Raw genomic sequence first — 57,671 nt, forward strand, 5'->3', positions numbered from 1 at the left:
AAAGGCGCCGAATCACCTTGTATTTTCAAGGGTATTCGGCGCCTATTTCTGTGCCCGAGGGGGGACTTGAACCCCCACGTCCATTAGTAGGACACTAGCACCTCAAGCTAGCGCGTCTGCCATTCCGCCACCCGGGCAGGGTGTTTGTTTTCAGCCTTGCGGCTGGGCACTCGTAAACAATAGCCTGATTTTGAATTGCAACACAAATCGGCAGGTCAGGTTAAGTTCCACGGACGTAATTAGGGTATCCTCAGTTCTCATGTTCACCCATCCTGCGAAAGTACCGCCGCGCCTGCGGACGTGGGCGTGGTTTGTGCCGGAGCAGCCGGGACAAACCCCAGCGCCCCTCCTTGCCAACAATCCGAGCTCCAGCAAGCTTGTCCGGCAGACGCTGACCAGCCACCGGACCGCCTTTTGGGTGTTGGTCGTTGCCTGGAGTGTTTCTTCAGTGAATTCGGCGCTGATCTCGCGAATTATTGGCTTTGGCCTCGATCGGGTGATTCCACAACCGGATGTCGCCCAGGTGTGTACCGCGTTAGCAACAGTAGCCGCGGCCCTGCTGTTTATGTTCTTGGTCGACGCGACGGCTGACTCACTCACCACGCTCTCCAGCTTCCGGGTTGCTCATGATCGGCGTTTGGAACTAATCAGCGGCTTCATCCGAACCCGGAGCTCTAAGACCCCGGGTGAGTTGTTGAACACGGCCGATGAGGATGTCCAACAGCTCAGCGACGTCAAGTATGTGTTGAACTTCCCCTTGGCAATGGTCACCTACATGGCTTCAGCGATCGTCGTCGTGAGCCTGTTTTCACCGGTCCTAGCGCTGATCATTTTGGCGGGCGGGGTCGGCACTGCGGTAGCTTCCTATTTCACCGGCAAAGCAATTTCCCAGGTCTCCTCGCAACGCCGTGCTGCAGAATCGGCCTCAGTGTCATTGGCCACCGATTTCGCCCAGGGGTCCCGAGTCTTGAAGGGTCTGGGCGCCATCGGCGAGAGCGAGCGCAAGTTCCAGACGGCGGCGCGGTCTGCACTGGATACCATGGTGCAAGATGCGAAGGTCACCGCGATCACTACTTTCTTGCGACAGCTCGTACCCCTTACTGCCAACATCGCGGTGTTAGCCTTCGCCGGTTGGTACGCCGTAAGTGGCCGGATCACGCCGGGTGAATTCTTCACGGTCACGCTGTTGGCGCCACCTGCGTTGACGGTGACTGGCCATGCCCTCGGATTCTTCACCGAATACTGGGCCCGCGCGAATGCTTCCGCTAGCCGCATCATCGATCTCGCCACCGCAGCTAGCCCCTTAGAGGAGCAAGCGGGATTGGCGCACTCAGACACAATAGGCCTCGAAGTCTGGCTTGCGGAGACTCCTGTCGCCCGACAGCGTGCGGAGGCAGAATTGGCGCGGCTCGGAGGCCTGCGGCCACCACATGCAGCCCACGTGTTTGAGGGCAGTTTGGCGGACAATATCGATCCAACAGGCACCGCGCCTCTGGTTTTCGAGGCGCTAAGGGCTGCCTCCTGCAGCGACATCGTGCGCCGGCTCGGTGGCTTCGGCGATAATGGTGAGCTTCCCGCCATGCCGATTGGGGAGGCCGGACTCAATCTTTCCGGCGGTCAGCGGCAGCGTGTCGCGCTCGCCAGAGCATTGGCCTTGGACCCGCAAATTTTGGTGCTTGATGACCCAACTACCGGTTTGGATTCCGTGACCCTAGATCGGGTAGCTCAACACACCCGGGAGTTGCGCCGCGATTGTCTCACGGTGGTGTTGACTACTTCTCGCGGTTGGATCGCGGTCGCTGATCGTGTCCGCGACTTCGATGCCGAGGAGGCCCGACCATGAATCCAGCCAGCATCACCGAGATCGGGCGCTACCTAAAAACGCTGCCGGCCCGTCCTCGCGCCACCTGGTGGGTGATTAGCTCCGCCGTATTTCTCGCCACTTTGCTGTGCATGATGTCCGCCACCGCGCTGATTGGGCAGCTTGTCGACGTCATCAACCACGCATCCGTACCATTCTTCGGCTCTGGCAGTCCCGCCTATCTGAAGCTGGTGGTGTTGATAGCCACCGCGATGACCGTCGAAGCCGCTGGCCGGGCGACCGGGCAATTCCTCTTGCAGTCACGCGCGCGACGCATGTCTGTAGATGTCCGCGAGGCTGCTTTATCAGCTGCATTGCGTGCGCCCGTTCCCGACATGCTAGAGCTGGGTACCGGCAACGTTATCTCGCGACTGACCAAAGACATTGACGCGGCCGTCCGCATGGTCACCACCATGGGTGTGCGTGTGGTGGTGACCGCGCTGATGTTCCCCTTCACCTTGGTATCGATCACCCTGGTGCATTGGAGCTTCTTCCTCGTGTTCTTGCTCGCCGTAGTGTTGGTGTTCCCGCTCGCCCGAGCAAACACACTCCTGCTGCCCGCCGCTTCGAACACCGTGGCTGATGCCGACGCCAAGCGTAATAACCAGCTGCTCGACACCATTCGCGGTTTACCCACGTTGCGGGCGCTGGGCTTGCAAAGCTGGGCTTCACGACGCCTAGAGCGCACTTCCTGGGCGAGCGTCCAGGCCGTCGCTAGTAGGGAACCGCTGTTCAACCGACTGACCGGACACGGGGTCTTTGCCTACGGCATCCTGATCGTCGGCAGCTTTGCACTCTCAGCGTGGCTTGTGCACCAAGGCGAAGTCTCTCTGGGCGGTGCTTCCACCGCGATGCTGTTGGTCTCACGCATAGAGATCCATGTCTTCAACGTGATGTACTTCGCGGGCGAGATCCAGAACGCGATGACCTGCCTTGGCCGCGCCGTCGCCCTTGCCAAGCTGGCGCCCGCATCAGCCACGGAACCTGCAGATTTGCAGCGCAGCCCAGAGATTCGTATCGAGGGCCTGACCTTTGCCTACCCCGGAGCCGCACCGATCCTTTCTGATCTCGACCTCACGCTGGATGCTGGCACGACCACGGCCCTGGTAGGAGCCTCAGGTGCCGGCAAATCCACCCTCGCTGGGCTCATCGCAGGGCTACAACGCCCCACCCAAGGTCGCATCCTCATCGACGGCATCGACACCGCCACGGTTCCCGATTCCTGGGTCTCCCGCCAGGTAGTCCTAATCAGCCAAGAGGTACACATCTTTGCGGGCACGCTTGCCGACGACCTCCGCCTCGCATCCCCAAACGCCTCCGATTCCGAACTACTGGCCGCCCTGGCACAGGTCGGCCTCCACCCCGACACCACTTCTTGGCGCCGCTGGCTACCGGAGGGGCTGGAGACCAAAGTGGGTGCCGGAGCCGAGGAATTGGCCCCAGAGGTACAACAGCAGATTTCCCTCGCACGGATCATTCTGGTCGATCCACCAGCACTTCTCATGGATGAGGCGACCGCGGAGGCGGGTAGTGACAGCGCTCGGGCATTGGAGACGGCAGCTACGGCCGTCGCAAAGCAGCGCACTGCCTTAGTGGTGGCGCACCGACTCGACCAGGCGCGCAGCGCAGACCGCATCATCGTGATGGAGGAGGGGCGGATCATCGAAGACGGCACGCATGCGGAGTTGCTCGCGCGGACAGGTACCTATGCGCGCCTGTACGAAAAGTGGAAATCCTAGCCGAGGCCGAGCTAACCCAGGTATAAGGGAAGTATGACTTCTTACATTGATGATCGTTTCCCTGGTCCTGATCCATACGCGCCGCTTGGCGATAAGCCCTCCTTTCCCCTGAGCTCCTCAGACTTCGCGGACGGTGGCACCTTTAAGCCGGAGCAACTCGGTGGCTCTGATGTTTCCCCGCAATTGCAGTGGTCCGATCTTCCCGAGGGCACCAAGTCCGTGGCTATCACGTGTTTTGACCCGGATGCACCTACCGCATCTGGGTTTTGGCACTGGGCGGTGTTTAATATCCCGGCTTCTGTGAATGAGCTTCCAGCGGGCGCTGGTGACGAAACTTTGGGTGGCATCGAGGGCGTCGTCACGCTGAAGGGCGACTCCGGTAAGCGCGGTTACTATGGCCCGAATCCTCCGGCTGGTCATGCTCCGCACCGCTACCTTTTCGCAGTGCATGCCCTTGACGTGGAGAAACTCGATATCCCTGCGGATGCTACCCCCACAGTGCTGGGTTTCAACCTGTACTTCCACACCCTTGGGCGCGCAATCACGTGGGGCTGGCACGAAAACCACTAAGCTAACCGCCTATGAGTGATGCTGCTAACACGACCATTCCGGCCGCGATTCGCGCAGGCGGTGCCTTTGTCGCCATCGCCATTGTGCTGGCCATCTTCACTTTCGTGCAGGTAGTTACGGAAGGCTTCTTGGTGCCGTTCCAGGTAACGCCACGCTTCCTTTTGATCCTGGCGGCCGCAGCGATCCTGGGAGCCTTTGGAATGTCAGCTCCCGGCCAAGCTCGCGGCGCCTGGAGCGTATTCGCGCTGGCGGTGGCGTTACTACTCGTGGTGGGCGGCCGGTTCATTCCGAACGATCCGATTCACGTGATGGAGCAGTGGTGGTTGCCCGCTTATGCCATCGTTGCACTGTTGTGCGGGCTGGTGCTTCGTCGCGCGGCTCTTCCAGCCCGCTAGCTTTGCGACGCCAGCCGCCCCGTACACGGTCAAAGTCGGATCATGAAAGTCGGATTTCGGAAGATAACCCTGCTGCACACTTGCTATGTGTGCGAGATTTCGCCGAAATCCGACTTCTATGATCCGACTTTCGCACCCTCAAAGAGCACTAAACCTAGTCGAGCCCACAACCCACGGCTTCAGAGATATTGCTGAAACCGTGTTCGCGTACCTTCTCCGCTAAGCCGAGGTGGATATCGCGAATCCAGTCCGGCCCGCCATAGATGAATGGGGTGTAACCCTGCAGCAAGGTGGCACCGGCGGCGATACGCTGCCAGGCGTCGGCAGGCGAAGTGATGCCGCCGACCGAGATCAGTACCAGCGAATCGCCGACCCGAGCATAGAGCCGCCGCAGTACCTCGAGCGAACGAGCTGCAAGCGGGGCGCCAGAGATACCGCCAGCACCCATGGCGGCGACCTGATCTGGCGGCGTTGTCAGCCCAGCACGCGAGATCGTCGTATTGGTTGCCACAATGCCGGCCAGTCCCAGCTCAACTGCGAGATCAGCAACAGCATCGACGTCCTCGTCAGACAGGTCGGGGGCGATCTTCACCAGCACCGGTGAGCTGGTGGATTCTTGCACTGCGCTGAGGATCGGGCGCAAGGACTCCACAGCCTGGAGATCGCGTAATCCCGGCGTATTGGGGGAGGACACATTGACCACGAGGAAGTCCGCTAGGTCCCCAAGCAGCGAGGCGGAGGCGCGATAGTCGTCGACAGCCTCTGCGGCTGGCACCACCTTCGTCTTACCGATATTGATGCCCACCACGTCGCCCGAACGCCGCCGCCGCAATTGTTCCGCAGCAAACGCCGCACCCCGGTTGTTAAAACCCATGCGGTTCAAAATGGCTTTATCGGCGGGCAGTCGGAACAGTCGGGGAGTCGGATTGCCGGGCTGGGCTTGTGCCGTCACCGTACCTAGTTCCGCATATCCGAAACCAAGGGGAGCCCACGCATCCGCGCAGGTAGCGTTCTTATCAAATCCGGCCGCCAAACCAAGCGGCCGTGGAAACTCCACCCCGAAAACCGTCTGCGCCAGAATCGGATCGCGCACTGGGAGAACCTTGTTGAGCGCTCGGTTCACCGGTGTCAGGCGGTGCAGTACCCCGAGGCCCTGCGCCATCAGAATATGAATACGTTCCGGCTTCATCCGGAACATCTGTTGCAACGTGAGTTCGTATGCCGCGGTACGGAGGGGATGGCTTTTCACGATGGCGAATCCTTTAAGGTTGGGCGGGCTTATCGACGGCGGCAGCAACATCCTTCGCAGGAATAACCTGAAGTCCGGCTCCGGAGCTGGAGAGCGCGTAGATGTTTCCATCCGCATCGATGCTCATGCTGTGGACGTCCGCGATGGAGGAGAAGGAGCCGCGCTTTTCCGGCACGCCGGATTTCAGGGAATAAGCAGTGATGGTGTTGTCGGCGGTCGAGGAGACCCAAGCGAGGTTGTGCTTCTTGTCCCAGGCGATCGCCCACGGGGACTTATCCGTGCGCATCGTCTGGTGCAACATCAGGATGTCGTCGTCGGTGTACACGCCGAACTGGTCGCCGAGGGCGTCTGATGCCAGGAACAGTCCTTCTTCACCTGCTGCGATGCTTCCGACGCCGACCCCCATTCTTAGTGCGGCCCCGGGGCGGTTGTTTTGGTAGTCAACGCCCTGGATAGCGGTTTCCGCGCGGTCGATGAATACCACGCCATCACGGGTACCGCTGACGGCGCTGGCGACCATTTGGTCCGCCTTGCGTCCGGTAGAGATCTTCTTGGAATCGCCGGAATCCTTGCCGCGGAACACATAGACGTCAGGTTCCTCGCTACTTCCACCGATGACCTCACCGGTGGACGTCATCGCTGCGGAGGTGAACTTCATTGAGGCGCGGCGCGAATCTTCCAGGTTCGGGTTCTTGGCGTCTATCAAGTAGATCGCGCCGCCGCCAGCCCCGCCCTCGATAGGTACCGGGCAGGGCAGCACGAAAGTATCGCCGGTGACAGTGATGTCCCCACAGCTACTCATTATGTCGAGCGTGGTGAAGGAGTTGGTTCGTAGCTTGTCGATGCTACCGATAGCGAGCTTGTTGCCCGAGCGCACTGCAAAGACATCGCCTGCATTATCGACGTCCTTCGCCGCCGCAAACGCAGCTGGAAGCTGCAGCACTGTTCCGGCAGGATCCTTAGCCTCGGGAGAGGGCGCGGGAGTTGCGTTGCCCAGTACGCCGGTGACAACCTTGTCGGCGGCAACCTGTTCCTGGGCCTGCTTTTGCGGGTCTGGAACATTGGGCGGGGTACAGGATGTCAGCCCACAAGCGCCGCTAACGAGCAGCGCAACGAGGGGGATACGCAGGGTTTTCTTCACGCTTTCCAAGGCTACCAGAGCCTTAGGAAGGCAATTTAGACTGCGGAGATCTCATCCAGCGCTGACACGATCGCTGTTGCTAAGGTCACAGTTGCGGCGGGCAGGACATCGTCAAGCTGCTCCGGCGAGCTGACACTGACCAGGGTCGAGCTGACTCCTGGTCGCCCTAGTGCCCACGCTAAGGCCGCGGTTGCGGGAGCGATGCCGAGCCCGGTTGCCGCAGTGCCCAGTGCGTCGACAATGCGGGAGCTACGTTGATCCAGCTTGACCAGCACTTCCGCGTCGGTTGGTCGCACGCCATCACGGTATTTTCCGGTCAGGATGCCTTGGCCGAGTGGCGAGCTCGCGATGAATCCCAGCCCGAGGAACTGCGCCGCCGGCAGAATGCCCCTTTCGGCGCTGCGGTCAATCAGGCTGTACTCGGCCCCGGCTGCGGCAATAACTGGAGACGGAGTCACTGCGAGTTGCCAGCCCTCGTAGCCCCGCAGCCCGGCATAGCGAGCGCGACCCGAACGCACGATCGCTTCTAAGGTGTCTGCAACCTCCGCCGGGGGCGTCGCACCATCCCAATACTCCGCACTCACCAGGTCCACATGGGTCAGGCCCAACTCGGCGAGGCTCCGGTCCAACTGGCGAAATAGGTTTCGCCGGGAACAATCCACGCGCCTGCCCACTGGCGCTTCTGGGTCGACTCCCAAAGATAGGGAGAGCACTAGGTCGTCGCGGCTGAAGTCGGGGAGGACTGTCCCGAGGAGTCGCTGCGCGGCACCGAAGTGGGTAGCGGGGGTGACGTCGATAAGCGTGCCGCCTGCGGAAACGAAGCGCCGCAGCACCTGCGCCGCAGTTTCCGGGCTGAGGTTCGCATCCCAGGCACGGGTGCCTAAACCGATGCTGGATACGCGCAGGCCGTGTGTGCCGAGTTGACGTTGCTTCACAGCAACTTAGGATACAGCTCCCAAGGTGTCGATCGGCTCAGTGCCACGAAGTCCGGCTAGGGTATCAGGGGTGAATAGTGCTGCAGCTACGGAACCCATGTCCTGGGTTCAAACGATCGTCCTGTCCGTCGTGCAAGGTCTCACCGAGTTTCTCCCGGTGAGTTCCTCCGGCCATCTCCGCATCATTTCCTCCTTGTTCTGGGGCCAGGATGCCGGAGCCTCCTTTACCGCCGTGATCCAGCTGGGCACTGAAGCCGCTGTGCTGGTGTACTTCGCCCGCGATATCTTCAACATCGCCCGGGGTTGGCTTAAGGGCCTGTTCAATAAGGCGGAGCGCGGCTTTGATTACCGGATGGGTTGGATGGTCATCGTGGGCACGCTGCCAGTGGCCATCGTAGGCTTCTTAGCCAAAGACGCCATCCGGGATAACCTGCGCAACATGTGGATCACCGCTACCGTGCTCGTGCTCTTCTCCTTCGTATTTATCGTGGCGGAGAAGTTCGGCAGCAAGAAGCGTTCCTTTGAGGAATTGACCATGAAGGACGCCATCATTATGGGCTTGGCACAGTGCCTGGCACTCATTCCAGGTGTGTCCCGTTCCGGTGGTACCGTCTCCGCTGGTCTGTTCACCGGACTCAATCGTGAGGTCGCCGCCCGATTCTCCTTCCTGCTGGCTATCCCTGCTGTGTTGGCTTCCGGGTTGTTCTCGCTACCCGATGCTTTTGCACCTCAGGCAGGACAGGCGGCTACCGGCGCGCAGCTGCTGGTGGGTACGGGTATCGCCTTTGTAGTTGGCTACGCCTCTATCGCGTGGCTGCTGAAGTTCGTGTCCAACAATTCCTTCTCCTGGTTCGCGGCGTACCGTATTCCAGCAGGTCTATTGGTCATGGGGCTGCTCGCCATGGGGGTATTGCAGCCTTAGGGGCCTTTAGTCGCCTGAATGTGGGTCGCTCACGCTACAGTAAAAAGCATGAAATCGTGGCCACGTCCAGTAGTTCCCAGTATCGATCCTTCGCTCGGCAAACCAGTACCCCTGGTGTTGTTTGATACCGCCGATCAGGACCTAAGCCTGGTGCAGGTCAAGGACGGGGTGGCTGGCATGTACGTGTGCGGGATTACGCCCTATGACTCCACGCACCTCGGACACGCAGCAACCTATCTAGCCTTCGATTTGGTGTACCGCCAGCTCCGCGACAACGGCGTCACCGTCAAGTACGTCCAAAACATCACTGATGTGGATGATCCGCTGTTTGAGCGCGCGGAGCGCGATGGCGTCGATTGGCGCGAACTAGGCACCAGCCAAATTGATCTCTACCGCTCGGACATGACTGATCTCGAGGTCTTTCCTCCGGACGAATACGTCGGCGTGATCGATGCCGTGTCGGAGGTCATCACGATGGTGCAGGGGCTATTGGATAATGGTGCCGCTTATGTCGTCGCTGACGAGGAACATCCCGACATCTACGCCAGCATCACCGCCACCGAGCAATTTGGCTACGAGTCGGGCTATGACCGCGATACCATGGCGGCATTTTTCGCAGAGCGCGGTGGCGACCCGGAGCGTCCAGGCAAGCGCGATCCGCTCGATGCCCTGATTTGGCGCGCCGCACGGAACGGCGAACCCAGCTGGGATGCCCCCTTTGGTGCGGGACGTCCCGGTTGGCACATCGAGTGTTCCGCCATCGCCACAAATCGGCTAGGGGAGAGCTTTGCCATTCAGGGCGGCGGCAGCGACCTGATCTTCCCGCACCACGAATTCTCCGCCGCACACGCCGAGGCCCTGCACGGCAATCCGCGGATGGCGGCCCACTACGTGCACACCGGAATGATCGCGCTGGATGGTGTGAAGATGTCCAAGTCACTCGGCAATTTGGTCTTTGTATCCAAGCTGACTGCAGCCGGCCACGAGCCAAGCGCGATCCGCCTCGGTGTGTACGCTAGCCACTACCGCGCTGATCGGGATTGGTCAGATGCGGTACTCACCACGGCCGAGATGCGGCTGGAGCACTGGCGCAGTGCGGTGCGCCGCGCCTCCGATGCTGAGGTGGCCAAGAAGTTGCTTGCCGAGGTACGCTCGGCGCTTGCCGACGACCTGGACACCCCGCGTGCGTTGGCCGCCTTGGACTCTTGGGCGTTGAGCGTCCCAGACACCGCCCCAGAGCGAGATAGCGAAGCAGGAAAGATCATCCGTACCATGGTGCACGCGCTGTTAGGCGTCAAGCTTTAATGCTGCGCCCGTCACACTTTTAAGGGAGAATACAAAGCTATGAGCATTCGAGCACAGTTGCAGTCGGACGTCGATGAATTCATTTCCAACCTAGAAGAGTTCGCTACCGGTTCTTACCTTCGTGAAGAGGAACGCGAGTTCTGGGATCAGCCTTTCGACCCAGCACAGTTGCCGCAGTTGCGCACCATATTGGAGTCCTTCCTCGACGAGCTTGATCAGCTGCCTGCCGATGCAGACCCAGAGAGCATTCCCACCCTGGTGGGGGCAACGGTGACTGCGATCGAAGAATTCAATGCCAAGAACGCCGATGCCGTGGTCGAACCAGAAGAACGCGAGGAATTGAATGCTTTCTTCCGCAAGGCAGTGGCGGCATCGCCGGCAAATACTGAGGGAATTTCCGCACTTCCAGAACTGGAATAGTCTAAGCTGTCTAGTTTATGAAGACTAGTACAGCTTTTCTCGACGCCCTGTCCGATAGAATTCTCATCGGCGACGGTGCCATGGGCACCCAGCTGCAGGGCTTCGACATGTCCGTGGCAGGTGACTTCCAGGGACTAGAAGGCTGTAACGAGATCCTCAATTACACCCGGCCCGACGTTGTCGCCAGCATCCACCGCGCCTATTTCGCGGCCGGCGCAGACTTCGTAGAAACCAACACCTTCGGCTGCAACCTGCCAAACCTTGCCGACTATGGCATCGCGCAGCGATGCGAAGAGCTGGCGTACCTCGGCGCGAGCATCGCCCGCGAAGTGGCCGCAGAGTTTCCTGGTCGCTTCGTCGTCGGCGCCCTCGGCCCCGGCACCAAGTTGCCTTCCCTCGGCCACGCGCGTTTCGACGAGCTGAGCCATCACTACGAACTAGCCGCGCGCGGCCTGCTCCGCGGCGGCGCCGACGCCATCCTCGTTGAGACCGCTCAAGATCTGCTCCAGGTCAAAGCAGCCGTATTGGCCTGCAAACGCGCTTTTGCCACCGAGGGACTAGCGCTACCGATCCTGTGTCACGTGACCGTGGAAACCACTGGCACGATGCTGCTGGGATCCGAAATCGGCGCGGCGCTAACGGCGCTGGAACGCTTAGGAATCTCCGCCATCGGGTTGAACTGTGCCACAGGTCCCGCCGAGATGAGCGAACATCTACGCTATCTGTCCCGGCACTCCTCAATTCCGGTTAGCGTTATGCCCAACGCAGGACTGCCGGTGTTGGGCAAAAACGGGGCCGAGTATCCACTCTCACCCGCGGAAATGGCAACTGCTCTAACTGGCTTCATCGATGAGTTCGGCTTGAGCATGGTGGGTGGTTGCTGTGGCTCGACGCCTGAGCATATTCGGCAGTTGGCTGCCGCCGTCGCCAAGCGGGCGCCACAGCCGCCACGGCTGCAGCAACCTGAGGACACTGTGTCCTCGCTGTACCAGTCTGTGCCGCTCACGCAGGACACCGGCATCACGATGATCGGGGAGCGCACCAACGCCAACGGCTCTAAGGCGTTCCGGGAGGCGATGCTCGCGGGCGATTGGGAGAAATGCGTGGACATCGCCAAGCAGCAGACTCGCGATGGCGCGCACCTTCTCGATGTCTGTGTGGATTACGTGGGTCGCGATGGCCGCGAAGACATGATCGAATTGGCATCGCGGCTGGCCACGGCCACCACCTTGCCCATCATGCTGGACTCCACTGAGCCTGCCGTACTGGAAGCTGGATTGCAGACGTTGGGCGGACGCTGCGCGCTGAACTCTGTCAACTTTGAAGACGGTGACGGCCCGGATTCTCGCTACCAAAAGATCATGCGACTGGCCCGAGATCACGGCGCTGCCGTCGTAGCTTTGACCATTGATGAGCAAGGCCAGGCGCGGACGGCCGAGCACAAAGTGGCGGTGGCCAAGCGGCTCATCCAGGACATCACGCAGACTTGGGGACTAGCGGAACAGGACATCATCGTCGATTGCCTCACCTTTCCAATCTCCACCGGGCAGGAGGAAACGCGTCGCGACGGCATCGAAACGATCGCGGCCATTAAACAGCTCAAAGCGCTGCATCCGAATGTGCACACCACGCTGGGGCTATCGAACATCTCCTTCGGCCTGAACCCAGCCGCACGCCAGGTGCTCAACTCCGTCTTCCTCAATGAGTGCATCGAGGCGGGCTTAGACACCGCTATCGCCCATTCCTCCAAGATTCTTCCGATGAACCGCATCCAGGAGCGGCAGCGGGAGGTGGCCTTGGACATGATCTATGACCGTCGACGCGAGGGCTATGACCCGCTGCAGGTCTTTATGGAGCTCTTTGAAGGTGTCGATACCACCAGCGCCAAGGATGCCCGGGCGGAGGCTCTTGCTGCGCTGCCGCTGTTCGAACGCCTCGCACAGCGCATCATCGACGGCGAGAAGCAAGGGCTCGAGGCGGACCTGGATGCCGCCATGTCCGAAAAGGATCCCATCGAGATCATCAACCAAGACCTGCTCGCCGGCATGAAGACCGTGGGTGAACTCTTCGGATCAGGACAAATGCAGTTGCCATTTGTGCTGCAGTCCGCGGAAACAATGAAGACGGCAGTGGCCTATTTGGAAGACTTCATGGCGGCCTCCGATAGCACCGGCGCAAAGGGCAAACTAGTCATTGCGACGGTGAAGGGCGATGTGCATGACATCGGCAAGAACCTGGTGGACATCATCTTGTCCAATAACGGCTACGAGGTAGTCAACCTGGGGATCAAACAACCAATCCGTGACATCGCTGCTGCCGCGGAGGAACACCATGCCGATGTCATTGGTATGTCCGGGCTGTTGGTGAAGTCCACCGTGGTGATGAAGGAGAACCTGCAGGAGCTCAATTCCGCCGGACTAGCCAAGTATCCCATCCTTCTGGGCGGGGCCGCGCTCACCCGCAGCTATGTGGAACATGACCTCGACGAGGTCTATGAAGGCGATGTCTACTACGCGCGCGATGCCTTTGAAGGACTCACTCTCATGGATTCTGTGATGGCGCTCAAGCGCGGCTCTGTTTCACCCGAGCAAAGGGCCGCAGCGGAGCGAGCCGAGCAAAAGAAGGCGGAACGCAAAGCACGGAGGGAGCGTTCCTTGCGTATCGCCGAGCAGCGGAAAGCGCAGGCCGAACCCGTTGCCGTCCCAGAGCGTTCCGACGTCGCTACCGCCGTGCCCCGCGCTACGCCACCTTTCTGGGGAACCCGCATCCTCAAGGGGATCTCGCTCGCCGAGTTCCTCCCGATGCTGGATGAGCGCGCCCTGTTCATGGGGCAGTGGGGCCTGAAGCCGGCTAAGGATTCCGATGAATCCTACGAGGAGCTCGTCGAGCGCGAGGGACGCCCCCGGCTGCGCATGTGGTTGGACCGGCTGAAAGCGGCCGGAATCTTGGACCACGCCGCAGCCGTCTATGGCTATTTCCCTGCAATATCCCAGGGCCAGGACGTGGCGATCCTGTCTGAGCCCCGACCGGACGCGACCGAACGCACCCGCTTTAGCTTCCCGCGCCAGCAGCGTGGACGCTTCCTGTGCATCGCTGACTTCGTCGCTTCCGACGCGGTCGACGTGCTGCCGTTCCAGCTCGTCACGATGGGCCAGCCCATCGCCGACTTTGCCAACGAGCTCTTCGCAGAAAACAACTATCGGGATTATCTGGAAGTCCATGGGCTTGGGGTACAGCTGACGGAGGCTATGGCGGAATGGCTGCACTCCCGGATCCGCGCAGAGCTCGCACTACCAGGTGACCTGCACGTCGGGGATCAGGATGCCACCGACCCACGACGCTTCTTCGACCTAGACTATTCCGGCGCTCGTTATTCCTTCGGCTATGGTTCCTGCCCCGACCTGGAATCGCGCACCGCTTTAGTGGAGTTGCTTGAACCACAGCGGATCGGGGTGTCCCTTTCGGAGGAACTCCAGCTGCATCCGGAGCAGTCCACCGATGCCTTCGTGCTCTATCACCCGGAGGCAAAGTACTTCAACGTATAGGCTGCTTGATATGTATCAAGCAATTTTGTGGGACATGGACGGCACCCTCGTAGACTCAGAGCCGCTGTGGGAGATCGCCACCTATGAGATGAGTGAAGCCATGGGGCGCAGGCTCACACCCGAGCTGCGCGCCCAGACCATAGGCGGCACTTTCTCCAACACAGTCCGGATATGCGCCCAGCACGCTGGTATCACGGTCTCCGAGGCGGACTACCAGGGTTATCGATCCCGGCTGTTTACCAGGATGGATGAGTTGCTGCGCTCTCGCTTGGAACTAAACCTCGGCATCGCTGAGCTGTTACAGCAGTTGCATGCGGCCGGTACACCCATGATGGTGGTCACCAATACCAATCGTGTGCTCGCTGACCCGGCTATCGACGCCGTTGGTCGTCATTTCTTTAGCGACACCATCTGCGGGAACGAAGTTTCCGCCGGTAAGCCAGATCCGGAGATCTACACCACGGCAGCTGCGCGGCTCGGCGTGAAGCCGCAGCAGTGCCTAGTGTTTGAGGATTCTGGGGCTGGTATGACTGCAGCAAGCACCGCGGGCTGCCGCGTCATCGGCTTGCCTGCGGCCGGGGGAGTCCCGGCTGGGGTCGTCGATATGCGAGATCTGCACGGAAGCACCTCCTTTATAGGGGTGACCCCGGAAAAGCTGGCACGTTGGTTCGACCTCTTAGCCACCTCAGAGCCCGTTGCTGTGGAAGAATAGTTGCGTGAAGAACTTTGACTCGCTATACGCTGAACTGCTCGAACGATCCACCTCTCGTCCAGAGGGATCCGGCACCGTTGCCGCTCTGGATAAGGGTGTGCATCATCTGGGCAAGAAGGTCATCGAAGAAGCGGGCGAAGTATGGATCGCCGCCGAGTACCAGTCGGATGAAGAGCTGGCGGAAGAGATGTCCCAGCTCATCTACTGGACTCAGGTGATCATGGTCAAGCGTGGCCTGAAGCCCGAAGACGTCTACAAGTACCTCTAGGGGAGTTGGCTACCTATGTTGAGAGTTGCTGTTCCAAACAAGGGCTCATTGTCTGAGCGTGCGGTTGAGATTCTGCACGAGGCTGGCTACGAGGAGCGTCGCGATCCGAAGGCATTAACGGTCCTGGATACGGCCAATGATGTCGAATTTTTCTTCCTGCGCCCCAAAGACATCGCTATCTATGTAGCGAAAGGGCACCTGGATCTCGGTATCACTGGACGTGACCTGGCCGCCGATTCCATGGCAAAGATCCAGGAAGTAATGCCACTAGGCTTCGGTGGTTCCACCTTCCGCTATGCCGGCCCACGTGGCGCTGCGCTGTCCGTTGAGTTGTTGGAAGGTCTGCGGGTGGCTACGTCCTACCCGAACCTGGTACGAGAGGACCTCAAGAGCCGGGGGATTACTGCGGAGGTGATCCGGCTCGATGGTGCCGTCGAGATCTCAATCAAGCTGGGTGTGGCCGACGCGATTGCTGATGTCGTCTCCACCGGCCGCACGCTGCGTAAGCAGGGGTTGGAGCCTTTCGGCCCCGTCATCTGTGACTCGGAAGCCGTCGTGGTGGCTCGCGCAGGCATCGATCTCACTGATACGCACCGGGTGTTCCTGCGCCGCATGGAGGGCATCCTGCACGCGCAGAACTTCCTGATGATTGACTACAACATCGAACGCAGCCTACTGGAAGAAGCCACCACCATTACCCCTGGTCTCTCCGGTCCGACGGTGTCACCACTGGCGAACGAGAACTGGGTAGCGGTACGCGCGATGGTGCCGCTCAAGGAAGCGAACTCCATCATGGACCGACTCTCACTCTTGGGAGCAAAGGCGATTTTGGCATCGCAGATCCGGATCGCCCGCATGTAAGTTCGCAAGGAACTTTTTCTTAGCCGTTAGCAACACACCGAGTCAGCGGTGCTGCTAACGGTTTTTCTCGCAATGAGTAGGGGGAATCAAAGGTGGCAGCCAGCGGATTTACGTGCCTTTCAAGTGCAAAACGGAAGTACCCCTACTTTGAGGTAGCAGCACTTAAGGGAAAATAAGGTTAAGCGATATTTGGCCTGCCCAAAGTCCGCTTAAGAAACACGTCACCTGCAGCATTCATCAACGTTCGATTGTTAAAAGCTATCGCTTTGACATCCATAAAAGTTCCACACCTAAAACGTGCATAATGCCACAATTAGAAACGCGCTTCCTGTTGGAATTGCATTGGGAAATTCACATAGGATCGCTATTATTAGTTATTGAACCAGCTTAAGAACTACCCCAATTTCCGATTTCACACTTAACGTTTCCGAAACCGCACAGCAGTTCCGGAAAACCAAACACTTGGGCACCTGCCCACCATATGTAATCTGCACCAACCTGGTACAAGGAGTACACAACCAGTGACTGAACAAGATTTCTCACAAGGCACCCGCACCGAAGAAGACCTCCTCGGAACGATGGAAGTTCCGAACGACTGCTACTACGGCATCCACACCCTGCGCGCCGTGGATAACTTCGCCATCTCCGGCAAGACCCACAATGAGGTTCCAGACTTCATTCGTGGCATGGTCCAGGTAAAGAAGGCCACTGCAATGGCCAACCGCAAGTGCAAGACGCTTCCTAAGGACAAGTACGAAGCAATCGTATGGGCCTGCGACCAGATTCTGGAGCACGGACGCTGCATGGATCAGTTCCCAACCGACTCCTTCCAGGGCGGCGCAGGAACCTCAATGAACATGAACACCAACGAGGTTGTTGCAAACCTCGCACTGGAGAACATGGGCAAGCCAAAGGGCTCCTACCACGACCTGAACCCTAACGATGACGTCAACATGGCTCAGTCCACCAATGACGCATACCCAACCGGTTTGAAGCTCGGCATCTACCACGCCGCACTCGGCTACATCGCTGAACTGCGTGAGCTGGCAGAGGCATTCAACGCTAAGGGCGAAGAGTTCAAGAGCGTATTGAAGATGGGCCGCACTCAGCTGCAGGACGCCGTCCCAATGACGCTGGGCGGAGAATTCCATGCATTCGGCCATGGCCTCATCGAGGAAGCTGACTTCCTGGAAGACGCCATCAAGATCCTGCTGACCACCAACCTCGGCGCAACCGCAATCGGCACCGGCCTGAACACCCCAGACGGCTTCCAGGATGCCATCGTGGCTGCTCTTGCTGAGGTCACTGGCCTGGAGATCAAGGGCGCACCAGACCTGCTCGTCGCAACCTACGACAACTCCTGCTACATGCACGCACACGCTGCAGTGAAGCAGTCCGCGATGAACCTGTCCAAGATCTGTAACGATCTGCGCCTGCTGTCTTCCGGTCCACGCGCCGGCCTGAACGAAATCAACCTGCCAGAACGCCAGGCTGGTTCTTCGATCATGCCAGCAAAGGTCAACCCGGTTATCCCAGAGGTTGTCAACCAGGTGTGCTTCAAGGTCTTCGGCAACGACATGTGCGTACTGATGTCCGCTGAAGCTGGCCAGCTGCAGCTCAACGTCATGGAGCCAGCACTGGCACAGGCAATCTTCGAGTCCCTGTCGCTGCTCACCAACGCTGTCAAGGCACTGCGCGAAAAGTGCGTCGTGGGCATCACCGCCAACGAAGATGTCTGCCGCGCGTTCGTCGACAACTCCATCGGCATCATTACTTACCTGAACCCATTCATCGGCCACCTCAACGGTGACAAGATCGGCAAGGAGGCCGCTCAGACCGGCCGCTCCGTGCGCGAACTTGTCCTCGAAAAGGGACTGATGGACGAGGCACAGCTCAACGAAGTTCTCTCCACCGAGAACCTCATGAACCCTGTGTACCGCGGAAAGCTGTACGAGGACTAAAAGCTTCGTACTAGGGCGTCACGTTCCTAGTTTGGCAGTGACGCCCGCCTTGGGTAACGCCGATCGGTAGGAGATTTATTGGCTTGGGTCTCCTACCGAAAGGCGTGCTCAAACCCCATCATTCTTCCATAACTGAATATCTTCAGTGAAACCATTTCAACCGAGTTTCACGCGAAAAATGCCACCGCTGAGCTGTGCAAGGCGATTCCAGATTCGTGCGAAACTCACCTAACCCAAGGGAAAGACCAGTGCTCGCACTTCAAATCATCATTGTCCTCGCGGCCATCTTCATTGGCGCGCGCTTGGGCTCCATTGCCATTGGCTTTGCCGGTGGCGCTGGCGTCCTGTTGCTTGGACTTACCGGTATCCCGGTGACGATTAAGGACATTCCTTTTGACGTCATCGGCATTATCATGGCCGTCATCGCAGCAATCGCAGCGATGCAGAAGGCCGGTGGCCTCGACTACCTCGTCTACCTCGCCGAAAAGGCGCTGCGTAAGAATCCAAAGCAAATCACCATCTGGGCACCTATCGTGACCTGGCTGATGACAGTCTTCTGTGGCACCGGACATACCGCATTCTCTACTCTTCCAGTCATCGCTGAGGTGGCTAAGGAAGGTGGCGTCCGCCCATCCCGTCCACTGTCCATCGCCGTCGTCGCTTCGCAGATGGCCATCACCGCATCCCCAATCTCCGCTGCTGTGGTCTTCATGGCATCCATCATGGAACCACTCGGAGTCGGCTATGTCTCCATGCTCGGAGTGTTCCTGCTCTCCACGTTCATCGCGATCATCATCACTGCCTTTGTTACCAACTTCCTGGGCAAGGACCTGGCAGATGATCCTATCTACCAAGAGCGTTTGGCTAACGGCACCTCTAAGCCACCAAGTGGCAAGCACGACTACGCCCCAATCAAGGGTGCTAAGGCTTCCGTCCTCATCTTCCTCGTCGCGATCATCCTGGTGATGTTCTACGCAACCGCTATTTCTGACCAGGTTGGCTTGATCAGCGATCCGAAGATCCCTCGTAACGAGGCCATCATGGCCATCATGCTCGGTGCTGCAACCGTAATTACCCTGGTCTGCAAGATCAAGGCAGATACCATCCTGCAAACCCCAGTGTTCCGTTCCGGTATGTCCGCATGTATCTGTGTGCTGGGTGTTGCTTGGCTCGGTACCACGCTGATCAACCACTACATCGAGGACATCAAGCGCCTGTCCGGCAACATCTTGAATGACTACCCATGGATGCTGGCTGTGGTTCTCTTCTTCGCCGCCGCACTGCTGTACTCCCAGGCTGCTACCGCCAAGGCTCTGCTCCCAGCAGCGCTCGCCGTCGGTGTCTCCCCATTGGTTGCAGTTGCTTCCTTCGCCGCAGTTTCCGCACTGTTCATCCTGCCTACCTACCCAACGCTGCTTGCAGCTGTGGAAATGGATGACACCGGATCCACGAAGATCGGCAAGTTCGTCTTCAACCACTCCTTCATCATCCCAGGCACTCTGGCGATTTCCCTCGCTGTTGCCTTCGGCTTCCTATTCGGTAGCTTCATGCTCTAGGAAATTCCTTTTCGATACGAGGCCTCATCACTTTTGCAGTGGTGGGGCCTCATTTTTATTAGATTGGGTCTTATGACTTATCCATCAGATGCCGACATCGCCCGAGCACACCACCTCGAGCCCATGGACACCATCGCGCACCGCGCTGGATTGGATCCACGATTCGTGGTTGGCTACGGACGCGGCAAAGCGAAAATCGACGTCGCCGCCATGCCCGCAACACCTCGCAAGGGCACACTCATTCTCGTCACGGCCATGTCGCCCACCCCAGCCGGCGAAGGCAAATCCACCGTCCTGATCGGGCTAGCCGACGCCGTGCGCGCCGCCGGCCACAGCACTATCGTCGCGATTCGGGAACCATCCCAAGGGCCAGTCATGGGCCTCAAAGGCGGCGCCGCCGGGGGAGGACAGGCACAGATCGTCCCGATGGAGGACATCAACCTGCACTTCACCGGTGATCTGCACGCCATTGCTGCTGCCAACAACACCCTTGCTGCGATGGTGGACAACCACATCCACCAGGGCAATGAGCTGGGCATTGACCCGCGACGCGTCACGTGGCGCCGCTGCATCGACGTCAATGACCGTTCGCTGCGCAATATCGTCAGCGGTCTCGGCGGCCCCACGCACGGCACCCCGCGCGAAGCCGGATTCGATATCACGGCAGCCTCCGAAATCATGGCCGTGTTGTGCCTGGCCACCGATCTCAAGGATCTCCAAGAGCGGCTCGCTCGCATCGTCGTCGGGCAGACATACGAACGCAGGCCAATAACCGCTGCGGAACTCGGCGCCACCGGCGCCCTCACCGCGTTGCTTCGCGACGCCATCAACCCGAATCTCGTCCAGACGCTCGGAGGCACCCCGGCTATCGTCCACGGTGGCCCCTTCGCCAACATCGCCCATGGTTGCAACTCACTCATCGGAACTGACACTGCCTTGCGACATGCTGATGTCGTACTCACGGAGGCCGGATTCGGCTCCGACTTGGGCGCGGAAAAGTTCTTTGATATCAAGGCGCGCGCCGGTGGGCTGCAGGTGAACGCGGTAGTCGTCGTCGCAACGATCCGTTCGCTCAAATACAACGGCGGGGTAGCAAAGGATCAACTCGCATCCGAAGATCTCGTGGCACTAGAGCGTGGCTTGGCCAATTTGGGGCGCCACTGCGAGAACGTTGCCAAGTTCGGGGTGCAGCCAGTCATTGCGCTCAACCATTTCAGCAATGACACCGCCGCCGAGATCGCGCGGGTCCAAGACTGGGCTAGCGAACGCGGACTGCAGGCCGTGCTCACCACCGTGTGGGCTGAGGGCGGGGCAGGAGCAAGCGAACTGGCACGAGTCGTGCTGGAGTCGGCCGTCGAGAAGCGAAGTGCGCCGCTCTATGACCCCGCGGAAGGCACGGAGGCCTCGCTGCGCACTATCGCGCGGGAGATCTACGGCGCCGCAGATGTTCAGTTCAGCGCCGCCGCGGCCGCGGATCTGCGCTACCTCCAGGAAAACGGGTGGGATAGGCTGCCAGTGTGCATCTCTAAGACGCCGTACTCCTTCTCCAATGACCCAACTCAGCTTGGTGCCCCGAATGGGCATACCCTGCATGTCCGCAAACTCGTTCCGCGCATCGGCGCTGGCTTCGTGGTCGCGCTGACAGGCGATGTGATGACCTTGCCAGGTCTGCCGAAGCGGCCCGCTGCGGAAGGCATCGACGTCGATGCCACGGGGTGCATCACTGGCCTGTTCTAGTCGGCGGTGCTACCCGGCCAACCAGGGTATTCAGGTGGTGTTCCGCCGAACGCGGGACAAAGGTTCTGGTGTGGACACCACCCACACAACTTGGAGGTTTTCGGTCGGAAGCTGCCGGCCTTGCCGTCGCCTTCGATCTTGGCCCATAGTTCGCCCAGGTCACGTTCAAAGTACTCGAGTTCCTCCCGCGATGGCGTGAGGATCATCGAGTCCATCACCTTCAGGTACATCAACCGCAGTTGCGCTGGGATGGTGTCAAAGAGTCGCCAGTACACCAGGGCATAAAAACGCATCTGGAACTGCGCGTCCTGGCTCCACTGCGGTTTAGGCTTTTTACCCGTCTTGTAGTCCACCACCCGCACTTCGCCGCTAGGGGCAATGTCCACCCGGTCAATGAAGCCACGCACCGGCACGCCGTTCGGCAGCACCTCGTCCACGTACATCTCGCATTCGTGGGCGTCAAAGCCCTGGGGGTTCTCCATCTCGAAGTAACCGCGCAGCAGAGAACGGGACTCGACGAGGAAGTCATAGAGTTCCGTCTCAGGGACGAGCTCGTGATAGTCAGGGGACTTCGCCGTGAGCTGGGCCCAATGTGGTTTCAGTCGCTTCACCGCGGCTGGATAAGTGCGTTGCTCCCGCGGCAATTTGTGCATTTCCTCTAACACAGCATGCACCAAAGTTCCCTTGACCTGCGCAACCGTGCTGGGTTCCGGCAGCCTGTCGATGGCCCGGAGCCGGTAGAGCAGCGGGCACTGCTTGTAATCAGACGCGCGGGAAGGGGAGAGAGCGAGTGGTTTTGCTGAAGCCATAATGGGATAGTTTAGCCCGCTCGGGATCAGTTGTTAGTGCAGCTTGATCAGGCGTGGCAAGCTGGGAAGTATGTCTGAAGCATTCCTGGATTTCATTGCAGCTAGCCCCAGTTCCTACCATGCAGCCCACGAGGTGGGGCGGCGACTCAGGGCGGCCGGGTTCACGCAGCAGGACGAGGCCACGGCGTGGTCCGCCACTCCGGGCGGCCATTTCCTGATCCGCGGCGGGGCCGTACTCGCGTGGTGGGTCCCAGATGCTCAACCGGATGCTTTCCGCATCATCGGCTCGCACACTGACTCGCCGGGCTTCAAACTCAAGCCGCGCGGGGACCTGAGCAGCGCAGCCTTCCAACAAGCGGGAGTCGAGGTATACGGCGGGCCTATCATCGCTTCCTGGCTGGATAGAGAACTAGCGCTCGCCGGCCGCATCGTGCTTCGCGACGGGAGCACCCGAAACGTAGCCACCGCGGGCGACTTCCGTATCCCACACCTGGCCATCCACCTGGACCGCAGCATCAACGAGGACCTCAAACTGGATCGCCAGGCGCATACGCAGCCAATCTTCGCCGTGGGGCACCCAGACACTTCAGTTTTGGATGTGGTTGCGGCGGCTGCAGGCGTGGACAAGAATGACATCCTCAGCCATGACCTGATCACCGTGGATGCGCAACGCGGCGCGCTGTTTGGCGTCGATAAGCAGCTCATCGCGGCCGGCCGCATGGATAACCTATCCAGCGTCTACGCCTCCTTGGAGGCCTTCCTCGCTGCCACTACTTCCGCAAGCGACGTGCTGGTGCTCGCCGCCTTTGACCACGAGGAAATCGGCTCAGCATCTACCACCGGGGCCGCGGGACCGATCTTGGAAGACGTGCTGTCCCGCACCGCCGCCGCACTGGGCGCAGGGTTCGAGGAGAGCAAACAGATGTACGCGCGCTCCACCTGTGTCTCCGCCGACGCGGCCCATTCGCTGCATCCGAACTTCGTTTCGCGCCACGACCCAGTGAACTACCCGTTGCTGGCCCAGGGCCCGGTAGCCAAGGTGAACGCCAACCAGCGCTACGCCACGAACGCGCTCACCCACGCGCTGTGGGAACAAGCCTGCGTCGCCGCGAGTGTCCCGAGCCAGGTGTTCGCCGGCAATAACAACAGCCCGTGCGGTTCAACGATCGGGCCGATTACGGCCACCCGCCTGGGTATCGACACGGTCGATGTGGGCATCCCGTTGCTGTCCATGCACTCGGCCCGCGAGCTCGCGCATGTGCAGGACATGGCGTGGCTCGAGCAGGCGCTACTGTCTTACCTGACCTTGAGTCGCTAAGATCTAAACATCCAACAGAAAGGCCCCCACATGGCATACTCCGGCCCATTCCAGGCAGGCGACCGCGTCCAGCTCACCGATGCTAAACGACGCCACTTCACGATCATCCTGGAAGAAGGGGGAGTTCTGCACTCGCATGCCGGCATCATCAAACACGATGACATCATCGGCAGCCACGAAGGCACCGTTGTCGAAGCAGCACAGGGCGCCCAATACCTGTGCTTCCGCCACCTGCTGGTAGACCATATCTTGTCCATGCCGCGCGGCGCGGCCGTGATCTACCCGAAGGACACCGCCCAAATCCTCGTGGAGGGCGACATCTTCCCAGGCGCTCGCGTCCTCGAGGCTGGTGCAGGCTCCGGCGCGCTCTCTATGGCGCTGCTGCGCGCCATTGGCCCAGAAGGGGAGTTGATCTCCTACGAGATCCGCGAGGACCACCTCGAGTACGCCGAATCCAACGTTGACGGCTGGTTCGGTGGCCGCCCCGACAATTGGTCACCACGGCTCGGCGACCTGCAGGAAGTCACCCTGGATGACCTCGGTGGTCAGCCCGTCGACCGCATCATCCTGGACATGCTCGCGCCCTGGGAGTGCCTCGATGTCTGCTCCCAGATCCTCATGCCCGGCGGAGTGTTCATGGCCTACGTCGCTACCGTGCCGCAGCTAATGAAGGTAATGGAAGGCATCCGCGAGCAAAAGTGCTTCACCGAGCCAAAGGCCTGGGAATCACTCGTACGTGAGTGGAAGGTCGACGGCCTAGCGACCCGCCCCGAGCACCGGATGAACGCCCACACCGCATTCCTGATCTGGGCACGCAGGCTTGCCGACGGCACCGTAGCACCACGCCCACAGCGCCGCGGGCGCCGCTAGTGTTTCGCTATACTGGCGATGCCATAGGACATTACTATAGAAAGGAATTTATATATGCCTTCTGAAGCGATCTACATTGGCGTCGTCATCCTCCTGATAGTGCTAGCAATTGTTGGCACAATTTGGGCTCGCAAATGGGCAAAAGACCGGAAGAACCCAGGGGAACGTGACCTTTAACCGGGAACAGCTCGATTCGAAAGCATGCTTCCTGGGGTGTTAGGGGCGTCTATGTCGAAAATCCACCTCCGTATGGAAGTTTTCCGGCCTTTCCTTCCATTTGAGGGTGGAAATTCGACAATTAACTAGGGTAGAACCATGACTATCCCAACCCCGGAGGAAGCCCAGCAGGCCAACGAGGTGCGGCGCTTGGAATATAAGCTCCGCGAGCTCAGCGTCCGTAACACTAAGTTGGCCGAGTTGCTCAAGGCGAGTCGGGATAAGCTGCAGGTCCTTTATGAAGAGATGGAAGGGCTTAAGACCCCGCCGTCGACCTATGGTGTATTCCTCGATTTCGCGGACCAGGGCCGTGCCGCTGAGGTGTTCACCGGAAACCGCCAGATGCGTCTCATGGTCGATCCAATGATGGATAAAGCCCAGCTCGCGCCAGGTGTGAAGGTACGCCTGGGGGATAACGCCGTGGTGGTGGAGGCCTGCGGATACACCGAAGAGGGCATCCTGGCAACGCTGAACGAGCGCATCGGCAAGGATCGCGCGCTGGTCGCGAATCAGGCCGGTGATGAACAGATCGTGCGGTTGGCCAAAGCCCTGCTGAATCAAGAGCGCAAGCCACGCTCTGGAGACACCCTGCTGGTGGACCTCAAGTGTGGCTACGCCTTCGAAGTGATCCCGAAGTCGGAGATCCACCGTCTCGCGCTGGAGGATGTCCCGGACGTGACCTACGCCGATGTGGGCGGCCTGGACGAGCAGATCGAGCACATCAAGGATGCCGTGGAGCTACCCTTCGCACACCCCGAGTTGTTCAAACAGTATGATCTCAGCCCGCCTAAGGGCGTGTTGCTCTATGGTCCTCCCGGCTGTGGCAAGACGATGATCGCCAAGGCTGTCGCTCATTCGCTGGCCGAGCGCCTCGGAATCGCAGGCGGCTCCTACTTCCTGAACGTGAAGGGGCCCGAACTGCTAAACAAGTTCGTCGGTGAAACCGAACGCCAGATCCGCCTCATATTCGAACGCGCCCGGGAGCTTGCCGCCGAAGGCCGCCCGGTCATAGTCTTCTTCGACGAGATGGAATCGATCTTCCGCACACGCGGCTCAGGCGTGAGCTCGGATATGGAGACCACAGTCGTACCGCAGCTGCTCGCGGAACTCGACGGCGTCGAATCCCTCTCCAACGTCATCGTCATCGGAGCCACCAACCGCGAGGAGCTCATCGACCCGGCAATCCTACGCCCGGGCCGCCTCGACGTGAAGATCCGCGTCAGCCGCCCCAACGAGGAGGGCGCACGAGACATTTTCGCCCGCTATGTTACTGATGAGATCCCGCTGGCCGCCCCAGCTGCCACGCTTATCGACGCCGCCGTCACCCACCTATTCCAGCCGAAACCCTTCGTGGAGCTCACCCTCCTGAACGGGGACAAAGAGGTGCTGCACTACCGCGACTTCGTCTCCGGCGCGATGATCGCCAACATCGTGGACCGCGCAAAGAAGAACGCCATCAAGGATCAGCTTGCCGGCAAAACAACAGGGGTAACGGCGCAGCACTTAGCTCAAGCTATCGACACGGAGAATAAGGAGAACGAGGATTTGCCTAATACCTCCAAACCCGATGAGTGGGCCCGAATCACGGGTCGTCACGGCGGCAAGGTCATCGCAGCGCAGATTGTAGGTTAGAACATGTTCATGGGAACGGAAACGGAATACGGTATTGCGACTCCGAGCGATCCGCTACTGAGCCCCATCATTACGTCTACGCACGTGGTGGTGGCTTATGCGGCGTCGATAAGCGCACGGCGAGCACGCTGGGACTACGAGGCGGAGCACCCGCTGCGTGACCTGCGCGGTTTTGATCTCAAGCGCTACCACACCGTGCCGGTGGTCGATCCCAACGCGGTCGGCGTGGCCAATATGGTGCTGGGCAACGGCGCGCGCTTCTACGTCGATCATGCGCACCCGGAATACTCTGCACCGGAAACGACGAATGCGTGGGATGCCTTCATTTACGATGCCGCGGGTGATCTCATCCTCCGGGACGCCGTGGCTGCGGTGGCGGAGCTCAGCGCCCAGCACACGTCCGCGCTGGATGGGCACGCGCCCTGCCCGGAGCTGAAGATCTACAAGCATAATGTCGACGGCAAAGGCGCCTCCTACGGCAGCCACGAGAACTACCTGTACTCCCGGGAGACGGACTTCGATCAGCTGGCGGCCGCGCTCATCCCGTTCTTTGTCACGCGCCAAGTAATTATTGGTGCCGGCCGCGTGGGAATCGGCGCTAGGGGAGAGCAGCCGGGTTTCCAGATCTCCCAGCGCGCGGACTACATCGAGACGGAAATCTCTCTAGAGACCACGCTCAACCGCGGGATCATCAACACTCGCGACGAGCCACACGCAGACGAGGAACGCTTCGGGCGCCTACACGTGATCATTGGCGATGCAAACATGTCGCAGACCGCAAACTTCCTGAAAATGGGAATGACGGCACTGGTAATAGCAGCCATTGAGTCCGGCGTGTCCTTTAAAGACTTAGCACTACAAGAGCCAGTGGCAGAGGTGCAAAACATTTCCCGGGACCTCACCCTGCGGCACCGGCTGAAGTTGCGAGATGGGCGCTTGCTCACTGCACTAGAGATTATGGGGGAATACCGCAAGCGAGTGACCCCTAGCACGGACGTCGATAAGCAGGTGCACGCGCTGTGGGGTGAGGTGCTCGACCTGCTGGAACGAGATCCACTCAGCACCGCTCATCTCTTGGACTGGACAGCCAAGCTCGCGCTGATGCAGGGATTTGTGCAGCGAGGCCTGGGCTGGGACGACCCGAAGCTGCAGCTCATTGACCTGCAGTATTGCGACATCGACCCCGCCAAAAGCCTCTACCACGCGCTAGTGCGCAAGGGGCGGATGCATACCTTGGTCACTGAGGAGGACATTCGCAGGGCTAAAACCCTTCCGCCGCGCGACACCCGCGCTTATACCCGTGGCACCATGATGAGCAAGCATTCCGAAAGGGTGCTCGCGGCTAGCTGGGATGCCATCGTGTTGGCCACCGAATCTGGCCCCGAGCGCATCGAAATGCCCGAGGTGGATATGTACACCGCCGACGATCCGCGCAGCGTAGATTTAACAGGGTAGAAAGGACTGACATGACCAATCCACAGACCTATGGTTCCGGGCCATCTCGCGACGGCGAGGACCAGCTTGGCGTCGCCGGCCAGGCGCAGCTCAACACTCAAGGCACGGATGACCTCCTGGATGAGATCGACGGCCTCCTGGAAAGCAACGCCGAGGAATTCGTGCGTTCCTACGTCCAAAAGGGCGGGGAGTAGACTGCCGCCATGGATCCAGCAGCTGCGCTGACCAGGCGTATCAAAGGCATTGAGACTGAATACGGCATCATGGCCACCCTGCCGGGAAACGTCCCGCCGATGGGTCCGGATGAGATCGCCCGTTACATGTTCCGTCCCATCGTGGACCAGTACTCCAGCTCGAATATTTTCATTCCGAATGCCTCACGCCTGTACCTCGATGTCGGCTCGCACCCTGAGTACGCCACCGCCGAATGCGACTCTGTCACGCAGCTGCTCAACTATGACAAGGCGGGCGACCGCATTGTCGACGACCTTGCTCAGCAAGCCGAATTCGCACTGGCAGCACAAGGCATCAAGGCCAACGTGTATCTGTTCAAGAACAACGTGGACACCCAGGGAAACTCTTATGGCTGCCACGAAAATTATCTCGTTTCCCGCAGCGCAGTGCTCAGGGTCCTGGGAAAAAAGTTGCTGCCCTTTCTGATTACCCGCCAACTGATCACCGGCGCGGGTTTGATCTACCGGCCTTACCTGGGAAGTGCCAGTTCGCATTTCGGCACCGGCTGGTGTGTTTCTCAGCGAGCCGACCACGTGTGGGAAGGCGTGTCCTCGGCGACTACCCGCAGCCGACCGATGATCAACACCCGTGATGAACCGCACGCAGACTCCAGCAAGTACCGACGTCTCCACGTCATCGTCGGCGATTCTTCGATGGCCGAACCCACCTTCGCCCTCAAAATCGGGGCCACGGAACTAGTGCTAGAGATGATCGAGGCGGGTTGGCCGCTGCCGGACTTCGAGCTTGCCGACGAAATCGCCTCCATTCGCCAGATCACGCGCGATATCACTGGCAGCACTCCCATCGAGCTAAAGAATGGCGGGACTATCACCGCACTGTGCATGCAGCAGGAGTATCTAACTGCCGCTAGCGCGTGGCTTGCACAACGCCCCGAAACTGAGCTGGGCACCCCGCTGCCCGAACTCCAGCGGATTGTGGAGCTGTGGTCGCGCATGCTCACCGCGCTGGAGACGCAAGACTTCTCCGCAGTCGACCGAGACATTGACTGGGTGATTAAGAAGAAGCTCATTGACAGGTACGTCAACAAAGCAGGCTGGGATCTAGACCACCCGAAACTTGCGCAGATTGACCTGATGTACCACGACATTCGGCCAGGTCGCGGGATTTTCGGGGTGCTGCAAGACAAGGGATTGGTTAACCGCTGGACCACCGATGCCGCTATCGCCGCTGCGGTGGATACGGCGCCACAGACCACCCGCGCCGCACTACGCGGGGCAGTACTGCAACGTGCGAAGGAACAAGAAGCCTCCGTAACCGTGGACTGGATGCGCCTGAAAACCAATGGGCCACAGCCCCAGATCGTCGAGCTTAGTGACCCCTTCGCCAACGTTGACACCCGCGTAGCGGAACTTTTGGAGACACTGTGACGGAGAAAGATCCCGGCCTGGAGCGGCTGACCAACCTGACCTTCGCGTTCCTGAACGCCTCTACCTTGGGCCGGCAATTCCTCACCGCATCGTGGGTACGGCGAAACGTAGCCGGTTACCAGAACCGCAGTGATGAGGCTTTTGACAAGGCTTTTCGACGCGATCGACTAACACTAACCAAAGTCGGCGTTCCCATTGAAGCCATCGCCGACGCAGCGATCGAAAACGGTGTCCGTGTGACTGGCTACCGCCTCCAGACGGACGACTATTCACTGCCAGAAGTGACCTTCACCCCGGAAGAAGCCACTGTGCTGGGATTAGCCGGTGAACGCGGCACTGGCGGCGAGCTGGGAGTATTCGCGCGTTCCGGGTGGACCAAGCTCGCCGCGGCCGGCGCCTCCCGCGACCTAGCTGGCGGCGCAAACTTTGCCACCCTCGGGGACTTGAGCACACTGTCTGCCCAGACACTGGACTTGATCGTGCGTTCCTGCAACAAAGGTGCCCGGTTAAGATTTTCCTACCGCCCGCACGCGAGCGCCCCTATGGAGCAGCGCAGCATGGATCCTTGGGGCTTAGTGCCACTACGTGGCCGAATGTACCTGGTAGGACACGATGTTGGCCGCGATGCAGTGCGCAGCTTCCGCATTACCAAGATCACCGAGATTGGTGCCTCCGGCACAGCTGAGCATCCGAAGCCCACGGACGCAAACCTCCAAGACATTGTGGAGGAATCGCTGCGCCGCGGTCGCGAATTGGTCTCCGCCCGGGTGCGGGTGACACCGGGTAAGGGCGCGGAACTAGCCGAGCAAGGTGATGTTTGCGGGGATGTGGTGGAACTGGTGGACGTCGATAGGCGGTGGCTGCTCCGGGCCTGCCTGGCGCACGCCCCGCACGCGGTGGTGCTGGAGCCTGCGGACGTACGGCAAGAGCTGATCTCAGCATTGGAGGCGATGTAGATGGCACGCGGAAGCGAAAGGCTCGGCGACCTCGTGCGGATGCTCAACTTGCTGCCATATTTTGAGGCGCATCCGGAACGCAGCGTCATGGAGGCTGCCCGGGACCTGGGCCGCAAACCGGGCGACATTATGGACGACCTCAACCGCCTCTGGTGCTGCGGGCTGCCCGGGTTGATGCCCGGCGACCTAGTCGATATGGAGGCGGACTACCGCAGCGTGCGCATCGAAAACTCCCGCGGGATGAACCGCCCGCTGCGCTTAACGACGACCGAAGCCGCCGCGCTCCTCCTGGCACTGGAAAACCTCGAGAGCACGCCGGGACTAGTCAACAAGTCCGCAGTAGCAAGTGCTGCGGCCAAGCTGCGCGACATCATGGGGGAGGACGTCGGGGCAGTCTTTGATGCCACTGCGGCCGACTCGGATTCAGATACGGTGTCGCTGCTACGCGAAAGCATGGATCACCGCCGCCAGGTCCGCTTCAACTATCGCTCCGCTAGCTCGGATGACGTGGCCCAGCGCAGGGCCTCCGTGGCCCACATGTTTGTGCGAGAAGGCGCAACCTATGCCACGGCCTGGGATCATGAGCTGGGGGAGCACCGCACATTCCGTGCCGATCGTATGACAGCGCTACAGGTGTTAGACGAAGCTGCCACTGCGCATGCGGAAAAGATTAGATTCAATTCCGAAGACCCTTTTGACTTCCGCAGCACCGCGCTGGTGGCCTCACTCGAAGTGGCAGCTGACTACGCCTGGATCGCAGATTATGATCCAGTGACTCTCGGCGCGCCGAGTAGGCCCGGATGGATTTCTGCCACCATGCCGGTGGGGTCGGAGGAATGGCTTGTACGCTTTGTGTTAGCCTCCGGAGGAAAGGTCAAAATCGTCTCCCCGGAGCGCCTTCGTGACGAGGTTCACCTACGCGCGAGCTTGGCGCTTAAGGCGTATGATAGCCAAACGAACGTTTAACTAAATAGCTCTCTACTTTCCCACCTAGACTTAAGAGGAAAACACATGCCAAACCTTGGCCCAACCGAGCTGATCATCATCGCTGTCGTGCTGATCCTGCTATTCGGTGCAAAAAAGCTTCCCGATGCTGCCCGCTCCCTGGGTCGTTCGATGCGCATTTTCAAGTCCGAAGTCAAGGAAATGCAGAATGATGGCCAGCCACAACCACAGCAGCCTGCTATTGAACAGCAGCCTTACCAGGTTCAGCCAGTCCAGCCACAGCAAATGCAGCAGCCTTATCAGCAGCCACAGGCCCCACAGGCTCAGCCATTGCAACAGCCAGTCCAGCAGCCTTATCAGCAACCTGAACCGCCGCAGCAGGGTCAGCAGTACCCACAGCAGTAGTTACACGTGGTCCTGACGCACCGAATTCGCATTTCCAGTTCGGTGCGTTACTGGTAGATAAAGAAAAGTGGCTATGAGCACTCCTGAGACACCAGCTTCTGCTTCGAGCGCGCGCAAGGAACACACGAAGAAGCGGACTAAAGATGGCGCAATGACGCTGGCCGAACATATCCGAGAGCTTCGTCGCCGTTTGCTCATTGCTTTGTTCGCCTTTGCAATCACAACTGTCCTTGGTTTTATTTGGTATCAGCATTCATTTCTAAGTGTTCCTTCCCTCGGCGAGATCCTTCGTGGCCCGTATTGCAAACTTGACCCGTCTTTGCGCGCTGACTTCACCAGTGACGGCAGTTGCCGATTGCTCGCCACCGCTCCGTTCGAGATGTTCATGCTCCGACTTAAAGTCGGTGCTCTCGCTGGTATCGTTCTGGCCTCGCCAATCTGGCTAACTGAGCTTTGGGGTTTTATTACTCCTGGTTTAATGAAGAATGAGCGCCGTTGGACTTTCACTTTCGTTAGCATCGCAGTCTTGCTTTTCGTAGCTGGTGCTTGCTTAGCGTATTTTGTTATGGCCTATGGTCTCGAGATGCTGCTCCAAATTGGTGACGAAACACAGATCACTGCATTAAGCGGCGAACGCTACTATGGATTCTTCCTAGCACTCCTAGTGGTTTTTGGCGTCAGTTTCGAAGTGCCTCTTATAATCGCGATGCTGAACATTGCAGGTGTTCTCGCCTACGAGGACATAAAAGACAAACGCCGCATGATTGTGCTGTCACTGTTCATCTTTGCCGCCTTCATGACGCCCGGCCAAGATCCCGTTTCCATGGTTGCCCTCGCTTGTGCACTGACACTACTAGTTGAGCTTGCCCTCCAGTTTTGTCGCTACAACGACAAGCGCCGCGGAAGGCAACGCCCCGATTGGCTCGACCAAGATGACGATAATGCCTCGAAACTGGATCTCACTCCAGGCGGCGTGGATGGACCATCCGCAGTGACTGCATCGTCGTCGATAAGCGGTAGCGGCGACGTCGGCGCCAGCGGAGATGTTGCCGCCTCCGGCCCAATCCAGCCCACCCCGGGCACCTACATCCGCGGAAACCAGAACCTTGGTGACCTCTCGGACCGCCCTACAACGGCTTTCGACGACGTGCTCTAACCTGGTACGTATGACGCACCTCGCAGAATTCACCGCCTCGCTGAAATTTCCCCTCGATGATTTCCAAATCGAGGGGTGCCAGGCGGTGGAGGAGGGCCACGGCGTGCTGGTCTGCGCACCAACCGGCGCGGGTAAGACCATCGTCGGTGAATTCGCGGTCTCTCTAGCGCTGAGCCGCGGCACCAAGTGTTTTTACACGACGCCGATTAAGGCGCTGAGCAACCAGAAGTTCCACGACCTCCGCGCCGTCCACGGAGAAGATGCGGTAGGCCTGCTCACAGGCGATGTTTCTATCAACGGCAACGCCGAAATCGTCGTCATGACCACCGAAGTCCTGCGCAACATGATTTATGCTGGCTCCACCGCGCTGGATCGTCTCAGCCACGTGGTCATGGACGAGATCCACTTCCTGGCAGATCAGTCCCGCGGCGCTGTCTGGGAAGAGGTCATCCTCAACCTGCACGAATCCGTCTCCATCATCGGTTTGTCCGCAACGGTGTCGAACTCGGAGGAGTTCGGCGACTGGCTCAGCACCGTCCGTGGCGATACGCGCGTAATCGTCACCGAGAAGCGCCCGGTCCCGCTCGATCAGTACATGTTGGCCGGTCGCAAGCTGTTTCCGCTTTTCGACGGCGGTCCAGACGGCCGCGTCAACCGCGAGCTCGAGGACTATATCCGTCGCCTGGAATCGGGCCAAGCTGCCGACCAGAATTCCGCCTACAACAAATCCGCTGGCTTCCGCTCCCGCTCCAAGTCGGGTGAGCGCTTCTCGCAGGAGCGGCGCCCAGCTCGGACGGGTGAGCGCTTTCGTCCGCTGGGTCGACCTGAGGTGTTGCAAATTCTGCGTAATCAGAAGATGCTGCCGGCCATCACATTCATCTTCTCCCGCGCAGGTTGCGATGGTGCCCTCTACCAGTGCATGCGCTCCCAGCTGGTGCTCACCTCCGAGGAGGAAGCACAGCTCATCGCAGAAATCGTGGAGAAGGGTGTGGAAGGGATCCCGGAAGAGGACCTGAAGGTCCTGGACTTCCGACGCTGGAAGCAAGCGCTCATGCGCGGTTTCGCTGCGCACCACGCGGGCATGCTGCCAGCCTTCCGACACATCGTGGAGGAACTGTTCGTGCGGGGCTTGGTGCGCGCCGTTTTCGCCACCGAAACTCTCGCAATGGGTATCAACATGCCGGCCCGTTCGGTTGTGTTGGAGAAGCTGGTCAAGTACAACGGTGAGGCCCACGTTGACCTCACTCCCGGGCAATACACGCAGCTCACTGGGCGTGCAGGTCGCCGTGGTATTGACGTGCTCGGAAACGCTGTAGTGCAGTGGGCACCCGCGATGGACCCACGCGCCGTCGCCGGTTTGGCCTCTACCCGCACTTATCCGCTGAATTCTACTTTCGCGCCCGGCTACAACATGAGCGTGAACCTACTCAAGACGATCGGCTATGAGCCCGCTCATCGGCTGTTGGAGAAGTCCTTCGCCCAGTACCAGGCCGATGGCTCCGTGGTCGACGAGGTCCGCGAACTGGAGAAGGCCGAGGCGAAAGTCGCCGATCTGCGCTCCGAGCTGGCCGCCGCGCTCGCTGCTTCCAACCCGCCCGCGCTTTCCGACGACCCTATCGCCGAATTCCTGGACTACATGGCCATCCGGCGGGATCTGAAGGACGCGGAGCGCAACGCCAAGCGACACGGCCTGGAAGAGCGCTATCAGGAAACCGTGAAGGTGCTATCCAAACTGCAGAACGGCCAGGTCATCGCGATGCCGGGCAAGAAGCATCCGCTACTCGCGGTGGTGATCTCCGCTGCTAACAACGCCAAGGACCCGAAGCCGTGGATCACGATGGAGACCGGCTGGTCCGGGCGTGTCGACGCCGCCAGCTTCGGCATACCGCCGCTAGTGATCGGGCAGATGAAGCTTTCCAAGGATGTCACGGTCCATCCGCGCCGCAACACTCGCTACGTAATGGATCAGTTCCGCAAGAACAACTATCCACGCCCAAAGAAGATGCGCCTCCAGCCACGTTCGCGTGGCAACGATGAATCCGCATCTTTGCGACAGCAGCTGCGCGAGCACCCCGTTCACAACTGGGCGGATCTGGAGCAATTAGCAAGGATCGGAGAGCGGCTCACCCGCCGCAGTCGCGACCTTTCCCGACTTGAAAGCAAGGTATCGGCAGCCACCGATACACTTGGCCGCACCTTTGACCGCATCCTCTCGCTGCTCTCCGAAATGAGCTACGTCGAGTTCTCGGCCGAAGGCATCCCGGCTATCACCGACGAAGGCGAACGCCTGGCACTCATTCACGGAGAAGCAGACCTGCTCGTCGCCCAGTGCCTGCGCCGCGGCATTTGGAATGACCTCGACCCTGCCGAGCTCGCCGGTGTGGTGTCCCTGTGTGTCTTTGAAAACCGCAAGGAAACCCAGGGCGAGGCCGAAGCCGCCACCGATGCAATGGCCGATGCTATGAACGCCACCTACAGCATCTGGACCGAGCTGGAGGCCGACGAGCGTCGCCACCGATTGCCGATTACGAAGATGCCAGAGGCCGGCTTTGCTTTGGCGATTCATCAGTGGGCATCAGGTGCCCCGCTCGACTATTGCATGCAAGCAGCCGCGGCCTCTGGTGCCGAGCTCACCCCGGGCGACTTCGTCCGCTGGTGCCGCCAGGTCATCGACGCCCTCGAACAGGTCAAGAAGACCGGCTACACCGACGAGATCTGTGCCAACGCCCGCAAGGCCGTCGACGCGATCCGTAGGGGAGTCGTGGCTATCGGTTCATAGCTGCTTTCAGCGCCGGCAAATGCGGCCCTAGCAAGTTCACTCCCGCCACTCCGATCGGGATCCCCAAGGGCATCGCGACCATGGACTGCAATCCGATTAGCTTTCCCTCACTGATCACGGCACCGCCGGAATCTCCTTTACGAGCCCACAGCAAACCGAGGGGCAGCAGGAGAGCACCATGCCGCGCCCGAGTCCGCAGGTCCTTTGAGAGTATCCATGGCAGCTCACACATCACCGCGCTTCTTACTAGGCGGGGAACGAGTTGCTCAGCAGTAAGCGTCCCCTGGCCGCTGAAGCCACAGCTAATCACTTGTGCGCCAACCCGGGTTTGTGGGGCAATCGGAAGTAGCGTGGTGTGCACCGCTCGCTGCAGTCGTCCCACGGCGATGTCCGTCCCGGGCAGCACCTGCCACTCTGCGACGCTCGTGTGCACGATCGGCGAGGACACCCGGATGCCTTGTGAAGCCTCGCCCGCGTCGCGCAGAAAATGCGCTGCCGTGAGCACATGCGTTCCAAGGTCTGCGAGTGACTGAGCTGCGGAGGCGCCAAAGTAGCTGCGGAGGGAGGCGTCGATAAGCGCGGGGCTACTGAGCACGCCACTGGCACAACTGTGGCGCGCGGTGAGGCGGACGGCGCTGCGCATCAGGGACTCCTAGACTGGGGCAGTGACCAAGTTTCCTGATTCAGTTTATGTCCAGCGCATCGAAGCGGCACGCGCACAAGCTGCGGCCCACGGAATCGCAGGGTTAGTGTTCGGGCCGTCCGCGGAATTGGCCTACCTGACCGGCAGCTGGGAAAGCACCCACGAGCGGTTTTCCGGCCTGGTGATCCCGATTTCGGGATCGCCGACATACATCGCGCCGGCTGTCGATGCAGGAAACCTCGACGTCCCAGTTCCCGTGCAGGGCTGGGAGGACGGGCAGAACCCCTATGCGCTGGTGCGAGCGGTGCTCGGGTCTACGGATGGTTTTGGGGTGGGATCCGCCCTCGAGGCGACGCACCTGCTGGCCTTGCAAACCGCGCTGGATGCGCCCGCATGCCTGGCGACGCCAATCCTCAAAGAGCTCTTCATGCGCAAGTCTCCTGAGGAGGTCGCGCAACTGCGGGAGGCGGCCGCCGCGATTGATGCCGTGCACGCACAGGTTTCCTCGCTCCTGATACCAGGAAAAACAGAGACTGCCATCGCAGCGGAGCTACACGAACTGATCTTGGCCTCCGGGCACACCGCAGTGGACTTCGTGATCGTCGGCTCGGGGCCCAATGGTGGCAACCCGCACCACTCCCATTCCTCACGAAAGCTAAAGCCAGACGACATCGTCGTGGTGGACATCGGGGGAACCTGGGGAGTGGGCTATCACTCGGATTGCACCCGCACGTACTTTCTCAACGAACCCCCGGCCTGGTACCGGGTGTTGGAAGAGGCCCAGCGTGCAGCGGTCGCGGCAGTGCGGCCAGGAGTCACTGCCGCGTATATCGACGCCATCGCGCGCTCCCACATCGCGGACGCTGGTTATGGGGACAGCTTCATTCACCGTACCGGACACGGCATCGGGCTTTCGCTGCATGAGGAGCCCTTCATCATGCAGGGCAATGACCTAGTGCTCGAACCCGGAATGGCGTTTTCCGTGGAACCGGGAATGTACTTCGCTGATTGCGGTGCCCGAATCGAGGACATAGTGGTGGTCACCGAGGACGGTTGCGAGGTATTGAATCGGTGTTAGGTGGTCGTGCGGAATTTCCCACTCCTTAAGGTCGCTGGAGGCCGGCGCATTCAGTGTGAGTTTTTCCACCTTTGCACCCAACCCACCCCCTTGCTAGATTAGTGACATGTCACCAATTAATGCACTTTTCGTAGGCCACGGCTCCCCAATGAACGCGATTGAGGAAAATTCCTTCACCGACGGCTGGGTAGGCCTCGGCCGAGAGATTTACAACACCAAGAAGCCCCGCGCCATCATCGCCGTTTCCGCACACTGGTACACCCGTGGCACCGCCGTAACCGCGATGCAGGATCCCCGTACGATCCACGACTTTTACGGCTTCCCCCAGAAACTCTTTGACGTCCAGTATCCAGCCCCGGGCGATCCAGAGATCGCTGCTTTAGTGCAAGACATCGCTAAACCGACCTTGGTGCAGCAGGACTATGACTGGGGGATTGATCACGGCACGTGGTCCGTCCTCACTCACATGTTCCCGCAGGCAGACATCCCTGTGCTCCAGGTGAGTGTTGATGGCACCAAGGCGCTGAACCATCACATGGAACTCGGCGCTAAGCTGGCAAAACTCGCGCAGGAGAAGAATTTGCTTCTGGTCGGTTCGGGCAATGTGGTTCACAACCTGGGCGCCATGAATTGGAATGCAGGCAACACCGGCTTTGACTGGGCCGAGCGCTTTGACAAGGACACGATGGACCTTATGCTCGATGATCCCTCCGCGCTGGCAAAACTCGCTAACCATCAGGACTTCGCCAAGTCTGTGCCGACCCCGGATCACTTCCTGCCGCTGGCCTACATCGCCGGCGCAGCCGCGGAGATCGAGGGTGAGATGAAGGCGTTCAATGAAATGCGCACGATGGGCTCCCTATCAATGACGGGGTATACCCTTAGCGCATGACAGTTTTGATCCTCGGCGCTACCAGTGACATCGGTGGCGAAATCGCGCGTCGGCTCTGCGCTGGTCGCACCGTCGTCTTGTGTGCTCGCCGTGTCGACGCCATACCTGAACTACCCGAAGCCGCAGCCGTTCACGTCCTACCGTTTGAAGCCACCGACTTAGCCTCGCACCGCGATATCGTCGAGCAGGCCACTGCGTTCGGCCCGATCAGCCACGCTGTTGTGTGCTTCGGCATCCTGGGCTCCCAAGAGCAGGCAATACGCGATGAGGCACACGCCGCTGAAATTGCCACCATTGACTACACCGCGCAGGTCAGCATCCTCACCGTGCTTGCCGACGTCATGCGCAAGCAACCTCAACGCAGCATCATCTACGCTTTTTCCTCCATCGCCGGCTGGCGCGCCCGCAAAGCCAACTATGTGTATGGCTCCACCAAAGCCGGGCTGGATGCTTTCTGTCAGGGGCTCATGGACGAGCTCCACGGATCGAGTGTTTCCTTGGTACTCGCTCGCCCCGGATTCGTGATCGGGTCCATGACCACCGGAATGAAACCAGCCCCGATGTCAGTGGTGCCAAGTGAGGTTGCTGATGCCGTCGTTAAGCAGCGGCGATCGGGGACCGTGTGGGTACCTGGGCGGCTACGCGTGCTCGCGTGGGTGATGAAGCTCGTGCCGCGCCCACTGTGGCGACGAATGCCACGCTAGAGTCTTAAGTTATGACCAGCCCGGCAGCCATTTCCCACGACGAGCCCGCACGCCCGACGCTATCGGCCGTGGACCCCGACTTCTCCGTGCGGATTCCGTACACAGGTGTCACCGTGGTGGGGATAAACCCGGGCGGATTTGATGATCTCTCCGGGAGTGCGCAGCGGGCGATTCAAGAAGCCGGATTGATTATTGGTTCGGCCCGTCAACTGGATCTCCTTCCGGTTGGACTATCGGCACAGCTCAAGACGTGGCCGTCCCCCCTGGTGCCCGCTATCCCAGTGTTGCTGGCTAGCTGGCGCTTCCAGAATATCGTGGTGCTGGGTTCGGGAGACCCGATGTTTCACGGCATCGGCACCACGTTGGCGCGCGAATTCGAGGGGAGCTTTCGGGTGCTTCCTGCGCCATCTTCCGTTGCGCTGGCCTGCGCGGAGCTGAAGTGGGCTGTGAATGACACCGAGGTGGTGTCGCTGGTGACGTCGGAACCGGCAGCTATCATTCCGGCGCTCGATAAAGGCAAAGCATTCCTAGTGCTCGGTCGGGATCGGCGTACGCCGACGGACGTTGCGGACGTGCTAGTGGCGCAAGGACAAGGCGACGCCACCGTCACTGTGCTCAGCGACCTTGGCTCAGTCGAGGCGAAAATAGTGACCACCTCGGCTGCTGAGGTTAGTGCCCCGGAAAGCTCGCTAAATATCCTAGCGATCACCCCGACTAGCTCACGCTCGCTTGTCCCTGGCTTAGCTGACGACGCTTTTGATAGCGACGGCCAGCTGACCAAGCAGCACATTCGCGCGTTGACAGTTTCGGCCCTAGCTCCGCAGCCGGGTCAGCTGCTGTGGGACGTTGGCGGGGGATCGGGGTCCGTCGCTATCGAGTTCCTGCGCTCTACACCCGGCACCTCCGCGATCTGCTTCGAACAATCCGACCTGCGGCGCGCCCGGATACGGCACAACGCCGAGCAACTCGGAGTACCGCACTTGCTAGTAAAGGGCGCCTTTCCTACGTCGGCCCCGACCCCAGATGTGATTTTCATTGGCGGGGGACTGACTGCGCCGGGAGTATTCGAAGGCTGCTGGAGCGCGCTCCCTGCAGACGGCGTGCTGGTGGCAAATGCCGTGACCTTAGAATCAGCGTCCTTGCTCTACGATCTGCACGCGCACTACGGCGGCACGCTGACCCAATTTACCGTGGCAGCATCTCATGAGGTGGGTTCCTTCCGGGCGATGAAGTCGGCGCTACCAGTGACGCAGTGGAAGATAACCAAGCAGCTATAGTTACTTCCATGACGGTTTACTTCATTGGCGCCGGTCCGGGCGCGGCAGATCTGCTGACCTTAAGGGCCGACAGGCTGATTCGGACCTGCCCAGTGTGCTTGTACGCGGGCAGTATCGTCCCGCCCGAGGTATTGGCAAACGCTCCGGAAGACGCCGAGCTGATCAACACCGCACGCATGCCTCTGGATGAGATCACCGCCGTCATTGAACGCGCTCACGCGGAAGGCAAGCATGTCGCGCGCCTGCAGTCGGGCGACCCAGCTGTGTATTCGGCATTGGCGGAGCAGGCTCGTCGGCTAACAGCTCTTGGTATCGACTATGAGATCGTTCCCGGCGTGCCATCCTTCGCCGCAGCCGCCGCGGCACTCGGACACGAACTGACTGTGCCCACCGTCGGGCAGAGCGTCATCCTCACCCGGGTAGGTGGCCGCGCCTCCGCGATGCCGCAAGGGGAGGAACTGGCGACGCTAGGGGCATCCAAAGCAACCCTGTGCATCCACCTTGCGGCGCACGACATTGACCGCGTAGTCGCCGAGTTGCTTCCCAACTATGGCGCTGAGTGCCCGGTGGCTGTGGTGGCCTTCGCCTCCCGCCCCGAGGAGCAGATCGTGCGCGGCACTTTGAGCACCATCGCGACGCAGGTCAAGGACGCTGGCATCTCGCGTACTGCGATGATCATTGTCGGTCGCGTCCTAGGAGCCGAGGGTTTCCCAGATTCCTTCCTCTATTCCGACGATCGCCCCCGCGACGAGCACGGCAGGACCATCCCATGCGTGCATTAATCCTCGGCGGCACCGGCGAGGCCCGCGAGCTCGCCCGCCTCATGATGGGGCAGGGCTGGTGGGTCACTTCCTCGCTAGCTGGTCGCGTTTCTAACCCGCATCTTCCCGTTGGGGAAGTCCGCATCGGCGGTTTCGGTGGCCCCGCTGGCATGGCGCGTTGGATCTTCGAAAACGGCATCGAGGTCATCATCGACGCCACCCACCCCTTCGCCGAGCGCATATCGACGTCCGCAGCCGAAGCCTCCCGAGCCACTGGCGTTCCGCTAATCTGCCTGCACCGTAAGGCGTGGGAACCAGGGCCGCGAGATCATTGGATCGCAGTGGAATCGATGTCGGAGGCAGCCTCCTTAGCGGCGCAGGACTACCACCACATTTTCCTCACCGTGGGACGCCAACAGCTAGCGCCCTTTGCTACTGACAAGCACAACCTGTATGTGATCCGGTGCGTCGAGAAGCCTGCCGCACCACTGCCAGCCCGGCACCGTCTGATCCTTTCGCGAGGCCCCTTTGACCTGGCGGGCGAGAAGGAACTGATGATGGGAAACCAGATCGACTGCGTGGTCACCAAAAACTCCGGTGGTGAGATGACCGCTGCGAAATTGGAGGCGGCGCGTGCTTTAGGCATCCCGGTGATTATGGTGCAGCGGCCACCATTGCCGGCTGGTTCCCGCGCTTACCTGGTACATACCCCGCTTGAGGCGCTGCATGCGCTGCGGGAAGTGTAGCTCCTAGTAATCGTTCTTCCTTTCGCCTGTTTTTGCGTCCAACCGGGTTGTTAGCCTCGGGCTGGCAGGTGAAATTTCGCATGCTTCTTGACTCTCCAGTAGCTGGATGGCTCATCCTGAAGTTAGCCGGTATTCGCCGGTAACGGAGTTTCCACATTCAAAGCATGGGAAGGAAATTATGTTCTCCATCGGAGAGTTTTCATATAGCACGGGCCTGGCAATCAAGACGTTGCGCTACTACGACGAAACGCTTCGCCGCGACCGCGCGCACAAGCTTGGCGGCATTTTGGTGCGAGGCGCCGAGCTTATCGACGACCTCCGCCATCGAATCCACTCTGCCTTCGGCGGCGATGATCACCAGGCACAACCACTGTTTGAGGGTGAGATCGGGGAGTGCCCGGTCGAGCGTGGTTTGTATGCGATTGGCCAGAAGTAGGATACCCCTGAAAGTGAGTGCTTACTCGCGCATAATGTCTCCATTTATTTAACTAGTTACCTTTTGGCACCGACCTCTACGTCCACGAGGTTAGAAACTATTCCACATTGATAACCCACACAAGAGCCTCAGATCTCGTTGACACAGTGTATCGCAACGCGATACACTGGAAATGTGATCGTGAGTTTCAAACATCGCGGACTGGAGTGCTTTTTTAGAACAGGTTCCAGGAAGGGAATACAAGCCGAACACGCCAGAAAACTCTCCCGCATTCTTTCCGTGCTAGACGTGACAGAATCCATCGATCCACTTCTTTCGATTCCCAGCTACCGCACTCACGCCCTTGCGGGAAACCGGTCAGGTTTTTGGTCACTGAAGGTGTCAGGGAATTGGCGAGTCGTATTCCGATTCGTCGGTACTGACGTAGAACTTGTCGACTATCTGGACTACCACTAGCAGGTGAAAGATGAATATGTATAGTCCCGTACATCCGGGTGAGGTGATTCTGGAAGATGTCCTCAGTGAGTTGGAGATCAGCATTGCCGAGGCCAGTCGTCGTCTCGGTGTATCGCGCGTGGCACTGAGCCGTGTTTTACACGGTCATGCTGCGATGTCGCCCCAGCTCGCACTGCGGTTTGAAGTCGCCGGCATCGGGAACGCCAAGCTGTGGCTCGATATGCAAGCGGCTTACGACCTTGCACACCTCAAAGAGCAGGGAATTCCCAAGGTTGAGTCCCTGCTCCGCAACTAGCTTTCGTACCGCCGCGAGGTAAACACCCGCGTGCCATCCACGCCGTCGTAGACCTGAGTCGTCGAAGCACCAATAATCACCATGGTGCGCATATCGACGATCTCTGGATCGAAATCGCGCAGAGTGGTCACAACAACGTTTTCCTGCACCGATCCGACTGCCCGAGCTACGATCACCGGGGTCTCTGGAGCCTGATACTCCATCACAATGTCTCGGAGCAGCGCCACTTGTTCCCGGCGCGTCTTAGATGCCGGGTTGTACACCGCGAATGCCATGTCTGCACCAGCGAGCGCACGAATGCGCTTCTCGATGACAGGCCACGGCTTCAATCGATCCGAGAGCGAAATCATGCCGAAGTCGTGTCCCAGTGGCGCTCCGACTCGGGAAGCGACAGCCTGCGCTGCCGTCATACCGGGGACGATGCGAACCGGGATATCGCGCCACAGGTCATCATCCGCAGTCTCGAGCACAGCTGCGGCCATCGCGAACACTCCTGGGTCACCCGAAGATACGACAGCCACGCGGGCGCCACGCTTCGCCATATCCAGCGCCATCGCGGCGCGCTCGGCCTCGACTTTGTTGTCGGACAAGTGTCGGTTCTGCCCCTTACGTTCGGGGACGCGGCTTACATAGGTGGAATAGCCAACGATGTCGGTGGCCTGCGCCAGTTCGGCAGCAACTTCCGGGGTGGTCCAGCGATCAGCGCCTGGGCCAAGTCCCACGACGACAACCTCGCCGCGGGATGCTGGAGCAGGAGCCACGACGCGCGAAGGCACCACAATGCACGCAAAATAGGGAACCTCAGTGGCTTCGAGGACAGGAACTACCTTTTGTTCGGACATCGTCGCACGGATCACCACATACGCGCGATCAGCCAGGCCAGTAGCAATGAGAGCAGAACGTACCTTGTCGAAGGTACGGCCGAGTTTCATGATGACGGCGGTATCGGTCGTCGATAAGCGGCGGATCAACTCTTGCTCCGGCAGGGTGCCGGGCAGGACGGTGAGGACCTCCTCGTCCTCCGCCAGTGGCATGCCGAGCACGTCCGCGGCCGCGGTGATGGACGGGATGCCCGGGATGATCTCGGCCTCATCCGCGTGCTCCAGCAGCGCTCGGTGGAGGTGTTGGTAAGACGAGTACAGCATCGGATCGCCGAGGGAGAGCACGGCTACGGTCTTGCCGGCCGACAGGTGCGCGGCGAGGCGGAAAGTGGCCTCTGAGTAGAAGTCAGCCAGCGCACCGGCGTAGCCACCCGGGTGATTGGTACTGCCCGTGGTGACGGGGTATTCCAGCAGCTCCTGGTGCTGACCGTCGCGGAAGTATTCCCGCGCGATCTTCGCCGCAGTGGAGGATTTGCCCGGCGCGGCATGATAGGCGATGACGTCGGCCTCCTGGATGGCTTTGACTGCCTTGATAGTCAACAGCTCGGGGTCGCCGGGGCCGACGCCGATGCCGTACAGCTTGTTCATGGCAGGATCTCCTGATGGGTAGCCAGCGCATTGATCGCGGCGCAGGTGATGGCGGAGCCACCGCGTCGACCGTGGACGGTGAGGAATTCGATGCCCAGGTCGTGCGCGACATTGGAGAGATCGGCCTTCGATTCAGCAGCGCCGACGAAGCCGACGGGGATTCCGAGAACAGCGGCAGGGCGAGGCCTAGTTTCGTCTTCGGCTAGCCATGTCATGAGGTGCACCAAGGCGGTCGGCGCATTACCGATGGCCACCACGGCACCCTCTAAGACTGGCTCCCACAACTCAACGGCTGCGGCGGAACGGGTGGTGCTCAGTTGCTCGGCAAGAGCTGGCACGCGCTCATCCTTCAAGAAGCACAGTACTTCGTTGTCCGCGGGAAGTCGTCGGCGAGTGATTCCCGACGCCACCATGTTCACATCGGTGATGATCGGCTTGCCGTTCTCTAGGGCGGTGCGAGCTGCAGGAACGAGCCCGGCAGAGAACTCGATGTCCTCCGCCAGATCTGTTTGACCAGCTGCATGGATCATCCGGACCGCGACTTGAGCTTGCAGGTCATCGAAAGCGGAGAAGTCGGATTCCTCGCGGATCATGGCAAAGGACTGGCGGTAAATTTCATTACCGTCGGTGATGTAGCTGTGCATGTTTCTAGACTAGTCAGTCGTGCTGCGGAATTTCTCACCCCTTGCGGTCATTTCCGCCTGGCGCATTCAGAGTGAGAAATTCGGCCAGAGCGCTCAGCAGCTGCCAGCGACCTCATATTCACCTTCGCCGAGCGCCAAGTAGTCTGTGTAGTCCACTCGCGGATGTCCGCAGCGGCGCTCACAACCCGAAAAGTGCGTGCGTTCGGACACACCCTGCGACATCAACTGCAGCGCGTCCCTGCGCACATCGGATCGGGACTTCGTACACCCCGGCAGGCCAGTGCAAGCAGTGACGAGCAGCCGAGGGGAGTGCGCATCAAAAATCAGCCCCATTGGGGCAAGCACCTTTACCACCGCCTCAGCTTCGCCTTCGTCTAGGTCATGCACGAGGACGCTGTGCCATGGGGTGACTTGCACTCGCTTCTCGACGGCGCACAGCAGCTCAGCCACCTTGCGCGGCAACACTCCGAGAGGCAAGCCTGCACCCAGGGACACTGTGCCGTCTTCACGGTCGAACCAGCCAATGTGGGTCGGTTCTTGGACCTCTACATCCACGGTGCCTAGCTCACAGAACTCGGGCTTTTCTGCCACCCGCCAAGCTTCGCCGCGCTCGCGCTGCCATCGCAATGCGTGTGCTGCGATCTCGGCGGCAGGATTTTCACACACCTGCGTGGTGGCCTTACCACCGAGGATGAGGTGAGCTGCACCGTCCCGGTAGATTATGCCGAAGTCGGGTTGCTGAGCCAGGATGGCTCCGTTGCCGGCGTCAATTCCGAACAGGGTGCGACCGGACAAACCGGAGAGTTCTGCTTCCGCAAGCAGCGCGGCGTCCAATGCTGCGACAAGCTCTTCCATATCGGCGAGGGGAGTGGCGATGATGTTGCGGATCTTGTCGTGCGGGATGCTGGGCACGAACTCTGCGGACAAGACGGACGTCGAGAAGCCGTCGGTGTCGGAGATCCCGCGGACCTGGACGTTGCCGCGGGTGGTGAGGTGAATGTCGCCATCGCCGAAGTCCGCTGCAAGCTGAGCAAACTGAGCGAACTGGGTAGCAGACATCACACCACCGGGGAAGCGAACGCGACCAATTGCACCATCGGCGGCGTGGTGAAAGCTGAGCGCGCCGGGACAGCCGTCGACACGCGAGCGGTCGCCCAAACCAAGGTCACAGGCTACTTTCTCGGTGGAGGCATGAAGAGGGAAAGTCATGCCCACTATTTTAGGCCTTCGAGCTAGGGCTACTTTTACGGCCATTCAGCCAACTACCTAGCCAGGTAGAGCGCACGAACACGTGGTAAGTGAACAAAAGCAGAGCCGAGGTTACGACGAAGTTCAGGCTAGCTTTCACCATGATCGGCCAAGCCAGATTAGCGATAAGGACTTCAAAAAACGTCAACAGGACAAGATGCATCAGGTACATCCAGTAGGACGCATCGGCAAGGTAGCGTACCCACGGTCGGTACACGTTCAGGTAAAGCACCGACAGTCCCAACAGCGCGTAGCAGCATGACCATCCGGCCAATGCTTGCAGGGTTGACCACACTGGTTGAGGTGCATCGATGCCGATAGAAATGGCACCAGTGGTAACCAATGTCAGAGCGGTAGCCACCACAGCAAAAGCACTGTGGAACCATGCGTGATTGCCAATCCGTCGGAGTGCGGAATCATCGGAGGAGAGAACCCAACCCACCCCAAACGCACCCAAATAGGCCACCAGCGCAACCGGGTCAGGCATCAAAGTGGTAGGTGCGATAAGGCCGGAAGCCTCTTGCTGGATATTCGTCGTAATCGCATAAGGAATTGCCGCCAGCAACACACCCAGTGGGGAACTTAGGCACCGCATGAGGAATTTTCGCACAGTGGCGGAAGGTTCTGGCATCAGTTTGGTAGCTGCCCAGCGCAGCAAAAGGGCGAGCACGATGCATTGAGCAAGCACCCAGAGGAACCACAAGTGTCCCAGGTCGAATGCGCCAAGAACTCCGCCGTGTCCAGCAACATCGGGACGCACCAACTCTTTGCCGACACGGCTCGCGTGCCAAGCTGCCAACAAACCGAGTGGCAAGACGGCAAACGGCCAGAACACAAAGAGTGGAAGCACGATGCGGATCAGTCGATCCCGCAGGTAAGACCGAGTACCTCGCCTTGAGCGGACTAGTCGACCGAAATATCCGGCAAGTACCAGAAAGAGTGTCATGCGGAAGAAGTGGATCGCAGAAATCACCACCAAGGGCCATTCCGCGCGCTGAGAGTCATCGACAAGCCAGGGGATCTGAGCGGTGTAGGGCATGAGACCATGCAAAACGATGCCAAGCAACAATGCTGCAGCACGGACTGCGTCCAAACCGTGAATACGGGTCTTAGTTGACTCAGTCGTCGACATCGGTGATTCCAAATGCTGCCAAGACTGCCTTGGTGGTGTTCACTGCACTGTCATAGGTGTGCTGTCCAAGAATGATGTCGGTGGGAAGCGATTCGAGCAGGGACCACAGCGTTTCCGCTGCTTCCTTCGGATTCTTGGCTCCACTGTCGCCTAAGAGCTGTTCAAAGAGCTGCACAACGGTTGCTCTACCTTCACCTAGCTTGGCAGCTGTGGGTTGATGTCCGAACGCCCGCGACACAAACATCATGTGTACCTTTTGGAAGGTCAAGTTCGTTTCATCCGCAAAGAGGATTTCTTTAACCATCGCCCACAGCATTGACTTTGGTTGTGGATTCTCGAGTTGCTCAATCGCGCAGCGAATCTTCTCGCCGCGCTGCTGCTGGACAAATTCCAAGACAAAGTCGAGCATGGCTTCCCGGTCGGTGAAGTAGTGCTGCACGGTGCCCATTGAGAGCCCTGCTTGCTTTGCGACGGCCCGAAGGGTCGCCCCTTTTAATCCCTTTTCTCCAGCAATGTCAACGATGGCTTTTGCCAGCGTACGGCGTCTTTCCTCATGGTCAACCAGTTTCGGCATTAGTTGCTTCCTTCCTCTCTCCATCTATTATCATGCAGTTGCATGATAAAGGGAAGGGCAACTTTCCGAACTGCCTTTAACTGTTGAGCCGTTGACACTTTTCACCAGCCAGTATTGCGCGGAGCTAACTCACAAGTCTTAACAATTCCACGAAAGTCGGATCATGGAAGTCGGATTTCGGTTGCGATCGCCGCGAACTATCGCCAATTGTGCTGATACCACCCCGAGATCCGACTTCCATGATCCGACAATGCCGACCCAGCGCAGTATTCTGGGAGACATGTCTTCCCGGCGCCCTGAAAAGTTGCGCGGCTATCAGCTTTCCGATGCCGCTCTACTCGCACAGGTATCTGCGCCGCTAAGAAGGGACTTCATCCGTTTCCTGCTGCGTCGCCAGCCCGTGCATCGCACGATCATCGATAACGTGAAGGTTCCGCATTTCGGCGGGTCGGATCGCGTGTTCGGGATGGAACCGGGAACCGTCACCGAGGTGGGTGCGCTGCGTTTTCTCGGAGCGGGTAAGAATCCGCGCAGCTCCAAGCGTTTCGAGTACGTCACCACTGATTCCCATGGTCGGCAGCTCACCGCGACTGGAGCTGTGATTCGCTCGACTAGTCCATGGCCCCAGGGGAAACGGCCGGTCATTGGTTTTGCGCCTTCAACTCAGGGCGTGGCGCAGCATTGCGACCCATCGCATAGCTCCGCGATCGGATTCAAGGTGTTTAACAAGAAGCCTCGGGACGTCATCGCAGCATATGAGTTGCCGGTGATGCTCGCGTTCCTCCATCGGGGCTGCGATGTGGTGTTCATCGATTATCCGCGCGATCCGGATGCTGCGATCCAGTACTATATTGATCACATCGCCGCAGGCCACGCCCTTTACGATGCCCTCAAAGCCTCCCGCAGCCTGGGCATCCACGAGGATCAGCCCATCGGACTGTGGGGGTTTTCCCAGGGTGGCGGCGCAGTCGGGTGGTGCGTGGAGAACCCTGCACTGGAGGTTAAGGCCGCCGTGGTGGGAGCTCCGCCCTCGACGCTTGAGGAGGTGATGCGCCACGTGGATGGCTCTCTGGTCGTCGGCACGCTGGCGTACTCGGTGGCCGGCCTCATGGTGGAGACTCCCGAGCTGTGGGAGCAGCTGTGGCCGCTGTTCAACGAGCACGGGCGGGCGCAGATCCTGGCCAACATCACCACCTGCGCGGGCGGCACCGTTTTCGCCAGCGGCTATGAGCACACTCGCAATTGGACCGTAGATGGCCGTTCTTTCGCCGAAGTCGTCGCGGAACTACCCGCAGTCGCGGCTGCTTTACGACGTCAAGAGCTCGGCCACACATCCCCAAAGATTCCGGTGCGCCTGTGGGGCTCCCGCCATGACGACGTTATTCCGGTCGGGCAAGTCCGCACCTTGCGGGACCGCTGGCGTGCGCAGGGTGGGGAAGTCTCCTATACGGAATCTCGGTTTGTACCGCTGCCTGGGCGCACTTCACTCAATCATTTTCTGCCGTACTACCTGTCGGTGCCGCAGCAGATGGAGTGGTTACTGGAGCGACTGCGCTAGTTGAGGAAAAACTCGCAGAAGGTGTCATCTGGCAGAGTGACTTTGATTCCCCCGTCAATTTCCAAAACGCGCGAGTTACGCTTGGCAGCCCACAGTCGAAGTGCGTCCTCAATGTTGTCCGTGTTGTGGAATGCCTGTTGGGTGTAGCGGTTGAGATCTTCCATCCTGGGTTCATCTAGTGGAATATCCACGGCGAAGAACATCGTGGCTTGGCCAATGTCTCCGCCGAAGAAGGCATTGAATCCGATCAACTGCGCAGCCACGGATGCCAGCCCAGCACCAGGCAGCAGACCAAGGTCATTCAGCTCATCGATCTTGATGGATGGTTCCGCGAATTCAGGGATCTGCAGTTCCTGTGCGCGACCTTGCAGCTCGGTGATTCCGCTGATAGCTGGGTGATCCAGGCGCTCGGCAAAGCCCCGATCGTGCCAGGCCCACTGCCACACTGAGCCTTCGAGCGTGCCCAGCACCTGCACAGGAAAGCTGGACTCGCCGAACGCGATCGTGCCGGTGGAAATATCTACAGCCCAATCTTCGTCACCAGCGCAATCGCCGAGTGTTTCCTGAGCTTCTAGAGTCAGGATGCAATGGTCTGCAATCAAAGTGTGGAGGACGGGGGATTGGGCACGAGGTACACGGTTGAACAAGGCCATGAATTTGAGCTTAAGAGATCCACAACGAGTGTGTAAGGCTCATCGCACGAATTCGGAAGGAAAATTCCGAATTGTACAGTTATGCACAGTTAGTTCCGCGCCAGGACCCCAAATAGGAAAGATACTTCCGTTCAGGCGATCGCGGCTGCGCGAACTATCAACAACGACACGTTGAAAGCCGCAAGCGAAATCATGCTATCTACATTGCCTTTTAGCGGCTCACCACTAACCGGAGCTGACAGAGAACTACGGCACAGACGCTACAAAATAGCTCCCTAGCAGCGCGCCCTTTCGACCGCCTTTGACACCTGGTCACGTACCATGTCAGGTACGCCACAATCATGCCAGTGTCACATGAGGGGTCTCGCGGAATCCGGTGCAAGTCCGGGCGGTCGCGCCACTGTCACAGTCAGACCTGCAACCCCGTCTTTTGTGTGACGCAGCGAATGGGCGCGTAACCCTGACCACTGCATTTCTAAGGACGAACCAAACGTGATTGCCCTGCTGTCCACTTCGGATACTGACCTGCTCTCCGCCAAGGCTGCCAACGAGGCCGAGAACGTCCAGTTCAAATACGCCAACCCGATGTCACTGAAGGCCGACCATGTAGCAGAATGGCTGGGCGATGCATCCATTGCCGTCGTCAGGTTGCTGGGCGGCAAGCGCGCCTGGGAGGCTGGCTTGGAAGCCGTCCTGAAGACTGGTATTCCCACCGTGGTCGTCTCGGGCGAATTGGCCGTCGACGCCGAGCTGACCGAGCTATCCACCGTCCCCGCGGGCGTAACGACGACCGCCCACACCTACCTCGCCGAGGGCTCCGCCAAGAACCTGGAGCATCTCTACCGCTTCCTCTCGGACACGATTCTGCTCACCGGATTCGGTTTCGACGAGCCGGAGCACATGCCGCTGTGGGGATTCTTGGAACGCGGCACCTGGGCAACCGGGGAGTCCAAAAGCGGCCCGAAAATCGCCGTCTTGTATTACCGCGCCCAGCACCTCGCAGGAAACACCGAATACATCAAGGCTCTTAGCCGCGCGATCGAGGAGCAGGGCGCGACTGCGCTGCCGATCTTCACGGCGTCGCTACGCCAGGCCTCCCCGGAGCTACTCGCTGAGCTCGCCAAGACCGACGCCGCGATCACGACTGTCCTGGCAGCAGGCGGAACCAAACCGGCGACCGCACAGGCCGGTGGCGATGACGAGGCCTGGGACGTCGCGGAACTGGCTGCCCTGAACATCCCGATCATTCAGGGCCTCGCGCTGACAACACCGCGGCAGCAGTGGGACGAGAACGATGACGGCATGACCCCACTCGATGTAGCCACACAGGTGGCAGTGCCAGAATTCGACGGCCGCATCATCACTGTGCCCTTCTCCTTCAAGGAATACGACGCCGATGGTCTCATCGCCTATGTCCCGGATGCAGAGCGTTGCGCACGCCTTGCGGGAATCGCTGTGAAGCATGCCCGTCTGCGTTACCTAGACAATTCCCACAAGAAGATCGCCGTCATGCTGTCGGCGTACCCGACCAAGCACGCCCGCATCGGCAACGCTGTCGGCCTGGATACCCCAGCATCGACGCTGCGCGTGCTGCGCGCGATGGAGGAGGCGGGCTATGACCTCGGGGACACCGCCCAGATCCCCGGCTACAACGACATGGACGGCGATGCTTTCATGCACGCCATCATTGCGGCGGGCGGTCATGACCCAGAGTGGCTGACCGAGGAAGTGCTGGCCAACAACCCGCTGAAGCTGTCCGCCGCCAAGTATCGGGAATACTTCGCCACACTGCCGGAGGCTACCCAGGCAGAGATGACAGAGCACTGGGGCGCAGCTCCGGGCACGCACTACGTGAACCCAAGCACGCAGGAGATCTACATCGCGGGCCTGCAGTTCGGCAACGTGGTCGTCATGGTGCAGCCGCCACGTGGCTTCGGCGAGAACCCGGTTGGCATCTACCACGACCCTGATCTGCCGGCGAACCACCACTACCTGGGCACCTACTACTGGCTGCGCTCTGTCTTCGGTGCCGACGCGATCGTCCACATGGGCAAGCACGGCAACATGGAATGGCTGCCGGGCAAGACCGTCGGTATGTCCGCTGAGTGCTACACCGACCAAGCCATCGCCGACATCCCACTGATCTACCCATTCCTGGTCAATGACCCCGGCGAGGGCACCCAGGCCAAGCGCCGCGCCCACGCCGTGCTGGTAGACCACATGATCCCGCCGATGTCCCGCGCCGAGTCCTACGGCGATATCACGCGCCTGGAGCAACTGCTGGACGAGCACCAAAACATCTCCGCGATGGATCCCTCCAAGCTCCCGGCGATCCGCCAGGAGATCTGGACCCTTCTGACGGCAGCCAAGATGGACCAGGACCTCGGCTGGGAGGAACGCCCAGATGAAGAAGTCTTCGATGACATGCTCATGCACATCGACGGCTGGCTCTGTGAGATCAAGGACGTCGCGATCCGCGGTGGCCTGCACATCCTGGGCCAACCGATCGAAGAAGAAATGCTCATCGACCTCGTCCTCGCCATGCTGCGCGCCCGCCAACTGTGGGGAGGAGAACAGTCCGTCGCGGGGCTGCGCGAAGCCTTCGGACTCTCCGAGCAGGGCGATGAGACCCGCACGCGTGTCGACGCGGTGGAGGCTCAAGCCAAAGCCCTCCTCGTAACTCTGTCGGGTCAGGGTTGGGATGCTGGGGCCGTCGATAAGCTTGACGCACCCGAGCAGGTCAAGGACATCCTGCGGTTTGCCTGCACGGAGATGGTGCCGCGCCTGGAGGCGACGCCACGGGAAATCACGCAGATCCTGCGGGCATTGAGCGGCGAATTCATTGAGGCCGGACCATCCGGCAGCCCGATGCGCGGCCTAGTGAACGTGCTGCCCACTGGGCGCAACTTCTACTCGGTAGACCCGAAGTCCATCCCGTCTCGCCTGGCCTGGGAGACCGGCCAACTGCTCGCCGATTCGCTGATCGATCGCTACCTTGCCGAGCACGGCGAGCACCCGAAGTCCGTAGGCCTGTCCGTGTGGGGTACCTCCGCGATGCGTACTTCCGGCGACGACATCGCCGAGGTCTTCGCGCTGCTCGGCGTGCGCCCGATCTGGGACGAGGCTTCGCGCCGCGTGGTAGACCTGCAGGTAATCCCCTTGGAGGAACTCGGTCGTCCGCGCATCGACGTCACGGTGCGCATCTCCGGTTTCTTCCGCGACGCCTTCCCACACGTCGTCGCCCTGCTTGACGACGCCGTCCAACTGGTCGCGGACTTGGACGAGCCTTCTTCCGAGAATTTCGTCCGGGCGCATGCGGTGGAGGGTAAGCCGATCCGCCGCATCTTCGGTTCCAAGCCGGGTACTTACGGCGCGGGACTGCTGCAGCTCATCGAATCCGGCAACTGGCGTGACGACAAAGACTTAGCCGAGGTCTACACCACCTGGGGTGGCTACGCTTACGGTCGCGGTGTCGACGGCATCGAGGCCAAGGATGAGATGCGCGAGGCCTACGGACGCATCTCCGTGGCCGCGAAGAACGTAGATTCCCAGGAACACGACATCGCCGACTCCGATGACTACTTCCAGTTCCACGGCGGCATGGTGGCCACGGTACGCGCGCTCACCGGCAAGGATCCGGAGGCCTACATCGGAGACTCCACCCGCCAAGAGACCGTGAAGACCCGCACCCTGCACGAGGAATCACGCCGAGTGTTCCGTGCTCGCGTAGTCAATCCGCGCTGGCTGGAAGCTATGCGGAATCACGGGTACAAGGGCGCCTTCGAGATGAGTGCGACCGTGGACTACCTGTTTGGCTACGACGCCACCACAGGTCTCATGGACGACTGGATGTACTCCACACTGACCGAAGAATACGTGCGAAACGAGACGATGCGCTCATTCTTCGAGCAGTCCAACCCATGGGCGCTGCGGGACATCTCCGAGCGTCTTTTGGAGGCCGCGGATAGGGGAATGTGGGCCGAGCCATCCGCGGAGGACTTGGATACGCTGCGGTCCACCTTCTTGGAGATGGAAGGGAATTTGGAGGAGCGGTAGGTTTTCGTGGCGACTTCTTCGTAACTCCCTGGTGGTCACTTATTTTCAATAAGGGCCACCTTGATTTTACGAAGAAGTCGTTACGAAAAGCTGCGCCCACTTGATCAGTTGTCATCGACGACTTCAAAGGCCAATACGTCTGAGAATCCACTGCCCAAATCCACTGGGCCAAAGTTCTCCAGCGAGCGACTATTCAGGTTGAAACTCTTGAACTCGACTCCGCCAGAAAGAGACTGTTGCGCAAAAATTACTTCTTCGCCAATGGTGTCATACGCAAAGACATAATCGAAAGACTCGACGTTGTTGGCCCCTGGGCGGCTCCACAATGAAGTCAACTCGTTGCTTCCGACATTCAGCATTTTGATGCCATTGGAATCAGCCCATGTGACCTTGTCTTCATTAATCCACTGTGGAAATCCCGAGGCGTTGATAGGTGAGACTTCCATCTCGGGATCAAAACTCAATTCCACTAGTTTTCCCACAAAACCGGAATCTGGGTCAATTGAGGCGAGAACGTATCGATTGTCAGATTCACGCTGGAACAATTGGACAATCGTCCACTTTCCATCTGGTAATTGAATACATTTGCCGACACCAATCTTTCCACGGAATTCTGATTCTTTCGGCAGCTCTATTGGCGTAATCTGGTCGGACAAACCATCAGATTGCAACGGCGCAATAAAATTAGCTGCCGATTGACCGTCACTTGAATCAGTCTGGGCGAGGATATACTCCGCATCTCCACACCGAACAATGTTTGCGATATCACCCAACACGCTCGTCTTTTGTGAATTCCCATTCACATCAATCCTTGCGACGTGAGTAGTCCATCCGACAGATCCACCTTGCATTGAAGAGACGAGGTAGGCGTACTCCTCTGTACGTGAAACTGGACGCAGATTTACTCCCTCCCAGTCAACAGACTTGACAGTTTCGCCAGTCAACGCTCTTAGTTCGCCCGATCCGAACCAGGTAACGCCTCCTACCGTGGCAATAGCATCAAAATCTCCCTCTTGCTTAAATTGATCAATGAGAGTCACGTCTTTGCTGACACGGAAGAGCCCGGAATCACCTCCAGATGAACCCGAAATTATGTTCAGGGGAGGCCCCGACCAAGTCGATGCTTGAGGCTGAACAACACGGCTGCACGATCCGAGTATTAGACACAGGAATAGCGCAGCTACTGCCTTGTATTTCATTTGTATTCCACCAGATGATCACTGTTGCGAACATCACGTGGCCACACACCAGGACCACCGTCAGAATCTAAGTCAACCCATCCACCGAGGCTCCTGTACGCACGCCAAACCAGTTCCGAACAGTTAAGAGATTCATCGGCCCCAGGAAGTTTGTTAAAAACCGGATTCAGATCATACGGCGCCTGTCGAGCAGCAGCTTTTTCTGCGTAGGCGGTGGCAGATTCAATATGCAAATCACCGATAGATGTTCCGGTGTGAAATCTTCTCACTTTAAATCGATAAGGCGTATTATCCTTAGCGAACTTAGTGGTAACTGAACCCACTCCTACCGCCTCGACGATATGAGTCGAATCCGTAAACATACCGACATGCCCATAGTTGACATGTACCCCAGAAGGATCGGTCTGCACCATGCGGTTTTCGCTGTGTTCTCCAGCCCAGTTGTAATACACGTCGCCTTTTCGATGCTGGTTTTCGCTTACTATTACTGCTTCTTTAACTACTCCATGTGGTTGAATCCAATTCGGATCAATAACTTCGGACCTAATTCCACCGTTCCTGCTTGCGATACCTTGAATCTGTGTTTGAGCATCTTGCCCAATGACTTCTTTTGCTGATTCATTGATTGCAGCACGAACACTCAAATTCGCCATCTTCGAATATTCCCTGGATCGAGCCACTGTTTCAGAGATAACGTTTCGGTTCGTATACTGAGCGATTATCCAAAGCGGTGGTGTGAGACCGATCTTCTGCCCACCTTGGAACTGCTGATACTCATATGCGCCATCAGCATCCATCACTGGATCGGACGTTGGATAACCCCAAGCGCCACGTTCATACCCCTGCGCTTCCCACTGACCAAACATGTCCATCCCGACCGGATGCGCACCATGCTGCGGATGCCAATAGATCCAACCATGCTCAAACCGAGACATCCGCCCCACACCATCAGGCAGGCCCACTTCTTCCGCAACCGGATATCCAAGCCACGAGTTCTCCGCCCCCATCGAAACATACTTCTCGTTAATCTTCCCGTACACGGCAGCGCCTCGCCCCAACTTCCAATACGCGCCCCCACCGGCAAACAACTGCTTCTGACCAACACGATCAACACCAGCAAAACTATCCGTCACTGGGTAACCAAGAACCCCACGCTCATATCCGGTACGGCCCCAAATCTCCATCATCAACGGCTGCACCGACCACGCCCCATGATTGGGATGCCAATAGATCAAACCATTGTGAAACTGCGAACGAGCACCCACACCATCCGGATTCCCAAGCTCACCGCTCGTCGGCCACAACAACCAACTCGTCGGACCACCCATCGATAGATACTTCGCCAAGATCGCACCACAAACCTGATGATTAAGCGGGAGGAAAGTCTGACAGTTTCGCACCGCCAAAGCTTGCATCTCACCGTCTGAAATGCTCTGCACTTCATTGTCACCCACAAGCCCCAATGCAGACATCGTTAGATCCTCAGAAACCTCAGTGGCCTGAGCCTCAACCTGAGCTTGTTCAAGGGACACTGCACTGTCAGTGTCAACTCCATCCGCGACAGACTCATCAGCCAGGACTTCCGCGTACCACTTATTGGTTTCCTCAACCTCAGAATCAGGCTGTGCTACGGCAGTGCCGGTGAAAATGAGGAAACTAGCCGCAACAGAAGCCACTACTTTTTCCCTAACATGAGATTCCATTCAGTTAACAAATAGTGTGCCCCACCAGTGTAGATTCCCCCTAACGACATTGTCTCCGTTTTTAACAACAAATTGCGGCTCTGAGGTTTGCCGAGTAGCCAGGCTGTCATACGTATGAGGAGAGTTGGGCATCAGACCATCGGAGGCAGCTTGGCTCAGCGAGATCCAGACCGAAATGAGCATTACGGTGGAATTCCTCCAAACGACTGGCGGGCACAATCGTCACCATTCTTTCCATGGAGTCATTGGCAACGGAGGTGGATCAGCTCGTTTACCGTGTCAGCAGGGAAGACGGCCATCAGGTCTCTCAGCAGAGGACGTGTGGGAATGCTCGCGATAACTGCGAAGAGTCAGGCCGGCGGAGGGCCAAGTCAGCACCTTCTATTCCCTAAACAGGCTTCCTGCGAAAGACGTTAGTTCTCCAGCATGGCTACGCGACGCATCAGGGGCTGGTCCTCTTGTGTCTAACGCCACAGCCAGCCTGTGTAGTCCAGATATTATGCGGTAAGGAATTTTCAAAAGGTAGGGTAGTCATCGTGCCATTGCTCATTGCCATCCCATACTTCATCATCGAGGCGCTCGCCTTCTGGGGCGTTTCCAAACTTATCGGCGTCGGTTGGGCGCTGGTGGCGTTGTTCGTCTGCTTCTTCGGCGGGCTGGTCCTCGCCGCCTTCGAGATGCAACGCATCGGCCGGAGTGCACTCCGGAACCAAGGCCAGGTCAGTGCGGGAAGGATCGCGGGAGATTACGGTCTCATCGCCGCCGGAGCCATTGGCGTGGCCCTGCCGGGATTCGTCACCTTCGTGC

51 protein-coding genes and 1 tRNA gene (1 of these 52 running past the window's edge) are annotated in these 57,671 nt (G+C 59.4%); 38 read left to right on the forward strand and 14 right to left on the reverse strand.

What is annotated here, in order from left to right; translation table 11 throughout:
* Positions 1-51: 51 nt before the first annotated feature.
* Positions 52-137, reverse strand: a tRNA-Leu gene (locus tag WG915_RS01345).
* Between the two features lie 122 nt (positions 138-259).
* On the opposite strand from WG915_RS01345, the gene WG915_RS01350 reads away from it, so the two are divergent.
* From WG915_RS01350 to WG915_RS01365, 4 genes are read left to right on the forward strand one after another with little or no spacing between them, the layout of a single operon-like run.
* Positions 260-1,843, forward strand: a complete 1,584-nt coding sequence (locus tag WG915_RS01350) for an ABC transporter ATP-binding protein (RefSeq protein WP_339563561.1) — start codon at positions 260-262, stop codon at positions 1,841-1,843.
* On the forward strand, positions 1,840-3,600 hold the full coding sequence (locus WG915_RS01355; RefSeq protein WP_339563562.1) for an ABC transporter ATP-binding protein: 1,761 nt from the start codon (positions 1,840-1,842) through the stop codon (positions 3,598-3,600). The genes WG915_RS01350 and WG915_RS01355 overlap by 4 nt, the downstream gene beginning before the upstream one ends.
* Before the next feature lie 33 nt (positions 3,601-3,633).
* Positions 3,634-4,170, forward strand: a complete 537-nt coding sequence (locus WG915_RS01360) for a YbhB/YbcL family Raf kinase inhibitor-like protein (protein WP_339563563.1) — start codon at positions 3,634-3,636, stop codon at positions 4,168-4,170.
* Between the two features lie 11 nt (positions 4,171-4,181).
* Positions 4,182-4,565 (forward strand): hypothetical protein, encoded by a 384-nt coding sequence (locus tag WG915_RS01365; protein ID WP_339563564.1) that lies wholly within the window; start codon positions 4,182-4,184, stop codon positions 4,563-4,565.
* Between the two features lie 154 nt (positions 4,566-4,719).
* Here WG915_RS01365 and WG915_RS01370 read toward each other — a convergent pair whose 3' ends face one another.
* Genes WG915_RS01370 through WG915_RS01380 form a run of 3 tightly spaced genes read right to left on the reverse strand, consistent with a single transcriptional unit; the run spans position 4,720 to position 7,890 of the window.
* Complete coding sequence (locus WG915_RS01370) at positions 4,720-5,814, reverse strand: quinone-dependent dihydroorotate dehydrogenase (protein WP_339563565.1); 1,095 nt, start codon at positions 5,812-5,814, stop codon at positions 4,720-4,722.
* 13 nt (positions 5,815-5,827) lie between these two features.
* Positions 5,828-6,955 carry a WD40 repeat domain-containing protein gene (locus WG915_RS01375; RefSeq protein WP_339563566.1) on the reverse strand — a complete coding sequence of 376 codons (1,128 nt, stop codon included), beginning with the start codon at positions 6,953-6,955 and terminating at the stop codon, positions 5,828-5,830.
* Positions 6,956-6,990: 35 nt separating this feature from the next.
* The gene (locus tag WG915_RS01380; protein WP_339563567.1) at positions 6,991-7,890 is read right to left on the reverse strand and encodes an aldo/keto reductase; all 900 of its coding nucleotides are present in this window, start codon (positions 7,888-7,890) and stop codon (positions 6,991-6,993) included.
* Between the two features lie 97 nt (positions 7,891-7,987).
* Between WG915_RS01380 and WG915_RS01385 the strand changes: the two genes are divergently transcribed.
* The 10 genes from WG915_RS01385 (at position 7,988) to WG915_RS01430 (ending at position 21,177) form a co-directional block, all read left to right on the forward strand.
* On the forward strand, positions 7,988-8,812 hold the full coding sequence (locus WG915_RS01385; protein ID WP_339563665.1) for an undecaprenyl-diphosphate phosphatase: 825 nt from the start codon (positions 7,988-7,990) through the stop codon (positions 8,810-8,812).
* Positions 8,813-8,860: 48 nt separating this feature from the next.
* A complete protein-coding gene (gene mshC / locus WG915_RS01390) occupies positions 8,861-10,117 on the forward strand; it encodes a cysteine--1-D-myo-inosityl 2-amino-2-deoxy-alpha-D-glucopyranoside ligase (RefSeq protein ID WP_339563568.1) in 1,257 nt (418 codons plus the stop codon).
* A gap of 39 nt (positions 10,118-10,156) precedes the next feature.
* Positions 10,157-10,537, forward strand: coding sequence for a hypothetical protein (locus WG915_RS01395; protein WP_339563569.1), 381 nt, complete (start codon positions 10,157-10,159; stop codon positions 10,535-10,537).
* A 17-nt stretch (positions 10,538-10,554) separates the two neighbouring features.
* Positions 10,555-14,082: a methionine synthase gene (gene metH, locus WG915_RS01400; protein WP_339563570.1), complete on the forward strand. Its 3,528-nt coding sequence runs from the start codon at positions 10,555-10,557 to the stop codon at positions 14,080-14,082.
* Positions 14,083-14,092: 10 nt separating this feature from the next.
* Entirely contained in the window at positions 14,093-14,794 is a 702-nt protein-coding gene (locus tag WG915_RS01405) for an HAD family hydrolase (RefSeq protein WP_339563571.1), read from the forward strand.
* Positions 14,795-14,798: 4 nt separating this feature from the next.
* The gene (locus tag WG915_RS01410; RefSeq protein WP_339563572.1) at positions 14,799-15,062 is read left to right on the forward strand and encodes a phosphoribosyl-ATP diphosphatase; all 264 of its coding nucleotides are present in this window, start codon (positions 14,799-14,801) and stop codon (positions 15,060-15,062) included.
* A 15-nt stretch (positions 15,063-15,077) separates the two neighbouring features.
* Positions 15,078-15,923 (forward strand): ATP phosphoribosyltransferase, encoded by an 846-nt coding sequence (hisG, locus tag WG915_RS01415; RefSeq protein WP_339563573.1) that lies wholly within the window; start codon positions 15,078-15,080, stop codon positions 15,921-15,923.
* A 521-nt stretch (positions 15,924-16,444) separates the two neighbouring features.
* The gene (aspA, locus tag WG915_RS01420) at positions 16,445-17,884 is read left to right on the forward strand and encodes an aspartate ammonia-lyase (protein WP_339563574.1); all 1,440 of its coding nucleotides are present in this window, start codon (positions 16,445-16,447) and stop codon (positions 17,882-17,884) included.
* A 248-nt stretch (positions 17,885-18,132) separates the two neighbouring features.
* Positions 18,133-19,440: an anaerobic C4-dicarboxylate transporter gene (locus WG915_RS01425; RefSeq protein WP_339563575.1), complete on the forward strand. Its 1,308-nt coding sequence runs from the start codon at positions 18,133-18,135 to the stop codon at positions 19,438-19,440.
* Positions 19,441-19,512: 72 nt separating this feature from the next.
* Complete coding sequence (locus WG915_RS01430) at positions 19,513-21,177, forward strand: formate--tetrahydrofolate ligase (RefSeq protein WP_339563576.1); 1,665 nt, start codon at positions 19,513-19,515, stop codon at positions 21,175-21,177.
* Here the strand turns inward: WG915_RS01430 and WG915_RS01435 are convergent.
* Positions 21,174-21,986, reverse strand: coding sequence for a RecB family exonuclease (locus WG915_RS01435; RefSeq protein ID WP_339563577.1), 813 nt, complete (start codon positions 21,984-21,986; stop codon positions 21,174-21,176). The two genes, WG915_RS01430 and WG915_RS01435, sit on opposite strands and share 4 nt — an antisense overlap.
* Before the next feature lie 70 nt (positions 21,987-22,056).
* Here WG915_RS01435 and WG915_RS01440 point away from each other — a divergent pair, with 70 nt between their 5' ends.
* From WG915_RS01440 to WG915_RS01495, 12 genes are all read left to right on the forward strand, one after another.
* Positions 22,057-23,304 carry a M18 family aminopeptidase gene (locus WG915_RS01440; RefSeq protein ID WP_339563578.1) on the forward strand — a complete coding sequence of 416 codons (1,248 nt, stop codon included), beginning with the start codon at positions 22,057-22,059 and terminating at the stop codon, positions 23,302-23,304.
* A gap of 30 nt (positions 23,305-23,334) precedes the next feature.
* On the forward strand, positions 23,335-24,174 hold the full coding sequence (locus WG915_RS01445; protein WP_339563579.1) for a tRNA (adenine-N1)-methyltransferase: 840 nt from the start codon (positions 23,335-23,337) through the stop codon (positions 24,172-24,174).
* A 54-nt stretch (positions 24,175-24,228) separates the two neighbouring features.
* Positions 24,229-24,351, forward strand: a complete 123-nt coding sequence (locus WG915_RS01450) for a hypothetical protein (RefSeq protein WP_339563580.1) — start codon at positions 24,229-24,231, stop codon at positions 24,349-24,351.
* Positions 24,352-24,489: 138 nt separating this feature from the next.
* A complete protein-coding gene (gene arc, locus WG915_RS01455) occupies positions 24,490-26,022 on the forward strand; it encodes a proteasome ATPase (protein ID WP_339563581.1) in 1,533 nt (510 codons plus the stop codon).
* 3 nt (positions 26,023-26,025) lie between these two features.
* Complete coding sequence (gene dop / locus WG915_RS01460; RefSeq protein WP_445227755.1) at positions 26,026-27,477, forward strand: depupylase/deamidase Dop; 1,452 nt, start codon at positions 26,026-26,028, stop codon at positions 27,475-27,477.
* 11 nt (positions 27,478-27,488) lie between these two features.
* Positions 27,489-27,671, forward strand: a complete 183-nt coding sequence (locus tag WG915_RS01465) for a ubiquitin-like protein Pup (protein ID WP_339563583.1) — start codon at positions 27,489-27,491, stop codon at positions 27,669-27,671.
* A 9-nt stretch (positions 27,672-27,680) separates the two neighbouring features.
* Positions 27,681-29,099 (forward strand): Pup--protein ligase, encoded by a 1,419-nt coding sequence (pafA, locus tag WG915_RS01470; RefSeq protein WP_339563584.1) that lies wholly within the window; start codon positions 27,681-27,683, stop codon positions 29,097-29,099.
* Positions 29,096-30,055 (forward strand): helix-turn-helix transcriptional regulator, encoded by a 960-nt coding sequence (locus WG915_RS01475; protein ID WP_339563585.1) that lies wholly within the window; start codon positions 29,096-29,098, stop codon positions 30,053-30,055. Before pafA ends, WG915_RS01475 begins: the two co-directional genes overlap by 4 nt.
* A complete protein-coding gene (locus tag WG915_RS01480) occupies positions 30,056-31,021 on the forward strand; it encodes a helix-turn-helix transcriptional regulator (protein ID WP_339563586.1) in 966 nt (321 codons plus the stop codon). It abuts the gene before it with no gap.
* Between the two features lie 45 nt (positions 31,022-31,066).
* Positions 31,067-31,405: a Sec-independent protein translocase subunit TatA gene (gene tatA, locus WG915_RS01485; protein WP_339563587.1), complete on the forward strand. Its 339-nt coding sequence runs from the start codon at positions 31,067-31,069 to the stop codon at positions 31,403-31,405.
* A gap of 73 nt (positions 31,406-31,478) precedes the next feature.
* The gene (tatC, locus tag WG915_RS01490) at positions 31,479-32,561 is read left to right on the forward strand and encodes a twin-arginine translocase subunit TatC (RefSeq protein ID WP_445227756.1); all 1,083 of its coding nucleotides are present in this window, start codon (positions 31,479-31,481) and stop codon (positions 32,559-32,561) included.
* Positions 32,562-32,571: 10 nt separating this feature from the next.
* Positions 32,572-35,340, forward strand: a complete 2,769-nt coding sequence (locus tag WG915_RS01495; RefSeq protein ID WP_339563588.1) for a DEAD/DEAH box helicase — start codon at positions 32,572-32,574, stop codon at positions 35,338-35,340.
* Here the strand turns inward: WG915_RS01495 and WG915_RS01500 are convergent.
* A complete protein-coding gene (locus WG915_RS01500) occupies positions 35,327-35,983 on the reverse strand; it encodes a trypsin-like peptidase domain-containing protein (protein ID WP_339563589.1) in 657 nt (218 codons plus the stop codon). The genes WG915_RS01495 and WG915_RS01500 overlap by 14 nt on opposite strands.
* Positions 35,984-36,005: 22 nt before the next feature.
* Here WG915_RS01500 and WG915_RS01505 point away from each other — a divergent pair, with 22 nt between their 5' ends.
* The 9 genes from WG915_RS01505 to WG915_RS01540 all read left to right on the forward strand — a co-directional run bounded on the left by WG915_RS01505 (position 36,006) and on the right by WG915_RS01540 (position 42,628).
* Positions 36,006-37,061 (forward strand): M24 family metallopeptidase, encoded by a 1,056-nt coding sequence (locus tag WG915_RS01505; protein WP_445227757.1) that lies wholly within the window; start codon positions 36,006-36,008, stop codon positions 37,059-37,061.
* Between the two features lie 106 nt (positions 37,062-37,167).
* Positions 37,168-37,953: a 4,5-DOPA dioxygenase extradiol gene (gene ygiD, locus WG915_RS01510; RefSeq protein WP_339563590.1), complete on the forward strand. Its 786-nt coding sequence runs from the start codon at positions 37,168-37,170 to the stop codon at positions 37,951-37,953.
* Positions 37,950-38,657 carry an SDR family oxidoreductase gene (locus WG915_RS01515; protein WP_339563591.1) on the forward strand — a complete coding sequence of 236 codons (708 nt, stop codon included), beginning with the start codon at positions 37,950-37,952 and terminating at the stop codon, positions 38,655-38,657. The genes ygiD and WG915_RS01515 overlap by 4 nt, the downstream gene beginning before the upstream one ends.
* Positions 38,658-38,668: 11 nt before the next feature.
* Positions 38,669-39,934, forward strand: a complete 1,266-nt coding sequence (gene cbiE, locus WG915_RS01520) for a precorrin-6y C5,15-methyltransferase (decarboxylating) subunit CbiE (protein WP_339563592.1) — start codon at positions 38,669-38,671, stop codon at positions 39,932-39,934.
* An 8-nt stretch (positions 39,935-39,942) separates the two neighbouring features.
* Entirely contained in the window at positions 39,943-40,716 is a 774-nt protein-coding gene (gene cobM, locus WG915_RS01525; protein WP_339563593.1) for a precorrin-4 C(11)-methyltransferase, read from the forward strand.
* Positions 40,704-41,441, forward strand: a complete 738-nt coding sequence (locus WG915_RS01530) for a cobalt-precorrin-6A reductase (RefSeq protein WP_339563594.1) — start codon at positions 40,704-40,706, stop codon at positions 41,439-41,441. The genes cobM and WG915_RS01530 overlap by 13 nt, the downstream gene beginning before the upstream one ends.
* Before the next feature lie 178 nt (positions 41,442-41,619).
* Complete coding sequence (locus WG915_RS01535) at positions 41,620-41,877, forward strand: hypothetical protein (protein ID WP_339563595.1); 258 nt, start codon at positions 41,620-41,622, stop codon at positions 41,875-41,877.
* Between the two features lie 180 nt (positions 41,878-42,057).
* A complete protein-coding gene (locus WG915_RS11575) occupies positions 42,058-42,333 on the forward strand; it encodes a type II toxin-antitoxin system RelE/ParE family toxin (protein WP_445227761.1) in 276 nt (91 codons plus the stop codon).
* 16 nt (positions 42,334-42,349) lie between these two features.
* Positions 42,350-42,628 (forward strand): HigA family addiction module antitoxin, encoded by a 279-nt coding sequence (locus WG915_RS01540; protein WP_339563596.1) that lies wholly within the window; start codon positions 42,350-42,352, stop codon positions 42,626-42,628.
* On the opposite strand, the gene cobJ is transcribed toward WG915_RS01540, so the two are convergent.
* The 5 genes from cobJ to WG915_RS01565 form a co-directional block, all read right to left on the reverse strand.
* Positions 42,625-44,097, reverse strand: a complete 1,473-nt coding sequence (gene cobJ, locus WG915_RS01545) for a precorrin-3B C(17)-methyltransferase (protein ID WP_339563597.1) — start codon at positions 44,095-44,097, stop codon at positions 42,625-42,627. The two genes, WG915_RS01540 and cobJ, sit on opposite strands and share 4 nt — an antisense overlap.
* Positions 44,094-44,741 (reverse strand): precorrin-8X methylmutase, encoded by a 648-nt coding sequence (locus WG915_RS01550; protein WP_339563598.1) that lies wholly within the window; start codon positions 44,739-44,741, stop codon positions 44,094-44,096. Before WG915_RS01550 ends, cobJ begins: the two co-directional genes overlap by 4 nt.
* Positions 44,742-44,834: 93 nt before the next feature.
* Complete coding sequence (locus WG915_RS01555) at positions 44,835-45,950, reverse strand: precorrin-3B synthase (protein ID WP_339563599.1); 1,116 nt, start codon at positions 45,948-45,950, stop codon at positions 44,835-44,837.
* 10 nt (positions 45,951-45,960) lie between these two features.
* A complete protein-coding gene (locus tag WG915_RS01560; RefSeq protein WP_339563600.1) occupies positions 45,961-47,121 on the reverse strand; it encodes an acyltransferase family protein in 1,161 nt (386 codons plus the stop codon).
* Positions 47,108-47,695 carry a TetR/AcrR family transcriptional regulator gene (locus WG915_RS01565; RefSeq protein ID WP_339563601.1) on the reverse strand — a complete coding sequence of 196 codons (588 nt, stop codon included), beginning with the start codon at positions 47,693-47,695 and terminating at the stop codon, positions 47,108-47,110. The genes WG915_RS01560 and WG915_RS01565 overlap by 14 nt, the downstream gene beginning before the upstream one ends.
* A 280-nt stretch (positions 47,696-47,975) precedes the next feature.
* On the opposite strand from WG915_RS01565, the gene WG915_RS01570 reads away from it, so the two are divergent.
* A complete protein-coding gene (locus WG915_RS01570; RefSeq protein ID WP_339563602.1) occupies positions 47,976-49,253 on the forward strand; it encodes a lipase family protein in 1,278 nt (425 codons plus the stop codon).
* Here WG915_RS01570 and WG915_RS01575 read toward each other — a convergent pair.
* Positions 49,250-49,906, reverse strand: a complete 657-nt coding sequence (locus WG915_RS01575; protein WP_339563603.1) for a DUF6882 domain-containing protein — start codon at positions 49,904-49,906, stop codon at positions 49,250-49,252. The two genes, WG915_RS01570 and WG915_RS01575, sit on opposite strands and share 4 nt — an antisense overlap.
* Positions 49,907-50,398: 492 nt before the next feature.
* On the opposite strand from WG915_RS01575, the gene cobN reads away from it, so the two are divergent.
* Positions 50,399-53,962 (forward strand): cobaltochelatase subunit CobN, encoded by a 3,564-nt coding sequence (cobN, locus tag WG915_RS01580; RefSeq protein ID WP_339563604.1) that lies wholly within the window; start codon positions 50,399-50,401, stop codon positions 53,960-53,962.
* 104 nt (positions 53,963-54,066) lie between these two features.
* Here cobN and WG915_RS01585 read toward each other — a convergent pair whose 3' ends face one another.
* Both WG915_RS01585 and WG915_RS01590 read right to left on the reverse strand, forming a co-directional pair.
* On the reverse strand, positions 54,067-55,002 hold the full coding sequence (locus WG915_RS01585) for a hypothetical protein (protein ID WP_339563605.1): 936 nt from the start codon (positions 55,000-55,002) through the stop codon (positions 54,067-54,069).
* Positions 55,003-55,157: 155 nt separating this feature from the next.
* On the reverse strand, positions 55,158-56,837 hold the full coding sequence (locus WG915_RS01590; protein ID WP_339563606.1) for a hypothetical protein: 1,680 nt from the start codon (positions 56,835-56,837) through the stop codon (positions 55,158-55,160).
* A gap of 563 nt (positions 56,838-57,400) precedes the next feature.
* On the opposite strand from WG915_RS01590, the gene WG915_RS01595 reads away from it, so the two are divergent.
* Positions 57,401-57,671, forward strand: the 5' portion of a protein-coding gene (locus WG915_RS01595; RefSeq protein ID WP_339563607.1) for an FxsA family protein. 227 nt of this gene lie beyond the right edge of the window; the window shows 271 of its 498 coding nt (coding positions 1-271); the start codon lies at positions 57,401-57,403; its stop codon lies beyond the right edge, outside the window.

Source organism: Corynebacterium sp. H128 (assembly GCF_037482625.1).
Taxonomy (GTDB): domain Bacteria; phylum Actinomycetota; class Actinomycetes; order Mycobacteriales; family Mycobacteriaceae; genus Corynebacterium.

Bases quoted from the DNA above. Each gene is read 5' to 3' on its own strand.
- WG915_RS01445 (WP_339563579.1), top strand. From the start codon at position 23,335: ATGGCATACTCCGGCCCATTCCAGGCAGGCGACCGCGTCCAGCTCACC.
- tatC (WP_445227756.1), top strand. From the start codon at position 31,479: ATGAGCACTCCTGAGACACCAGCTTCTGCTTCGAGCGCGCGCAAGGAA.
- WG915_RS01560 (WP_339563600.1), bottom strand. From the start codon at position 47,121: ATGTCGACGACTGAGTCAACTAAGACCCGTATTCACGGTTTGGACGCA.
- WG915_RS01480 (WP_339563586.1), top strand. From the start codon at position 30,056: ATGGCACGCGGAAGCGAAAGGCTCGGCGACCTCGTGCGGATGCTCAAC.
- pafA (WP_339563584.1), top strand. From the start codon at position 27,681: ATGGATCCAGCAGCTGCGCTGACCAGGCGTATCAAAGGCATTGAGACT.
- WG915_RS01450 (WP_339563580.1), top strand. From the start codon at position 24,229: ATGCCTTCTGAAGCGATCTACATTGGCGTCGTCATCCTCCTGATAGTG.
- WG915_RS01395 (WP_339563569.1), top strand. From the start codon at position 10,157: ATGAGCATTCGAGCACAGTTGCAGTCGGACGTCGATGAATTCATTTCC.
- mshC (WP_339563568.1), top strand. From the start codon at position 8,861: ATGAAATCGTGGCCACGTCCAGTAGTTCCCAGTATCGATCCTTCGCTC.
- WG915_RS01350 (WP_339563561.1), top strand. From the start codon at position 260: ATGTTCACCCATCCTGCGAAAGTACCGCCGCGCCTGCGGACGTGGGCG.
- WG915_RS01550 (WP_339563598.1), bottom strand. From the start codon at position 44,741: ATGCACAGCTACATCACCGACGGTAATGAAATTTACCGCCAGTCCTTT.
- arc (WP_339563581.1), top strand. From the start codon at position 24,490: ATGACTATCCCAACCCCGGAGGAAGCCCAGCAGGCCAACGAGGTGCGG.
- WG915_RS01365 (WP_339563564.1), top strand. From the start codon at position 4,182: ATGAGTGATGCTGCTAACACGACCATTCCGGCCGCGATTCGCGCAGGC.
- WG915_RS01570 (WP_339563602.1), top strand. From the start codon at position 47,976: ATGTCTTCCCGGCGCCCTGAAAAGTTGCGCGGCTATCAGCTTTCCGAT.
- WG915_RS01430 (WP_339563576.1), top strand. From the start codon at position 19,513: ATGACTTATCCATCAGATGCCGACATCGCCCGAGCACACCACCTCGAG.
- WG915_RS01540 (WP_339563596.1), top strand. From the start codon at position 42,350: ATGTATAGTCCCGTACATCCGGGTGAGGTGATTCTGGAAGATGTCCTC.
- WG915_RS01355 (WP_339563562.1), top strand. From the start codon at position 1,840: ATGAATCCAGCCAGCATCACCGAGATCGGGCGCTACCTAAAAACGCTG.
- WG915_RS01495 (WP_339563588.1), top strand. From the start codon at position 32,572: ATGACGCACCTCGCAGAATTCACCGCCTCGCTGAAATTTCCCCTCGAT.
- ygiD (WP_339563590.1), top strand. From the start codon at position 37,168: ATGTCACCAATTAATGCACTTTTCGTAGGCCACGGCTCCCCAATGAAC.
- tatA (WP_339563587.1), top strand. From the start codon at position 31,067: ATGCCAAACCTTGGCCCAACCGAGCTGATCATCATCGCTGTCGTGCTG.
- WG915_RS01575 (WP_339563603.1), bottom strand. From the start codon at position 49,906: ATGGCCTTGTTCAACCGTGTACCTCGTGCCCAATCCCCCGTCCTCCAC.
- WG915_RS01515 (WP_339563591.1), top strand. From the start codon at position 37,950: ATGACAGTTTTGATCCTCGGCGCTACCAGTGACATCGGTGGCGAAATC.
- WG915_RS01535 (WP_339563595.1), top strand. From the start codon at position 41,620: ATGTTCTCCATCGGAGAGTTTTCATATAGCACGGGCCTGGCAATCAAG.
- dop (WP_445227755.1), top strand. From the start codon at position 26,026: ATGTTCATGGGAACGGAAACGGAATACGGTATTGCGACTCCGAGCGAT.
- WG915_RS01405 (WP_339563571.1), top strand. From the start codon at position 14,093: ATGTATCAAGCAATTTTGTGGGACATGGACGGCACCCTCGTAGACTCA.
- WG915_RS01385 (WP_339563665.1), top strand. From the start codon at position 7,988: ATGTCCTGGGTTCAAACGATCGTCCTGTCCGTCGTGCAAGGTCTCACC.
- cbiE (WP_339563592.1), top strand. From the start codon at position 38,669: ATGACCAGCCCGGCAGCCATTTCCCACGACGAGCCCGCACGCCCGACG.
- WG915_RS01555 (WP_339563599.1), bottom strand. From the start codon at position 45,950: ATGACTTTCCCTCTTCATGCCTCCACCGAGAAAGTAGCCTGTGACCTT.
- cobJ (WP_339563597.1), bottom strand. From the start codon at position 44,097: ATGAACAAGCTGTACGGCATCGGCGTCGGCCCCGGCGACCCCGAGCTG.
- WG915_RS01435 (WP_339563577.1), bottom strand. From the start codon at position 21,986: ATGGCTTCAGCAAAACCACTCGCTCTCTCCCCTTCCCGCGCGTCTGAT.
- cobM (WP_339563593.1), top strand. From the start codon at position 39,943: ATGACGGTTTACTTCATTGGCGCCGGTCCGGGCGCGGCAGATCTGCTG.
- WG915_RS01465 (WP_339563583.1), top strand. From the start codon at position 27,489: ATGACCAATCCACAGACCTATGGTTCCGGGCCATCTCGCGACGGCGAG.
- WG915_RS01565 (WP_339563601.1), bottom strand. From the start codon at position 47,695: ATGCCGAAACTGGTTGACCATGAGGAAAGACGCCGTACGCTGGCAAAA.
- hisG (WP_339563573.1), top strand. From the start codon at position 15,078: ATGTTGAGAGTTGCTGTTCCAAACAAGGGCTCATTGTCTGAGCGTGCG.
- WG915_RS01530 (WP_339563594.1), top strand. From the start codon at position 40,704: ATGCGTGCATTAATCCTCGGCGGCACCGGCGAGGCCCGCGAGCTCGCC.
- WG915_RS01440 (WP_339563578.1), top strand. From the start codon at position 22,057: ATGTCTGAAGCATTCCTGGATTTCATTGCAGCTAGCCCCAGTTCCTAC.
- WG915_RS01500 (WP_339563589.1), bottom strand. From the start codon at position 35,983: ATGCGCAGCGCCGTCCGCCTCACCGCGCGCCACAGTTGTGCCAGTGGC.
- metH (WP_339563570.1), top strand. From the start codon at position 10,555: ATGAAGACTAGTACAGCTTTTCTCGACGCCCTGTCCGATAGAATTCTC.
- WG915_RS01360 (WP_339563563.1), top strand. From the start codon at position 3,634: ATGACTTCTTACATTGATGATCGTTTCCCTGGTCCTGATCCATACGCG.